The 56,839-nt window shown below is 69.5% G+C and carries 53 protein-coding genes and 2 pseudogenes (1 of these 55 cut by a window edge); 35 read left to right on the top strand and 20 right to left on the bottom strand.

What is annotated here, in order from left to right; genetic code table 11:
- The first annotated feature begins 248 nt into the window (after positions 1-248).
- Entirely contained in the window at positions 249-1,652 is a 1,404-nt protein-coding gene (locus ACFYWY_RS13440; RefSeq protein ID WP_389184467.1) for a nucleobase:cation symporter-2 family protein, read from the top strand.
- A gap of 91 nt (positions 1,653-1,743) precedes the next feature.
- On the opposite strand, the gene ACFYWY_RS13445 is transcribed toward ACFYWY_RS13440, so the two are convergent.
- The 3 genes from ACFYWY_RS13445 to ACFYWY_RS13455 form a co-directional block, all read right to left on the bottom strand.
- Entirely contained in the window at positions 1,744-2,577 is an 834-nt protein-coding gene (locus ACFYWY_RS13445; protein WP_389184470.1) for a chitosanase, read from the bottom strand.
- Positions 2,578-2,769: 192 nt separating this feature from the next.
- Entirely contained in the window at positions 2,770-3,870 is a 1,101-nt protein-coding gene (locus ACFYWY_RS13450; RefSeq protein ID WP_389184473.1) for a catalase family protein, read from the bottom strand.
- Positions 3,871-4,177: 307 nt separating this feature from the next.
- A complete protein-coding gene (locus ACFYWY_RS13455; RefSeq protein WP_389184476.1) occupies positions 4,178-4,786 on the bottom strand; it encodes a TIGR03086 family metal-binding protein in 609 nt (202 codons plus the stop codon).
- A gap of 128 nt (positions 4,787-4,914) precedes the next feature.
- Here ACFYWY_RS13455 and ACFYWY_RS13460 point away from each other — a divergent pair, with 128 nt between their 5' ends.
- Positions 4,915-7,089 (top strand): hypothetical protein, encoded by a 2,175-nt coding sequence (locus ACFYWY_RS13460; RefSeq protein ID WP_389184479.1) that lies wholly within the window; start codon positions 4,915-4,917, stop codon positions 7,087-7,089.
- Between the two features lie 273 nt (positions 7,090-7,362).
- Here ACFYWY_RS13460 and ACFYWY_RS13465 read toward each other — a convergent pair whose 3' ends face one another.
- On the bottom strand, positions 7,363-7,614 hold the full coding sequence (locus tag ACFYWY_RS13465; protein ID WP_389184482.1) for a hypothetical protein: 252 nt from the start codon (positions 7,612-7,614) through the stop codon (positions 7,363-7,365).
- 266 nt (positions 7,615-7,880) lie between these two features.
- Here ACFYWY_RS13465 and ACFYWY_RS13470 point away from each other — a divergent pair, with 266 nt between their 5' ends.
- A complete protein-coding gene (locus ACFYWY_RS13470) occupies positions 7,881-10,910 on the top strand; it encodes an AAA family ATPase (RefSeq protein ID WP_389184485.1) in 3,030 nt (1,009 codons plus the stop codon).
- 192 nt (positions 10,911-11,102) lie between these two features.
- On the top strand, positions 11,103-11,537 hold the full coding sequence (locus ACFYWY_RS13475) for a DUF5959 family protein (protein ID WP_389184488.1): 435 nt from the start codon (positions 11,103-11,105) through the stop codon (positions 11,535-11,537).
- A gap of 30 nt (positions 11,538-11,567) precedes the next feature.
- Here the strand turns inward: ACFYWY_RS13475 and ACFYWY_RS13480 are convergent, their stop codons facing one another.
- Positions 11,568-12,296 carry a DUF6585 family protein gene (locus ACFYWY_RS13480; RefSeq protein ID WP_389184491.1) on the bottom strand — a complete coding sequence of 243 codons (729 nt, stop codon included), beginning with the start codon at positions 12,294-12,296 and terminating at the stop codon, positions 11,568-11,570.
- A gap of 73 nt (positions 12,297-12,369) precedes the next feature.
- Entirely contained in the window at positions 12,370-13,482 is a 1,113-nt protein-coding gene (locus ACFYWY_RS13485; RefSeq protein ID WP_389185093.1) for a M20 family metallopeptidase, read from the bottom strand.
- A gap of 174 nt (positions 13,483-13,656) precedes the next feature.
- Between ACFYWY_RS13485 and ACFYWY_RS13490 the strand changes: the two genes are divergently transcribed.
- Positions 13,657-14,544 (top strand): LysR family transcriptional regulator, encoded by an 888-nt coding sequence (locus tag ACFYWY_RS13490; protein WP_389184494.1) that lies wholly within the window; start codon positions 13,657-13,659, stop codon positions 14,542-14,544.
- Positions 14,545-14,616: 72 nt separating this feature from the next.
- Here the strand turns inward: ACFYWY_RS13490 and ACFYWY_RS13495 are convergent, their stop codons facing one another.
- On the bottom strand, positions 14,617-14,802 hold the full coding sequence (locus ACFYWY_RS13495) for a hypothetical protein (RefSeq protein ID WP_389184497.1): 186 nt from the start codon (positions 14,800-14,802) through the stop codon (positions 14,617-14,619).
- Between the two features lies 1 nt (position 14,803).
- Between ACFYWY_RS13495 and ACFYWY_RS13500 the strand changes: the two genes are divergently transcribed.
- From ACFYWY_RS13500 to ACFYWY_RS13510, 3 genes are read left to right on the top strand one after another with little or no spacing between them, the layout of a single operon-like run.
- On the top strand, positions 14,804-15,181 hold the full coding sequence (locus tag ACFYWY_RS13500; RefSeq protein WP_389184500.1) for a hypothetical protein: 378 nt from the start codon (positions 14,804-14,806) through the stop codon (positions 15,179-15,181).
- 53 nt (positions 15,182-15,234) lie between these two features.
- Complete coding sequence (locus ACFYWY_RS13505) at positions 15,235-15,927, top strand: response regulator transcription factor (protein ID WP_389184503.1); 693 nt, start codon at positions 15,235-15,237, stop codon at positions 15,925-15,927.
- Positions 15,924-17,228: an ATP-binding protein gene (locus ACFYWY_RS13510; protein ID WP_389184506.1), complete on the top strand. Its 1,305-nt coding sequence runs from the start codon at positions 15,924-15,926 to the stop codon at positions 17,226-17,228. Before ACFYWY_RS13505 ends, ACFYWY_RS13510 begins: the two co-directional genes overlap by 4 nt.
- Positions 17,229-17,249: 21 nt before the next feature.
- On the opposite strand, the gene ACFYWY_RS13515 is transcribed toward ACFYWY_RS13510, so the two are convergent.
- Positions 17,250-18,110 carry a CAP domain-containing protein gene (locus tag ACFYWY_RS13515; protein ID WP_389184509.1) on the bottom strand — a complete coding sequence of 287 codons (861 nt, stop codon included), beginning with the start codon at positions 18,108-18,110 and terminating at the stop codon, positions 17,250-17,252.
- A gap of 350 nt (positions 18,111-18,460) precedes the next feature.
- Between ACFYWY_RS13515 and ACFYWY_RS13520 the strand changes: the two genes are divergently transcribed.
- A complete protein-coding gene (locus ACFYWY_RS13520) occupies positions 18,461-19,411 on the top strand; it encodes a fibronectin type III domain-containing protein (RefSeq protein ID WP_389184512.1) in 951 nt (316 codons plus the stop codon).
- A 234-nt stretch (positions 19,412-19,645) separates the two neighbouring features.
- On the opposite strand, the gene ACFYWY_RS13525 is transcribed toward ACFYWY_RS13520, so the two are convergent.
- Positions 19,646-20,584 (bottom strand): ketopantoate reductase family protein, encoded by a 939-nt coding sequence (locus ACFYWY_RS13525; protein WP_389184515.1) that lies wholly within the window; start codon positions 20,582-20,584, stop codon positions 19,646-19,648.
- Positions 20,585-20,835: 251 nt separating this feature from the next.
- On the opposite strand from ACFYWY_RS13525, the gene ACFYWY_RS13530 reads away from it, so the two are divergent.
- Positions 20,836-21,702: a PhzF family phenazine biosynthesis protein gene (locus ACFYWY_RS13530; protein WP_389184518.1), complete on the top strand. Its 867-nt coding sequence runs from the start codon at positions 20,836-20,838 to the stop codon at positions 21,700-21,702.
- 1,290 nt (positions 21,703-22,992) lie between these two features.
- The gene (locus ACFYWY_RS13535) at positions 22,993-23,346 is read left to right on the top strand and encodes a peptidoglycan-binding protein (protein WP_389184521.1); all 354 of its coding nucleotides are present in this window, start codon (positions 22,993-22,995) and stop codon (positions 23,344-23,346) included.
- A gap of 56 nt (positions 23,347-23,402) precedes the next feature.
- On the opposite strand, the gene ACFYWY_RS13540 is transcribed toward ACFYWY_RS13535, so the two are convergent.
- The 3 genes and pseudogenes from ACFYWY_RS13540 to ACFYWY_RS13550 all read right to left on the bottom strand — a co-directional run bounded on the left by ACFYWY_RS13540 (position 23,403) and on the right by ACFYWY_RS13550 (position 24,667).
- Positions 23,403-23,534, bottom strand: coding sequence for a hypothetical protein (locus ACFYWY_RS13540; protein WP_389184524.1), 132 nt, complete (start codon positions 23,532-23,534; stop codon positions 23,403-23,405).
- A gap of 94 nt (positions 23,535-23,628) precedes the next feature.
- Entirely contained in the window at positions 23,629-23,835 is a 207-nt protein-coding gene (locus ACFYWY_RS13545; protein ID WP_389184527.1) for a DUF397 domain-containing protein, read from the bottom strand.
- Positions 23,832-24,667: pseudogene (locus ACFYWY_RS13550) on the bottom strand (helix-turn-helix domain-containing protein). The gene ACFYWY_RS13545 and the pseudogene ACFYWY_RS13550 overlap by 4 nt, the downstream one beginning before the upstream one ends.
- A 174-nt stretch (positions 24,668-24,841) precedes the next feature.
- Between ACFYWY_RS13550 and ACFYWY_RS13555 the strand changes: the two are divergent.
- Positions 24,842-25,318 carry an ATP-binding protein gene (locus ACFYWY_RS13555; RefSeq protein WP_389184530.1) on the top strand — a complete coding sequence of 159 codons (477 nt, stop codon included), beginning with the start codon at positions 24,842-24,844 and terminating at the stop codon, positions 25,316-25,318.
- A gap of 219 nt (positions 25,319-25,537) precedes the next feature.
- Here ACFYWY_RS13555 and ACFYWY_RS13560 read toward each other — a convergent pair whose 3' ends face one another.
- Positions 25,538-26,110, bottom strand: coding sequence for an ArsR/SmtB family transcription factor (locus ACFYWY_RS13560; RefSeq protein ID WP_389184533.1), 573 nt, complete (start codon positions 26,108-26,110; stop codon positions 25,538-25,540).
- Positions 26,111-26,187: 77 nt separating this feature from the next.
- On the opposite strand from ACFYWY_RS13560, the gene ACFYWY_RS13565 reads away from it, so the two are divergent.
- On the top strand, positions 26,188-26,922 hold the full coding sequence (locus tag ACFYWY_RS13565) for a hypothetical protein (RefSeq protein ID WP_389184536.1): 735 nt from the start codon (positions 26,188-26,190) through the stop codon (positions 26,920-26,922).
- Between the two features lie 75 nt (positions 26,923-26,997).
- Here ACFYWY_RS13565 and ACFYWY_RS13570 read toward each other — a convergent pair whose 3' ends face one another.
- The 3 genes from ACFYWY_RS13570 to ACFYWY_RS13580 form a co-directional block, all read right to left on the bottom strand.
- Positions 26,998-27,168 carry a hypothetical protein gene (locus ACFYWY_RS13570; RefSeq protein WP_389185125.1) on the bottom strand — a complete coding sequence of 57 codons (171 nt, stop codon included), beginning with the start codon at positions 27,166-27,168 and terminating at the stop codon, positions 26,998-27,000.
- A gap of 149 nt (positions 27,169-27,317) precedes the next feature.
- Positions 27,318-28,940: a malate synthase A gene (aceB, locus tag ACFYWY_RS13575; protein WP_389184539.1), complete on the bottom strand. Its 1,623-nt coding sequence runs from the start codon at positions 28,938-28,940 to the stop codon at positions 27,318-27,320.
- A 247-nt stretch (positions 28,941-29,187) separates the two neighbouring features.
- Positions 29,188-29,799, bottom strand: coding sequence for an NTP transferase domain-containing protein (locus tag ACFYWY_RS13580; protein WP_389184542.1), 612 nt, complete (start codon positions 29,797-29,799; stop codon positions 29,188-29,190).
- 167 nt (positions 29,800-29,966) lie between these two features.
- Here ACFYWY_RS13580 and ACFYWY_RS13585 point away from each other — a divergent pair, with 167 nt between their 5' ends.
- The gene (locus tag ACFYWY_RS13585) at positions 29,967-31,904 is read left to right on the top strand and encodes a serine/threonine-protein kinase (protein WP_389184545.1); all 1,938 of its coding nucleotides are present in this window, start codon (positions 29,967-29,969) and stop codon (positions 31,902-31,904) included.
- 118 nt (positions 31,905-32,022) lie between these two features.
- Positions 32,023-32,346 carry a DUF5955 family protein gene (locus tag ACFYWY_RS13590; RefSeq protein WP_389184548.1) on the top strand — a complete coding sequence of 108 codons (324 nt, stop codon included), beginning with the start codon at positions 32,023-32,025 and terminating at the stop codon, positions 32,344-32,346.
- A gap of 95 nt (positions 32,347-32,441) precedes the next feature.
- Here the strand turns inward: ACFYWY_RS13590 and ACFYWY_RS13595 are convergent, their stop codons facing one another.
- On the bottom strand, positions 32,442-32,861 hold the full coding sequence (locus tag ACFYWY_RS13595) for a DUF1348 family protein (RefSeq protein ID WP_389184551.1): 420 nt from the start codon (positions 32,859-32,861) through the stop codon (positions 32,442-32,444).
- Positions 32,862-32,952: 91 nt separating this feature from the next.
- Between ACFYWY_RS13595 and ACFYWY_RS13600 the strand changes: the two genes are divergently transcribed.
- Positions 32,953-33,510: a TetR/AcrR family transcriptional regulator gene (locus ACFYWY_RS13600; RefSeq protein WP_389184554.1), complete on the top strand. Its 558-nt coding sequence runs from the start codon at positions 32,953-32,955 to the stop codon at positions 33,508-33,510.
- A gap of 89 nt (positions 33,511-33,599) precedes the next feature.
- On the opposite strand, the gene ACFYWY_RS13605 is transcribed toward ACFYWY_RS13600, so the two are convergent.
- On the bottom strand, positions 33,600-34,400 hold the full coding sequence (locus tag ACFYWY_RS13605; RefSeq protein ID WP_389184556.1) for an IclR family transcriptional regulator: 801 nt from the start codon (positions 34,398-34,400) through the stop codon (positions 33,600-33,602).
- Between the two features lie 340 nt (positions 34,401-34,740).
- On the opposite strand from ACFYWY_RS13605, the gene allB reads away from it, so the two are divergent.
- Together allB and alc are read left to right on the top strand one after the other, a co-directional pair.
- Positions 34,741-36,084 (top strand): allantoinase AllB, encoded by a 1,344-nt coding sequence (gene allB, locus ACFYWY_RS13610; protein ID WP_389184559.1) that lies wholly within the window; start codon positions 34,741-34,743, stop codon positions 36,082-36,084.
- Entirely contained in the window at positions 36,084-37,199 is a 1,116-nt protein-coding gene (gene alc / locus ACFYWY_RS13615; protein WP_389185096.1) for an allantoicase, read from the top strand. The genes allB and alc overlap by 1 nt, the downstream gene beginning before the upstream one ends.
- Positions 37,200-37,598: 399 nt before the next feature.
- On the opposite strand, the gene ACFYWY_RS13620 is transcribed toward alc, so the two are convergent.
- Positions 37,599-38,327 (bottom strand): 3-oxoacyl-ACP reductase family protein, encoded by a 729-nt coding sequence (locus ACFYWY_RS13620; protein ID WP_389184561.1) that lies wholly within the window; start codon positions 38,325-38,327, stop codon positions 37,599-37,601.
- Between the two features lie 200 nt (positions 38,328-38,527).
- Between ACFYWY_RS13620 and ACFYWY_RS13625 the strand changes: the two genes are divergently transcribed.
- The 5 genes and pseudogenes from ACFYWY_RS13625 to ACFYWY_RS13645 all read left to right on the top strand — a co-directional run bounded on the left by ACFYWY_RS13625 (position 38,528) and on the right by ACFYWY_RS13645 (position 41,281).
- A complete protein-coding gene (locus ACFYWY_RS13625) occupies positions 38,528-39,154 on the top strand; it encodes a dihydrofolate reductase family protein (RefSeq protein WP_389184564.1) in 627 nt (208 codons plus the stop codon).
- 153 nt (positions 39,155-39,307) lie between these two features.
- Positions 39,308-39,673, top strand: a complete 366-nt coding sequence (locus ACFYWY_RS13630; RefSeq protein ID WP_389184567.1) for a hypothetical protein — start codon at positions 39,308-39,310, stop codon at positions 39,671-39,673.
- Positions 39,674-39,697: 24 nt separating this feature from the next.
- Positions 39,698-40,321 carry an NAD(P)-dependent oxidoreductase gene (locus tag ACFYWY_RS13635; RefSeq protein ID WP_389184570.1) on the top strand — a complete coding sequence of 208 codons (624 nt, stop codon included), beginning with the start codon at positions 39,698-39,700 and terminating at the stop codon, positions 40,319-40,321.
- A gap of 134 nt (positions 40,322-40,455) precedes the next feature.
- A pseudogene (locus ACFYWY_RS13640) lies at positions 40,456-40,668 on the top strand (response regulator transcription factor); the annotation flags it as partial.
- Between the two features lie 193 nt (positions 40,669-40,861).
- Positions 40,862-41,281 (top strand): PaaI family thioesterase, encoded by a 420-nt coding sequence (locus tag ACFYWY_RS13645; protein WP_389184573.1) that lies wholly within the window; start codon positions 40,862-40,864, stop codon positions 41,279-41,281.
- A gap of 44 nt (positions 41,282-41,325) precedes the next feature.
- Here the strand turns inward: ACFYWY_RS13645 and ACFYWY_RS13650 are convergent, their stop codons facing one another.
- The gene (locus ACFYWY_RS13650; RefSeq protein WP_389184576.1) at positions 41,326-42,330 is read right to left on the bottom strand and encodes a Gfo/Idh/MocA family oxidoreductase; all 1,005 of its coding nucleotides are present in this window, start codon (positions 42,328-42,330) and stop codon (positions 41,326-41,328) included.
- A 155-nt stretch (positions 42,331-42,485) separates the two neighbouring features.
- Here ACFYWY_RS13650 and ACFYWY_RS13655 point away from each other — a divergent pair, with 155 nt between their 5' ends.
- From ACFYWY_RS13655 to ACFYWY_RS13710, 12 genes are all read left to right on the top strand, one after another.
- A complete protein-coding gene (locus ACFYWY_RS13655; RefSeq protein WP_389185099.1) occupies positions 42,486-43,205 on the top strand; it encodes a GntR family transcriptional regulator in 720 nt (239 codons plus the stop codon).
- Between the two features lie 190 nt (positions 43,206-43,395).
- Positions 43,396-44,391: a sugar ABC transporter substrate-binding protein gene (locus ACFYWY_RS13660; protein WP_389184579.1), complete on the top strand. Its 996-nt coding sequence runs from the start codon at positions 43,396-43,398 to the stop codon at positions 44,389-44,391.
- A 128-nt stretch (positions 44,392-44,519) separates the two neighbouring features.
- Positions 44,520-45,533 carry a sugar ABC transporter substrate-binding protein gene (locus ACFYWY_RS13665; RefSeq protein ID WP_389184582.1) on the top strand — a complete coding sequence of 338 codons (1,014 nt, stop codon included), beginning with the start codon at positions 44,520-44,522 and terminating at the stop codon, positions 45,531-45,533.
- Positions 45,530-46,585: an ABC transporter permease gene (locus ACFYWY_RS13670; RefSeq protein WP_389184585.1), complete on the top strand. Its 1,056-nt coding sequence runs from the start codon at positions 45,530-45,532 to the stop codon at positions 46,583-46,585. Before ACFYWY_RS13665 ends, ACFYWY_RS13670 begins: the two co-directional genes overlap by 4 nt.
- The gene (locus tag ACFYWY_RS13675; protein ID WP_389184587.1) at positions 46,582-47,409 is read left to right on the top strand and encodes an ATP-binding cassette domain-containing protein; all 828 of its coding nucleotides are present in this window, start codon (positions 46,582-46,584) and stop codon (positions 47,407-47,409) included. The genes ACFYWY_RS13670 and ACFYWY_RS13675 overlap by 4 nt, the downstream gene beginning before the upstream one ends.
- 243 nt (positions 47,410-47,652) lie before the next feature.
- The gene (locus ACFYWY_RS13680) at positions 47,653-48,813 is read left to right on the top strand and encodes an ROK family glucokinase (RefSeq protein ID WP_389184590.1); all 1,161 of its coding nucleotides are present in this window, start codon (positions 47,653-47,655) and stop codon (positions 48,811-48,813) included.
- Positions 48,813-49,388, top strand: a complete 576-nt coding sequence (locus tag ACFYWY_RS13685; protein WP_389184592.1) for a hypothetical protein — start codon at positions 48,813-48,815, stop codon at positions 49,386-49,388. The genes ACFYWY_RS13680 and ACFYWY_RS13685 overlap by 1 nt, the downstream gene beginning before the upstream one ends.
- Before the next feature lie 299 nt (positions 49,389-49,687).
- Positions 49,688-51,964 (top strand): hypothetical protein, encoded by a 2,277-nt coding sequence (locus tag ACFYWY_RS13690; protein ID WP_389184595.1) that lies wholly within the window; start codon positions 49,688-49,690, stop codon positions 51,962-51,964.
- On the top strand, positions 51,961-53,115 hold the full coding sequence (locus ACFYWY_RS13695; RefSeq protein ID WP_389184597.1) for a hypothetical protein: 1,155 nt from the start codon (positions 51,961-51,963) through the stop codon (positions 53,113-53,115). Before ACFYWY_RS13690 ends, ACFYWY_RS13695 begins: the two co-directional genes overlap by 4 nt.
- A complete protein-coding gene (locus ACFYWY_RS13700; RefSeq protein ID WP_389184600.1) occupies positions 53,112-53,999 on the top strand; it encodes a hypothetical protein in 888 nt (295 codons plus the stop codon). The genes ACFYWY_RS13695 and ACFYWY_RS13700 overlap by 4 nt, the downstream gene beginning before the upstream one ends.
- A complete protein-coding gene (locus ACFYWY_RS13705) occupies positions 53,978-54,709 on the top strand; it encodes a hypothetical protein (RefSeq protein ID WP_389184603.1) in 732 nt (243 codons plus the stop codon). The genes ACFYWY_RS13700 and ACFYWY_RS13705 overlap by 22 nt, the downstream gene beginning before the upstream one ends.
- 56 nt (positions 54,710-54,765) lie before the next feature.
- A protein-coding gene (locus tag ACFYWY_RS13710) for a CHAT domain-containing protein (RefSeq protein WP_389184606.1) crosses the window boundary here: on the top strand, positions 54,766-56,839 show its 5' portion. The gene runs 929 nt beyond the window's last position; 2,074 of the gene's 3,003 nt are visible here — the first part of the coding sequence; it begins with the start codon at positions 54,766-54,768; its stop codon lies off the right edge, out of view.

Here is a 56,839-nt window from a genome sequence, read left to right on the forward strand (position 1 = left end):
TCTCCTTCGAGGTGTGCGGGTCGGGGCCTTCAGAGACAAAGGAGCTCGGGGGGGGGGGGGGGGGGGTGGGGGGGGGGGGGGGGGCGGGGGGGGGGGGGGGGGGGGGGGGGCCCCCCCCCACCGGGCCCCCCCCCCCCGGGGCGGTGACTCGTGTCTTCAACACCCCCAGAAGGCCTGCACACTTCGCGTTCGCACCACCTCCCTGACACCCGCGTCACGCCGACGTGCAACCGACCGGAGGAACCGCAGTGGCCGCACAGCCCAGGTTTCACAACGATGCAGGCGCCGCACCCGACCGGAAGCACCCGGTCGACGAGACGCTTCCGCCCGTCAAGATGTTCACCAGCGGCCTTCAGCATGTGGCCGCGATGTACGCGGGCGTGGTGGCCCCGCCCATGATCGTGGGGCCCGCTGTGGGTCTCAGTGCCAAGGAGACCGCCTTCCTGATGGGGGCGAGCCTCTTCACGGCCGGCATTGCGACGCTGCTGCAGACCCTCGGCTTCTGGAAGGTCGGCGCCCGGCTCCCGTTCGTCAACGGAGTCTCCTTCGCCGGGGTGACCCCGATGATCGCCATCGGCAAGGACCGCGGAGCCGACGGCATCACCGTCATCTTCGGCGCGATCATCGTCGCCAGCGTGCTGGGCTTCGTGCTCACGCCGTACTTCTCGAAGCTCGTCCGCTTCTTCCCGCCCGTCGTCACCGGCACCGTCATCACGCTGATCGGTGTCTCGCTGCTGCCGGTCGCCTTCAACTGGTCGCAGGGCGGCAACTCCGCCGCCGCCGACTACGGTTCGATGAAGAACATCGGCATGGCGGCCCTCACCCTGGTGGTCGTGCTCGCTCTGCGCAGACTGCTGCGCGGCTTCCTCCAGCAGATCGCGATCCTCCTCGGTCTCGTCGTCGGCACCCTCATCGCCGTCCCGATGGGGATGACCAGCTTCGACGCCTTGAAGAACGCCGACGTGGTCGGCTTCCCGACGCCGTTCCACTTCGGCGCCCCGCAGTTCGAGATCGCCGCGATCGTCTCGATGTGCATCGTGATGCTGGTGTGCATGACCGAGTCCACGGCCGACATGCTGGCGCTCGGCAGGATCGTCGACCGGCCCGCGGATGAGCGGATCATCGAGGGCGGGCTGCGCGCCGACACCCTCGGCAGTGCGATCAGCCCGCTCTTCAACGGCTTCATGTGCAGTGCCTTCGCCCAGAACATCGGCCTGGTCGCGATGACGAAGGTGCGCAGCCGGTTCGTCGTCGCCGCGGGCGGCGGCATCCTCATCCTGCTGGGGCTCTGTCCGGTCGCCGCCTCGGTGATCGCACTCGTACCGCTGCCGGTCCTCGGCGGCGCGGGCATCGTGCTCTTCGGCTCGGTCGCGGCCAGCGGCATCCAGACGCTGGCCACCGCCGCCCTGGAGAAGGGCGAGAACGCGCTGATCGTCGCGGCCGCCATCGGCATCGGGCTCATTCCGATCGCCGCGCCGGAGTTCTACCACGCCTTCCCGAAGGATGCGCTCGTCGTTCTCGACTCGGGCATCTCGACCGGCTGCATCGTGGCGATCGTCCTCAACCTGGTCTTCAACCACCTCGGGAAGAAGCGGAGTTCGGAGACTTCGGTGGTCACCGGGACCGGCTCTGAGACGGTCGCGGTCCACTGACCCGGCCCGCACCTGAAACAACGCGGGAGGGCCGGGTGTCCCCGGCTGCGGGAACACCCGGCCCTCCCGGCCGCGGGCCGTGCCTGCCCGCTCAGTCGATGTGGAAGCTGTCGCCGTAGACCTTCCAGTCCAGCGGCGTGTTGAGGTTGAAGTTGTTCTTCTTGACGAAGACCCGCTGGGCGGTGTCGACCCGGCTGGTGTCCTCGTGCGCCTCCTCCTGCTTCATCGCCCAGACCCGGGCGTCGAGGAAGGCGTTGAGATACTTCTTCTCGTCGCCGCCCTGCGCCGGCGGCTTGGCCTTGGCGAGGGCCTTCTTGCGGATGTTGCTGAAGCTGGTCGAGTCGCCACCGTCGCCGTGCATCACGATGGCGTCGTAGTAGATGAACTGGCCGAGGACACCTATGCCATCGCTCTTGCCGCGCTTGACCGCCGGGTTGAAGTAGACCCGGTCGCGCTCGTCGTTCTGCGCCTTCTTGAACTCCGAGTCCTGGGCCGCCTTCTTCCAGTCCTTGGTGAAGTTCGGGTCGAGGCCCTCGTGCGAGTCGCTGCCGTCGACGTTCCGCAGCGCGGGCAGGTACTTGGCGAGTACGTTGCCGGGCTTGCGCTCGGTGTAGAGCTCGACCAGGTCCAGCATGTCGCCGGTGCCGGAACAGAAGCCGATGATGCCGGCGGTGTAGCCGCGGCCGTCTCCGATGTCCTCGATGTACTTGTACTGCGCCTTCCAGTCCAGCGAGGAGTTCTCCGCGCTGGACACGAGCTTCATGGCGATCTCCTTCTTCGCCGGGTCGTCGAGCCCGATGGCGGCCGGGGCGGGGGCCGCGGCGGCCGGGGCCTGGGCGCCGGGCTCGGAGGATGTGGCTGCGACGGCTGTGGCCGGTACGGCGAGCAGGGTCACGCCGAGCAGGACACGGGGAAGGAACTTCAACGGTCGTGTGGTGCGTGCATGGGGGGTGGGCACCTGGCCTCCAGAGGGAGTTCGACGTTCCGGTCTTCTGTTAGGAAGCTTTCCTATCAGAGTGCGCACGGGACGTACACCCCTTGTCCGTACCGGAGTTGGGGCCTGTTCTCTGTCCCGGTGTTCGGGCCCGCTCCCGCGCTCGCTCCGGCGACGGGTGTCTCAGCCCAGAAGCTCAGCGCTGCTCGCCGGCTCGACCCGCGGCTGCCCGTTGAGGCGGTGCCGCTCGATGGACGAGCGGCGGTACACCTCTTCGCGAACGCGCTGGATCTCGCCGATCGGCCGGTGCTCCTCCCGGGTGCGCCAGGGCGTGATCGACGTACCGTCGGCGGCGGCCAGGTTCTCCTCGCCGCCGATGTCCTGCCGGGGGATGGCGATCGTCGCGACCGTCACCCACGGCGACAGCGGCTCGGGCCACTCCACCGAGGTGTTGTCCACCGGCATCCGGGCCAGATCGGCATTGAGCTGCACCTGCAGCTCGAAAACGTGGTCCTGCTCGGCGGCCTCCGCCACCAGCGTGTTACGGAACGCCTCGCCGTCCGCCCGGACGTCGACCGTCAGATGCTTGACGGGCGAGACGGGCACGGTGCGCACCTTCGCGATGTTCTCGCCGTACCGGAAGGCGCCCATGCTGTTGTACGTGTACGAGAAGAGGTTCTGCCGCGGAACCTGGGTGAAGGACAGCATCGCGAACAGCTCGTCCCACAGCCACTCGTCCGAGGTCTCCAAGGTCCCCCGCCTGGTGAGGAATTCACCCATCCAGGACTTCCGCCGCGCCGGGTTCACCAGCGCGTCCGGCAGCTCGGCGAACAGCTCCTCGATGACCATGTAGTCGTAGGCTGTGTTGGCGAAGAAGACCTTGTTGTTGATCAGGTTGAGGTCGAAGGTCGTCTCGGTGGCCTCGTCGGCGAGCAGGGAGTCGCCGGGCACCCCGAACATCTTGATCCCCATGCCGCAGGCCGCGCCGAGCAGCGAGTCGGCCCGCAGATGGCCGAGCCCGTTGGAGTACCGGACGACAGCGTCGTAGGTGCCGGGCCCGGCGAAAATCCCCTGGTTGTAGGGCTCGGACACATCACCGACCGTAACGGTGGCCTTGACCAGTCCGTACGTCTTGCCGTGCGCCGTCCTGACCGAGCGCCCCACCCCCTGCCGCTCGACGGACTCCCGGGTGCGCCGGGCGACATTGCGAACGACCTCGTCCAGCTCCTGCTGGTAGGTGGGCCGCTCGACGGGGGCGTATGTCTCGTACCTGACGAAATCCATGGCGGGGTTCTCCTTTGCGGCGTGCTGCGTGGCTGCCTCAGGAGAAAAGTAGCCCGTCATTCAGTTGTGCACAATATAACTGGTTGTGACGACCCCCACTCGCGCGGCGCTCGGCGACAGCGAACGGACCGCGCGTGCCGGAGCCGCTACGCCGAGAGCGTGGGGTCCCACGCCATGAGGTTGCTGAACAGCTCCGCCTGCTCGATCGCGTCGTCCAGAGCGTGGCCGGGGCCTGGGCCTCATCGGCGGCGGCTCGCGGGACGACCGCAGGAGCACCGCCGCCGGCGCAATGCCCCGCCGGCCGGGCTCAGTCCCCCGGCTGCCAGTCGGGCCGGCGGCCGCTGAAGCCCACCACCCGGTCGATCAGCGGCGCGTCCTCGGGTACCTCCACCACCGGGCCGAACATCCCCTCCCGCCCCGGATCGTCCTCGGCCGGCTTCAGCAGTTCGTACGACACCAGGAGGCTCGCGTCCCCAGGGGCGTACTCCTGACCCGTCGCCCGGGCAAGATCCCAGCCGTGGATCACGAGTTCGTTCACGGCGACCCGTCCGGCGATCGCGGCCGGGAAGGTTACGCCGCCCGCCTGGGTGTCGCCGTCCCACGCCCCGGGTTGCTGCCAGGCCTCAGCCAGCTCGTTCAGCCGCTGCGGAAGCACAGCACGCCAGTCGTCGTCGAGGACCGGCAGTGCCGACCCCGGGTCGGTACTGGTACTCGGCCCGAAATCCTTCCGTGCGGCGTCCCGGAACGCGGTGGACAGCCCGACGAGGTGGCCCAGCAGCTCCCGTACGGCGTACTTCGGGCAGGGCGTCGGGTCCGTGAGCCGCTCGTCGCCGATGGCGTCGAGCAGCTGCGCCACGGCGCGGGCGGCGGGGTGCAGGTCGGGGGAGGGGGAGGAGGTCTGCGTAGTGGAGTCCATACACACAGGACCGGACCGGCAGCCGAAACTCATCGCTGCGCGCCTCAGACAATGGAATGGTCGCCTGATCGGGGCATCCTGACGCGGCCGGACCGCCCGACGCGCCCCCGGGCCCATACGCTCCCCGAGTGACCCGTACCCGTGCCACCGACCTGAACACCGGACTTGACGGCTTCCTCGCCTGGGCAGAGAAAGAGCGCGGGGCCCCGGTGCCCGTGCGCGTCGCGGACGCAGTGCTGACGCTGCTGGCGGTGCGCGGCGCGGACCGCAGGGCGGGCGTGCCCGAGCCGACCCCGCAGCTCCTGCGCCGCGTACTGCACGAGGACCTGCCCCCACTGCTCTGCGCCACCCCGACGGAGCTCGCAGCCGTGCCCGGCGTACTCACCGCTCTCGCCGACTGCGTCCGGGCCGCGGGGAGACTGAACGCCAAGCGCCACGCGCGTCTGGTCGCCGCGATCGACGACGCCATGCCGGAGTTCCGGCGGGCGATCGCCGATCCCCGGAACCTGACCTGGCCGGGGTGGTACGCGTCGCTGCTGCGCGCCGACGGTGTCGACCCCGACGACCCCTCCGCCGTACGGGCATGGCTCGCCGCCCATGAACACGCGCCCCACGCCGACCGGCCCGCGCTCCCCGCGCCACTGCACCGCTCCGACGTCGCGGCCCGCACCTTCGCCGCCCGCGTCCAGCTCACCGAGGCACTGCTCGCCGCCTTCGCCCACGACGTCGAAGGTCCCTCACCGGCCGGCTCCCTGCTGCCCCCTCCGCCACTGGACGCCGACCGCCCGGACGAGGCGCTGGGGGAGGAGCTGGAACGGATCGCGGGCGCGCTGATCGACCGCTGGACGGCCGCGGGTCTGAGTGACGCACTCGCAGGACCGTACGCCGGCCTCGCGCCCGGACCGGAGTCGCTGCCGCACGTTGCCCTCGCTGACCGCCTGCTCGACGAACACCTCGACTACTACGGCGATTCGGGCGTCCCGTTGCCACCGCCGCCCGCCCTCCCCGCCCCCGAGGACATTCGCGGACTGCTGCATCGCGCCCCGCTCCCGGCGGCTCTCGCGGCAGGCGCCGACGACGTGCGCGAACTCGCCGAACGGTGCGGATTCCCCGGGCCCGCCACCGATGTCTGGACCCGGGGAACCCCGCAGGAGCTGACCGAACTGGGCGCGGACATCCTGGCGGCGGTGGTGGAGCGCATCGCGGTCGCCGCGCCGGACGCGGACGAGGAGGCAGTCCCCGCCGAGGTCCGCGACGAGGTCCGCGACGACGCCCAGGAGTACGCCCTGGACGCGGCGCATCTCCTCTACTCGCTGTACGAGCGCGGCGGCACCGCCGACTCCGTGGCGCGGAAGGCCGCCGAACACGGCTCCTGGCAGGTCGACCCGTCGCTCGAGGACGTGCCCGTACCGATCCCCGACGCCGCCCCCGCCGACTACGCGATGCCGTCACCGGACGAGCTGTCCGCCCTGCTCGGCATCCCCGGCCTGGGCGAGGAAGAACGGGCCGAACTCGACGGACCTGCCCGCGCACTGGCGAACGTGGTCGACCAACTGGCCGAGACGGGCTGCGTCTTCCGCGCCGGCGACTCCTATGGCCTCACCCCGCTCGGCAACGCCGTCCTGCGTCACGTACTGGCTGCGGGCCACGTCGCCGCGCCCGACGAGGAAACCGTCGCCGCGTGGGATGCCGCCGAGGTCATCACCGCCGTCCAGAACTGGCCGCAGAAGACAGCGGCCCGCACTCTCGCGCAGTGGACGACCGGCCACGGCACCGGGTCCTGGAGCGAGTTGCTGAACGCCCTCGACATCGCGAAACGGACGGACTTCACCGGCGTCCGCACATCGACGCTCTTCGCATATCTCGACCTCGCCGCCGTCCCCGCCGAGGCCCTCCGCTCCGCCCTCACCCACCCCACGACCGGCGCATACGCCCACCGCCTGCTGCAGGGGCGCGGCGAGGCCGCTCCCTCGGACGCGGAACACGTCCCGCAGAGCGCCCGTGCGGTGCTGATCCTCGAAGAACTGGAGGCTACCTGGACCGAGGATCTGCGTACGTACGCGCTCGTCGTCACGGAGGAAGAGGAACCGGACCTGGCCGCCGTACCCTGGGCCCTCCCCGACGCCTTCGACGCGGCCGCGTCGACCTGGCCGGGCGGAGCACTCACCCTCATCCCGGCCCTCGCGGAAGTCCATCCCCCCACATCGGTCAGGGTGCTGGAACAACTGGGCGGCAGGCACCCGGACTCGCGGGTGGCGGCACTGGCGTCCCGCACGGCGAAGGCGGCGAAGGCGAAGTCCTGAGGAAGGGCAGCGCCACGCTGCCGACCAACGAGACGGGCGCGCGGTCGGTGCTGAGAGCGCGGCCCGAGTTCTCACGCACCGGGTTCTCGCTGATGGCGGCAGCCTTCGGCCTCGGGCTCACGCAGTTCCGACCGCCGCTGTCCAGCCGGTCCTGGAGCAGGCCGAGGACACGCTCCGCACATACCGGCGGCCGGAGGACCGGGTCAGTCGGCCGCCCGACGCCAGTTGGCCCGCCAGGGTGACCGGCACCCGATGGAGTGACCGGCGCACGGGTCAGTCTCTCTTGCGCAGGGCGAGGCTGAGGGCCACGCCGCCAACAGCCGGTCCTGCCGTGGCCATGGTGGCAGCGGCAGCGGTGACAACCTTCAGTACGACGAGCAATGCGAACAGGACCGCGCACAGCCCGGCCGTGGTGATCGCGACGAGGAGTATGGGACCGACGTAGGCGCCGGGCCGCTTCGGTGGTGACGGCTGCGGCGGGAACTGGCTTTGCGGGGTCGGGTTTACCGGGTACCTGCGACGCATGGTGGTCGTTTCCCTTTGACCGATCATGGAGCTCGGATGAGTGATCTGGAGGTTCCATCAGGGGGCCTCGACGTGTGAGTCCCGGCGGCGGCCTGGCAGATGGCCGGCCGCTTTTGAATCGGGGCTTCGACGCTCCGGTCAGTGATGCTCAATTTCCCCCATGACCAACTTCTTCGCCACAGGCGGCAGACCCACCGGAACAATCTGCTGAAGAATCAGCCCCATGACCCACTGAGCGGTGAATAACGGGGCGGGGAGAGTGAACAATGACCACGGGGCAAAGAGGAAAACGTGGTCCGGGGCGACGGCCCAAGGAGATCGTGGGAAAGGGCCCGGTCGAGAACCTCGCCCGAGATCTGAGGGCGCTGATCGAACGGCAGGACCCTCCCCTCACTCATGGGGGACTTGCCCGACTCAGCGGGTGTGCGGCGGGCACCGTCAGCAAGGCACTGGCCGGAAGCGCGCTCCCGACGGAGAACGTACTGAATGCACTGGTCGGCGCCCTGGGCGAGGATCCGAGCGGGTGGTTGGAGCGGCGAGCGCAGGCGGCTGAGCTGCTACGGCGACGGTCCAGTGCCGTGGTCGCGCCTGCGGGTCCGCTGGAAGTGGGCTGCGGCGCCGCCGAGCCCGCGGGTGCTCCCGATGTCGGCTCCCCGAAGGAAGGGGAAGCCGCACCTGCAGGGAAGTTCCTCGGACCGGTGGGACCAGGAACCGAGCAGCGGCGCTGTGGAGACGGCCGATGGCGTCCCTCCGCCGGTCACTTGGTCGGTCGGGCCCATGAGGTTCGTCAGGTGCGGGAGTTACTCGAGGGGGCGGTGGCTCTGCGCAGTGGCATTCTGGTGTTGCGAGGGCAGCCCGGCATCGGCAAGACCGCGCTGCTGGCCGAAGCACGCAGTCTCTGGGGCTTGCGAGTTCTGGCGTTCCGTTGCGTGGAGAGTGAGGCGGAATTGGCCTTCGCCGCGCTGAGTGGTCTGCTGCGTCCGTTGACCCACCTCCTGCCTCAGCTCTCAGAGCCTCGTAGCCGAGCACTCGCTGTCTCGCTGGCGGTGTCCCAGCCGGCCCCCGGCGAGTGCGCTCCCAGCCGGATCGCGATCGGGCTGGGCACCCTGGACCTGCTTGCGAAGGCAGGCCCAGTGCTCGTCCTGCTCGACGATGTGCAGTGGATGGACGAGGCGTCGGCAGCGGCTCTCTCCTACGCCGCGCGGCAGCTCCCCCAAGAGGGGATCGCCGTCATCATCGGGCTTCGAGCCGGTACGGACTGCCCGATGGACCTGACCGGTCACCCTCTTGTGGAAGTGACTCCCCTCAGCCGCGAATCCGTCCGGGAGCTCGCCAGCCTCGTACGCGGACGTGCCATCGACGCGGACGAGTTGGAGCGACTGGTGCGCCACACCGGAGGCAATCCGCTCGCTCTCTTGGAGCTGAGCAACTCCGGACTCCCGGCCGACGGTGCAAGCCTGACCGAAGCGCCCCTGCGGCTGCCCCAGGTGCTGGAAGCTGCTTACCAGCAACGCCTCAAGCCGTTGCCTGAGTCCCAACGGTGGGCGCTCCTCGTCTGTGCCGCCAGCTACACAGCGGACCTGGCAGAGATCACCGCGGCTCTGGGCCCCAAGGGACTGGCTCAGCTGGAACCGGCCGAATCCGCGGAACTTATCGCGCTCACGCCCCGCGGCGTGGAGTTCGCGCATCCCGTCATCCGATCTGTCATCTACCATCAGGCCCCCGCAGCTCGAAGACGCGCTGCCCATGCGCTGCTCGCCGGATCGCTCCCCGTACGCGACCCCTTCGACGCGGACCAACAGGCTTGGCATCTGGCCGACGCGGCGCTCGGCCCCGACGAACAGGTAGCCCAGGCCCTGGCGGACCGCGCTGAGCAAGCACACCAGCGCGGCGCACTTGGAGTCGCAAACGCCACCTATCTACGCGCCGCCAGGTTGACTCCGCAGCCCGTGGCACGTGGCCGCCGCCTGCTCGCCGCTGCGACTTGCGCCCACCTCGCTGGTCTCCCGGACAGAGCCCTTCCTCTGCTCTTGGAAGCCCGGAGTCTCGTCGACGACCCCCAGCTGATCGGCAAGATCGAGCAGGTCCACCATCAGATCCAGCAGATTCGCGCGACCCCCCGCGACGTCTTCGTCCAGCTGAGCGAAGCTGCCGCCGGCCTGCGCGGCAGCGCCCCCATAATCGCAGCGAACCTGCTGGCGACGGCGGCCAGCGCAGGAGCGATGGGCGGGCCCGTCCCCAAGGCGCTGGCAGCCGCGGCGAGAGGCCATCAACTAGCCAGAAGCGTAAGGGAAGAGGGCACTCTCGCGACGGCGGTCCTTCACGCTCACACCTTGCTGCTGGACGGCCAGACCGAGCCTGCCTCCGCCCTCCTGCGTCAGCAACTCGACCAACTGCTCACCGCCGATCCACTCGTCCACGGGACGGAAGTCTTTGGCTTCGCTTCCACGGACCTGATGTGGTTGGACGAGCACAGCGCGGCACGTCGTCTCATCGAACACGGACTGCGACACATCCGAAGCGCCAACGCTCTGGAGCGCGTACCCGTCCTCACCGGCGTTCTGGCCGACCTTGAATTCCGGACAGGTCGGTGGAACGAGGCACACGCCGCTGCAGCGGAATGCATGGCTCTCGCCGACCAGCTCGGCCAGCCAGCGCTCCTTGGATACAGCGCCAGCACTCTGGCCCAGATTGCAGCCGCTCAGGGAGAACCGCGGAAGTGTGAGGACTACGCGTCACGGGCACTGTCCTGCCTTGAACCCAGAGGCTACAACCTGGTCGCACCATACGCCCATCTAGCCCTCGCCCAACTGAGCCTGAACCAGGGCGCGTACGCCGAGGCGGCCACGCGCCTCGTCACGCTGCACGAGCGCATAGACAGCCTGGGTGTGCGCAATCCAGCCGTATATCCGCTCTACGCCGACATGGTGGAAGCGTGTCTGCTGTCGGACTGGCGGGAGGCAGCCGGGTCCGCACTGGTGATGCTCTCGAACAATGTCGGCCCGTCAGTACCCTGTACTGTGCGAGCGGCACTGGCGCGATGTCGCGGCCTGCTGGCCAAGGACGCAAGCAGCGCGCTGAGACACTTCACAACCGCATTGGACCTGTACGCGCGTGCCTCCGACCGCTACGGGCTGGCCCGGACCCGACTTGCTCTGGGGCAGCGGCTTCGGCGGACACAGCACCGAAATCAGGCGCTAAGACAGCTCAAGGCCTCCCTCACCCTCTTCCAGGAACTCAACGCCACCCCCTGGATCCAGCGGGTGGACAAGGAAATGCGCATCTGCGGTAGATGACCGGATCTGCCACGCCAGGTGGATCTTGGTGGTCCAGCGCGATGTACCGGACCGGTTCGTCCTGGCGGGCCTGTCCCCTACGAGAGACTCAAGCCCTGCCTTTGCGCTTTTGCAGTATCGATTCGGTGAGGCGGCGTGAGCGCCGTCGGCTAGGGTGCCGGGGCACAAGAACCGGGGAGGGTGGGAGCAGCGATGGCGTCCGAGGGTTCGATCGACCTGATCCGTCTGGAGGGCGAGGGCAACAGCGTGATCGTACGGATCACCGGGAGGCAGTCCGCCCAGGATCCGCCCCGCACCGACGCGCTGGTCGGAGAAATCCTCGTCGACACCGCTTTCGTACGCGGAAGCATCGCGACGTGGATCTTCCCGGAGGATCTGACGGAGTGGCAGGAAGCTCTGGACGCGCTCGATTGCGGGACGGACATCGTGTGGCGTGAGGGTAAGCGCGCGACCGAGGTGCTCATCAGCCGTGACCCTGACGGTGAGCGGGCCCACGTCACCGTCGCGGACCACTCGATGTCGCTGACGACCGTCACGGTCACTGTCGTTCTGGCCGACGCCTGGTTCGACGACGCCTACCACCGCCTGGATCAGGTTCTGCAGACCTGGCCGTTGGAACGCGCCTGAACCCTGCCTGCTCCCGGTCCGCGGAATCCTCTAGTGCCCGCAGAGGATCCTGGCGATGGTCAGGAAGACGTAGTAGTTCGCGATGTCACCGACCGGTGCACTGAACCAGGGGCTGGACTCGCGGGTCTTCATGACGTCGACCCAGCCTGCCTTGACGTGGATCTCCTGGACGTCGGACCAGGGGAGTTGGCTTTTCCCGGTGGCAGCCATGCCGGTGCGGGAGACCGCGAAGCCACCGAAGTTGATTGTCTGACCCTCCAGGATGGATTCCAGGACCGCCGGGGCCTGGGCGCGGACGATGGCCTCCTGCATCCGGGGTCCCCAGGTTTCGGGACCTTCGTAGAATTCCGTGATGGTTGTGCCTGTGACGCCCGGGGCGACGACTGAGTAAGCGTATTTGACGGGGCCGGGGACGTCGTTGATGATCACCTGGGTGATCTCCTGGTAGAGCCTTATGGAATCCCAGCGGACCGCGATCATTCCCTCGCCGAACTGCGGGTGCACGATCAGTCCGTTCTCGAAGAGGTAGAGACGCTTGGCCGCCTGCTTCCGGCTGAAGTTCGGGGTCCGGCGCAGCCACCAGAAGTACAGCAGACCGGGGATCACGAAGAGCAGCAACAGCTGGACGAGCATAAAGATATAGAGGGCGAAGACTATTCTGCCCAGGCGTTTGGGGGCGAACGTGCCCTCAAGAGCGCCGAGGCGGTGACGGGCGGCCATTTCGGCGGCGTCGGGCGGCAGGGATGTCGGTGATGTCATGAGCCTCTGCTTTGCGCTGGAGTGACAGGTGTCGGGCCGTTCGGGGCGCTGGAGTTCGCGCAGGTCGGTCAGCTCATCGCCGTGTCTGCGTGATGAGTTGAGCGAGCAGGTGGGTGCGAGGGGTCATCTGTGCGACCTCGACGTGCTCGGTATCTGCGTGGGCGCCGCTGCCGACGGCACCCAGACCGTCCAGCGTTGGGCAGCCCGCGCTCGCGGTGTAGTTGCCGTCAGAGGCGCCGCCGACGGCGACCCCCCGCAGCGGCTGCTGGCCCAGCTCGGAGGCGATATGGGAGGCGCGGGTGAACAGTTCGGCGGAGGACTCCGGTGGCATCGGCGGCCGTTGCCTGCCGCCCAGTACTGTCAGCCGGGCTCCGCGCGTGTGGGCGGTCAGCCCCCGCATGAGCTCGTCTATCCGGTCCTGCGTCGCCAGGGTCGGCACGCGCACGTCCACCGATACTTTCGCCAGCGCGGGCACTGTGTTGAGAGTGCTGCCGGCCGACAGCAGTGTGGGGGTGATGGTCGGGGCTCCCAGGACGGAACAGGTGGTGCTGGTGGTGCCGGTGCTGTCCATCGAGGCTGCGAGGCCGGCGATGGCAAGGACCTGGTGAGCGGCCTCGACCGCGGCGTTGACCCCTCTCTCCGGCTCCAGACCCGCGTGGGCGGCCTCGCCGTACACCACGACCTCATACCGCGAAGTCCCCTTACGGGCAGTCTTGAGGGCGCCCTCTTCGTTCGCGGCCGCCTCCAGTACGAAGGCGGCCGCGCAACCGCGCGCGGACTCCTCGATCAGCTCCCGGGAGGTCGGGGAGCCGACCTCCTCGTCCCCGTTGATCAGCACGCAGACGCCGTCCGGGGACGGCAGGGACGCCAGTGCGTGGAACATCTGCACCAGCCCCGCCTTCATGTCCAGGACCCCGGGGCCCCGGGCGATCCCGTCGACCACCGACCAGGGGTGGGTCTCCAACGAGCCCACGGGCCAGACCGTGTCGTGGTGTCCCACCAGCAGCACACGAGGTGTGCCGAAGGTCCACCGCAGGTGGGTCACACCGTCGGTCACGATCGTCTCCGGCCGCGCCCCCAGCAGCCTCGTCCCGAGGGCGCCGACCACCTCGGCGCTGCGGGCAAGTGCCGCGAGGTCGGCCGAGAAGGACTCGCAGACCACGAGTTCCTCCAGATCAGCCAGCATCGCCGGCAACGCGATCGTGGCCCCCGCGGTCACCGGTCCCGCCCCATCTCAACCCGCCGTAAATCCAGCACATCTCTCCTCGGATCTCGTCCTCGGACCATGTGTGCGACGTTAGGAGGCGACAAGGCATTCCACCAGCGACTAGATTGCATGCGAACCATGCTTGGGGGGAATGTGTTTGAGATCGACGCGCTGCGTCTGCTGGTGACCGTGGCCGACACCGGTTCGTTCACCAAAGCGGCGGCGGAGCTCAACTACACGCAGTCTGCGGTGTCCCGGCGGATCGCCTCGCTGGAGCAGCAGGCGGGTGGGCCGCTGTTCGACCGGCTCCCGCGGGGCGTACGGCTGAATCCCGCCGGCCATGCGCTGCATCGTCACGCTGTGGACGTGCTCGAGCGTCTGTCCCGGGCAGAGCATGAGCTGGCCGTGATCCACGCGGGTCACGGCGGGACGCTGCGCGTTGGGGCGTTCGGGACCGCGAACATCTCGTTGGTGCCCCCTGTCTTGCGGGCGTTCAAGCAGGCCAGGCCGGATGTCGAGGTCATCGCGGTCGAGGGCCGGAGCGGGACGTTGATGCAGCGCCTTGCGGATGGGGCGCTCGACCTCGCCGTGGTCAGCGACTATCCGTCCGGTCTACCGTCGGCCGACGGCGTCACGACGGCCGTTCTGCTGGAGGACGAGTTGTTGGTCGCCCTCCACCGCGAGCATCCCCTGGCGGGAGCCGGGACGATCGACCTGCGCGAACTGCGGGACGAGGCCTGGCTCCAGGACGCGCCCGCGGGGGGCTCTCCCACGCTGCTCACCGATGCTTGTGCACGGGCGGGCTTCACGCCCAACAAAATCATCAAGATCGCGGAGTGGACCGGCAAGTTCGGTTATGCGGCCGCCGGGCTGGGGGTGGCGCTGGTCCCCTCGCTCGCCGCCTGGGCGGTCCCGGCCGAACTCGTCCTTTGCCGGCTCGGAGACCTGGCCCTGCGCCGCACCGTACATGTCGCGCTGCCCGCTGCCCCGCTGCCGGCGGCACTGAAGTTGCGGGATCTGCTGCACGACGCCACTGATTGAACCGTTCTACGGCGATCGTCGAGCCCGGCGCCATCCGCGGGCTGCGGCCGCGCTGCCGACGTCGGGACGCCCTCAGAAAGACGTCTCCCGCACACTGGCCCGGTCCGAGGGAACGGTCGTGGCCGTGATCTCCGAGCGGTGCCGGTCACCGGCGAAAGTCACCGTCAGGGTGTCGGGCGCGCTCTGTGTGGTGCTTGCCGTGAAGCCCTGGCTCGGCACCGCCGAGATGAGGCACACCCCGCCGCTTCCGTAGCGCACGGTGGCCCTCCCGCCCTGGGACGAGATGGTGTGCACACCCGAACCGCCCTGTTCGCAGCCCTCGCCACCCGAGTTCGCTCCGGACGGCTCCTCGGGCGGCCGAGGAGTCGTACGGGCCGCGGGGGTCGGCGACGCCGTAGGGGGTCTGTCGGTCTTCCGGGGCGGCGTAGGCCTGGGCGAGGACCGGCTCGGGGTGGGCTCGGGGCTCGGGGAGGCACTCGGGCTCGGTGTCACCGAGGCCCGCGGCGAGGCGGCGAAATCCTTCGGCGCCGACTGCGCGACCGGCGCTGTCGGCCTGGTCGAGCCCACCACGAAATGGACCGTGATCATGACGGCCGTGACGCTGGCCGCCGTGCAGGACAGCCAGATGAGCACGTAGCGCAGGTACCGGGACACGACACCATCTTGGCGGACCCGCTAACGTGCCTGCTCATGGCCTCCGTACTTGTCGTCGAGGACGACCCAGTCATCCGGGCCGCGCTGATCGAGGTCCTCACCGGACACGGGTACGCGGTGAAGACCGCTCACCAGGGTTTCGAGGCGCTGCGGCAGATCACCCAGAGCGCGCCCGACATCGTCGTGCTCGACCTCGGACTGCCGGACCTGGACGGTCTCGACGTGCTGCGGATGATCCGCGGCATCTCACGCGTACCCGTACTGGTCGCCACGGCCCGCGACGACGACACGGAGATCATCAGACTCCTCAACGCCGGAGCCGACGACTACATGGTCAAGCCCTTCTCGGGCGGCCAGCTCGCCGCCCGGATCGCCGCCGTACTGCGGCGGTCCGGGCCCGGCGCGGACGACGGCGACCGGCAGCCGGTCCTCCAGGTCGCCGGTCTCAGGATCGACCCGCTCGCCCGGACCGCCCACCTCGACGGCAGTGAACTCGCCCTGACCCGGCGGGAGTTCGACCTGCTCGCCTACCTCGCGCGCAACGCCGACCAGGTCATATCCCGGCAGCGCATCCTCGCCGAGGTCTGGCAGCAGCCGTATCTCGAGGACCAGACGGTCGACGTCCACCTCTCGGCACTGCGCAGGAAGCTGGGTGAAAAGGCCGCGGACCCGCGCTATCTGCACACTGTGCGCGGTATCGGGATCAAGCTGGTCGCCTCGCCCTCATGAGACGCGCCCTCGCAGGGATCTCCCTTGCCGCGACGCTGATGGTCGCGCTGTCCTTCCTCATTCCGCTCGCCCTGCTCGTACGCGAACAGGCCCGGGACCGGGTGACCACCGCCGCCCAGCAGCGTGCGGCCGCCCTCGCGCCGGTACTTGCCCTGACCACCAGACCCGCAGATGTGCAGCAGGCCGTAGCGGGCCTGGGCTCGGACGACCAGCTCGCCGTACGGCTCCCGGACGGCGGGCTCGTCGGCACTGTGCACGCGCCGCCGGAGGCGCTGGACCGCGCGGTGGGCAAACGGGAGACGCTGGCGCTCGACACCGCCGAGGGATGGATCTATCTCCAGCCCGTCGTCCTGGACCGGAACCGGGTGGCGGTCGTCGAGGCATACGTACCCGCCGGGTATCTGACCCGGGGTGTGTGGGCCTCGTGGGGCGTCATGTCGCTGCTCGCGCTCGGCCTGGTGGGCGGCTCGGTGCTGGTCGCCGACCGGCTGGGCGCCCGGGTCGTCCGCTCCACCAGGAGCCTGAAGCGTGCTTCCCTGGCCCTGGGGTCGGGGAATCTCGACGTACGGGTGGAACCGGACGGTCCGCCGGAGTTGCAGGAAGCGGGGGCCGCGTTCAACACCATGGCCGACCGGGTCGTGGAACTGCTCGCCATCGAGCGGGAGATGGTCGCGGACCTCTCGCACCGGCTCAGGACCCCGTTGACCGCGCTGTACCTGGAGGCGGACCTGCTGGGTGGTTCACCGGGCGCCCGGCGGATCACGGAGGCCGTCGCGCAACTGGAGAGCGAACTGGACTCGATCATCACCGCCGCCCGCACGCCGCTGGCCGCCGGCCCGGCGAACGGGGCAAGGCCGGCACGCCCGAGCGAGGTGACCGAAGTGGTGGCGATGCGGCTGGACTTCTGGTCGGTGCTCGCCGCCCAGCAGGACCGGCTGTGCGAGCGCTCTTTCACGCCGCGCCCGACGCCCGTACCGTTCCCCGAGGACGACCTCGCCGCGGTCGTGGACGCGTTGATCGGGAACGTCTTCCGGCACACTCCGCAAGGCACTGCCTTCGCCGTACGGGTGGAGCGCACCGACCGCCATGTGCTGCTGACGGTGGACGACGCGGGTCCCGGCGTCGCCGACCCGGACGCCGCGCTCACCCGGGGTGTCAGCGTCGGCGGCTCCACGGGCCTCGGCCTGGACATCGTGGCGCGTGCGGCCCGCGCGGCGGGCGGGGAGCTGGAGATCACCCGCGCGCCGATGGGCGGGGCTCGAGTGCGGGTGTCGTTCGGGCTGGCCGGCGACGAGCGGTAGCGGGTCAATAGCGCGGCGGACTTAGCGGCCTGCGCCGAAGTTCTGCGTCCACCAGGGGCCGCCGTCCCCGAAGTGCACGCCGACGCCTATCTCCTTGAACGAGCAGTTGAGGATGTTGGCGCGGTGGCCGGGACTGTTCATCCAGGCGTCCATGACGGCGGCCGCATCGGACTGCCCGCGGGCTATGTTCTCGCCCAGCGTCGACCAGGCGTACCCGGCTGCGTCGACGCGGCCGGCCATCGTGGAACCGTCCGGTCCGGTATGGGACATCACGCCACTGCGGGCCATGACATCGCTGTAGTCGTCCGCGGCCTCGGTCAGCTTCGCGTTCGACGTGAGCGGCGAGCAACCGGCGGACGCGCGCTCCTTGTTGACGAGCGTGAGGACTTGGGCCTCGGCGCCGTTCGAGGACCCCGATCCCGACCCGGACCCGGACTCGGGCCCGGAACCGGAGCTGCCGGAGGACGAGGCAGATCCGCCACCGCCTCCGGACCCACCCGTGCTGCTCCCGCTCCTCGTCTGGATCCCGGGTTTCGGCGCGGCCTTGGAACTCGCCGTCTGCTTCGGCTTGGCGGAGGCCGGGAGAGAGGCGGACGGGCTCGTCGATGCCGTCGCCTTCGGGCTTCCCGAAGGCGAGGCAAGCGGCGACGCGCTGTCCGCCGCGGCATCGTCCTCGCCGGGCCCGGCCACGTCACCGGCGGCGTTCGTCGCGACCCGGTCGGCCGTTCCGCCGTCGTTCCCGCCGCCTGTGGCGAGGGTGGCTCCGACACCCGCGGTGACGGTGATCACGCCCAGGGCCAGCACGGCGCTGCGTGCCCGCAGCCCGCTCTTGGGGCGGGCGTGAGAACGGGAGTTCGGGCGAGCGATTCGTCTGGAACCCATACGTGCAACACCTCGGAAGGAAGACGGCTGAGCAAGCGAGATCCCGGCAGACGCAGCCGCGCCCACCGGGATCACGGTGGGGGGTTGACGAGAGCGTAAGCCGGTCCATGCGTCGAAAGACCCCGAGGAAGGACTTCTTCAAGAAGCCATAAGGAAGCCATCAGACTCCCACCAGGTACGCCGGGCGGGCCGCGGGGCTATGTACGCCGGGCTGCGGGACGCCGGGCGGGCTGCGGGGACGAGGTACGCCGACGGGCCGCGGGGCCATGTAGGGGTGCACCCCCTTGTGGGCAGGCGCAGCCTGTGGCATATAGGTCTGGACCATTGCCGTCCGCCGCGGAGGTCCGACCGTGCAACGTCCCCCCACACTGCCTGCGTTGGCCTGCGCCGCCGCGATCCTGCTGACCGCCTGCGCGGGCGAGGACAGAGACACCGAGAACCCGTCGCCCCCGGCCGGCGTGACGGCCCAGGCAGGCAGTGCCACCTCCGTGCATGTCATGTGGGAGCAGGCCACCGACAACAAGGCGGTTACCGGGTACGAGGTGTTCCAGCAGGGCGCCAAGGTCAAGACGCTGCCGGGCACCAAACACATGGTCGACATCGACCGGCTGTCCCCGTCGACGGCCTACACCTTCACCGTCCGCGCGCGCGACTCCGCCGGGAACCTCTCCGAGCCCAGTGCCGCCGTGCCCGTCACCACCCCGGCCCCCACGCCGGAGGACCACAAGGCGCCCTCGCGGCCCGTGAAGCTGCGCGGCCGGGCGGACGGGAGCCGGGCGGCCACCCTGTCCTGGGGGCGCGCCGCCGACGACGTAGGCGTCACCTCGTACGACATCTACCAGGAGGACTCCCGCATCCACAGCGTGCCCGGGAGCGAGACCACAGCCCGTGTCACCGGTCTGCGGCCAGGCACCGTCTACACCTTCACGGTGCGGGCGCGCGATGCCGCCGAGAACTCGTCGCTGGACAGCAACGCCTTGGATCTCACGACGGCTTCGGCGCCGGGCAAGGGTCCCGGCACCGCGCCGACCGATCTCAAAGCGACGGCCCGCAAGGGAAACGTCGACCTGACCTGGACGCCGCCGAAGACTGGCGCGCCGGTCAAGGAGCATCAGCTATACCTGAACGGGAAGTTGGCCACCACGATCGTCTGGGGCGCCGAACCCCCCGCCGGGATGGCGACGTACACCTTCATGGTCACGGACAAGCCCGGCACCCGCTACAGCGTCAAGCTCCGGGCGAAGCTGCCCGACGGGAAGTGGGGCGACTTCTCCGCGCAGCGCACGGTGGTGGCCCCCTGAGCCGCCGCGTTGGCCAGTCGATCCGCCGGGGCATTCGCCGGCGTCAACGTGCTCATCACGCAGATCCCCAATGGCGTCGCAATGTGGAACGCCGACCCAAGACGCAGAGACTGGCTCTGACGAGCCGCTGCATCAGATGCCCGCGAGCCATGGTCAAGGACACCCGCCGGTGCGTGCGGACCGCGGCCCGAAACAGACGGATCCTTGTCCGGCGGCCGGCTGGAGGCCGGGCGTTCACGGAAGCTCAAGTGCCGCCTGCTCGACGCGGTGTTGGTAAACGCGCAGGTGCATGGTGGCCAGATCGAGCAGCGGGGTCGCGACCGAGAGGACGCGGGCACGCCTCACGAGGTCGCCGAAGACGTGCTCGACCTCGGTGGGACCACCGCCCACGACGTCGCGGTACATGGAAGGCGCGAACGGCGACCCGGCCTGGGTCACGGTCGAGGTGGTGGCGGCGAGTTCGGCCTCCGGGACGGGGAAGCCCGCCGCCGCCGATACCGCGGCGGCCTCGGCCAGGACGGCGGGGCCGAGGCCCGGGCCGCCGGGGACCGCGTTGACGTCGCCGACCGTGCCGCGCATCAGGCAGGTCAGGGCACTGAGGGTGGTGATGAAGACCCACTTGTGCCACATCGCCGCGACGATGTCCGTCGACACACTCGCTTCGATGCCCGCGCCGTCCAGGAGGGCGTGGATGGCGTCCACTCGTGATGACGGCCTGCCGTCCTGTTCGCCGATGGTCAGGGTCGCCAGCGGGGCGAGGCGGACGATGTCGCCGTCGTCGTTCACGGTGGTGACGAGCTTGGCGGCGCCGCCCAGAACCGGTCGGGCGCCGAAGCGTGAGTTGAGCTCGTCGAGATGGGCCATGCCGTTGAGGAAGGGCACGATGGCGGTCTGCGGTCCGATCGCCGGGGCGACGTCGTCGATGGCCTGCTTGAGGGCAGTGGCTTTCACCGATAGCAGCACCAGGTCGTAGGGGGAGGCGAGTTCGTCGGCGGTGACCAGCCGGGGTGTGATCACCTCTTCCTCGCCGAGACCGACGATGCGCAGGCCACGCTCACGCAGCGTCGCGGCGCGGCGCGGGCGGACCAGGAAGGTGACGTCCCGTCCGGCCTGGGCGAGGCGGGCGCCGAAGTAGCCTCCCGTGGCTCCGGCGCCGACGACCAGGATCCTCATGAGCGTTGAACCTTTCGAAGACCCGTCGCGGACACGCCGAGCGTAGTGCTCGTCGCAGGCTGAGTCAGAGTAGTTCGGTGAGCGAACTGTTTGTGTTGCCGGAGAAGGACGACGCCCGTCCTCGCCCAGTCGGCGCGGATCGCGGTCAGCTCCTCTGCGGCGACCTGACCCGGGTACCCCGGCTTCGATGCGACGGCACACCCCGTGACCTGGCCGGGAACAAACCACTTCGGTCCGTAGTTCCGCACGTCATGACGACCAAGCACGAAGTCCTGCGCTACACAGCCTTCTCCGGCGACCCCGAGGGAGGCAACCCCGCCGGGGTCGTCCTCGATGCCTCAGGTCTCGGCGACGCCGACATGCTCTCCATCGCCGCCGACCTCGGGTACAGCGAGTCCGCCTTCCTGTCCGCGCCGCCCGCGGGGCTCGGTGGAGAGCCCGGACGGGCGTTCACCATCCGGTACTTCAGCCCCAAGGCGGAGGTGCCGTTCTGCGGTCACGCCACGGTTGCCACCGCCATTGCACTCGGCGAGCGCATCGGGACCGGCGACCTGGTGTTCGCGACGCGTGCGGGGACGGTGCCGGTGACCGTGAGCGAAGAGGCCGGTGCGCTGCGCGCCACACTCACCACGGTCGAGCCGCACAGCGAGGACATCGCGGACGCCGACCTCGCCGAGGCGCTGGCCGCACTCGACTGGGCGACCGCCGATCTGGATCCCGCGATGCCGCCCCGCATCGCCTTCGCCGGCGCCCGGCATCTGGTGCTCGCCGCCGCGACACGTAGGCGGCTGGCGGATCTGGCGTACGACTTCGAACGCCTCGAAGCCGTGATGCACCGCCTCGATCTGACCACGCTGCAGTTGGTGTGGCGGGAGTCGGAGAGCGTCTTCCATGTGCGCGACCCGTTCCCGGTGGGCGGTGTGGTGGAGGACCCGGCGACGGGCGCGGCGGCGGGCGCGTTCGGTGCGTACGCCCGCGAACTCGGCCTGGTCCCCGCGGCGGCGGTGCTCACCCTCCACCAGGGCGAGGACATGGGCCGCCCGGGGGTGCTCACCGTGGAACTGCGCGAGGGCGACACGCGGGTGCGGGTGACCGGGACGGGCACACGGATCGTGTGATTCGAGGTCGGCCGCCCCCCCGGTGGAGCCCCCGCGTCGCACCTTCGGTGCGGGGATCGTCGGCCGCAGGATCGCAGTGCCATCCGGCCGGTGTTCGACCCGCGCTCGGTCGAGCAGTGCTTCGACCTCACCGGGAGCAGCCGCGACTGCGTGCCGCTGCTCATCGACGTGCAGCCGCGCCCATGCGCCGGCTCGACGTCGTCAAGGGCGGTCACCGGTACGCACCACGCCGTGGTCCGACCTGGGCGTGAGCGAGCCACGACCGGCTCGTTGTCGGTCCCCCGCGGGTTGCCGCAGGCGGTCAACTCCTCGAGGAATTCGATGAGATGTGCGCTACATCCCGGAAGGCGGGATGAGACAAGACCGTACGGGCTGCGTATCGCCTCACAACAGAACAGCGAAGCCCGACCCGTACAGCCCGGCTCCCCGTCACAAACCCCCTGCGATCACCACCCAACACCTTGGTACGTATCCACTCAGGAATGACATTGCTGGTCTGTCCGAGACGCGACATTCCACGGACGTTGGTTGAGGAGACTGCCAGTGGGATTCAACGACACCGAACCTCAGCGAGCTCACGGTTCAGTTCCTGATATCGCCCAAGACATACGGGACTCTTTTCAGGCCGTGCTGGACGGCTTGGACGCCGCACGCGCCGACCTCTATAAGCTGGCCGAGCAGGAGGGCTGGGCCGAGTGCCCGCCGCCGTCCTGGCGCCAACGCAGCGAACCGGCCAATGACACCGGCTCCACTCACCCGGCCCTGTCCCTGCCCCCGCCCCCGGCTCCGCCGCCACCCCGACGGACACAGCCGGCGAGGCGTGGGCCCGAGTGCTCGGATCTGGCCCCTCCGCACGCCATCTCGCCGCCTGTCGTGGAGCCGCCCCGGACCGGTGGCCTACGCCAGGTCGATGCTCCGCAGGATGTGGTGGTGGAACCGCTGTGGTTGCGCGGCGCGCATCTGGAGCCTGTCCCGCCCTCGGGGGTGGCAAAGCCACCGACGGCGAGTGGCGCAGGCCCGAGGCACGCCACGCCGCCGGTGACCTTCCTGCCCCCGGTTCCCCTGCAGGAGGGCGCGCTCCGCCGGACCGGCCCGCGCCCGGACACCACCCGGTCGGCTACCCCCCGACGCCCGGCCCCGCCCTCGGACCGACTCATCGCCCCGCCCTCGAAGGCATCACCGTCACGCGTCCCCCCGCACGCGAGGAACAGACGCCGTGGATGGCGGACCTTCATCGACCGGCGGGACACCCGTCTCGCCGGAGCCTTCGGGGGGCTCGCCGTCAGCGGATTGATCCTCGCCTCTTCGCTGCCGGTCAAGGACGACCCCGCACCGGTGGCGGTCCCCTCCCCGCCCTCGGGGCAACTGGACCGACCGCCGCCCGACAACCCGGCTCCCACGCTCCCCGAGATCCCAGGCACGGGCGTGCTGCGCCAGGGCGACAGCGGCCATGGCGTATACGAGTTGCAGGTACGTCTGCTCCAGGTCCCGAACATCTACGAGGGCGGCGCGATCAGTGGCCGATACGACATGGAGGTCCGGGCGGCCGTGGCCAGATTCCAGAAGTGGTACGGCATCCGCGGCGACGAGACCGGCGTCTACGGCGACCACACTCGCCGCGCCCTTATGCTGCGCACCAAATAATCAGCGGCAACCATGCGAGGACCACCGGGGCTCGGCGTCGGTGAGCCGCGGTCTGATCAGTTCTTGTCGAGTGTCGGATCGAGCAGCAGGTAACTGTGGTGCTCGCGGCCCAGCGGAGACCGGGCTGTAGTGATCAGGACCCGTACCCGGACTCTGTGATTGACGTACGCGCTGAGCAGCGCGGTCACTTCACGATCGGAGGCTCGCGTACAGGCGCGTACAAGAAGCTGCCCCCGTCACGGGATCACTTCCCGTGACGGGGGCACCGTCGTACGCGTGGACTCAGCCCTGCGCGGCGAACTCCACGAAGGCCGCCCAGCCCCGGGAAGTCACACGAAGAGTCGGCCCCGCCTTGTTCTTCGAGTCGCGGACGTGGATGGTGCCGGGGCGGGCCGCGACCTCGACACATTCGCCACCCTCGGCTCCGCTGTAACTGCTCTTGAGCCAGACCAGCTCCCCAGCTGCTGCGTTGGTCTCCGCGATCTTCATAGCTCTCCCAGCAACTTCTCGACGAATGCAAGCGACTCTCGTGGCGTGAGAGCCTGCGCCCGGATGATCCCATAGCGCGCGGCGATGGCACGGGCCTCCTCCGGGTCTGTGACCAAGGTGCTGCGGCCCTGTACCTCCAGGTACACGACCTGGGCTCCGCCCTTCCGCGTGATCAAGGTGAACGGGCCGTCGACGCCTGCGTTGTCTTCCCGATCCAGTGGCATGACTTGGATCTCCACGTTGCGCTTCTCGCCAATGAGAAGCAATTGCTCCAACTGGCCACGCAGAGCGGGCTTGCCGCCGAAAGGGCGACGAAGTACCGCTTCCTCGATTGCGAAGCTCATGAGAGGAGCCGGCCAGTTGTTGAAGATCTCCTGTCGCGCGAGGCGGGCCGCAACTCGCTGCTCGATCGTCTCCTCAGTCAGAAGCGGGCGCGCCGCTTGGTGAGTAGTGCGCGGGTGTACTCCTCAGTCTGCAAGAGTCCCGGAACGGCCTGAACGGCGCACAGATGCAGCTCAGCCGCCTCGGCCTCCAGCCTTGCCGCGTCCCTGAAGAACGCCGGGTACTGTGCCCGCGCCACCTCCTCCTTGCTCGCCCTCAGTAACCCGCCCGCATCCAGCACCTCGTCCGCCTTGTCGATGAACCGTGGCGGCGGGATCCGGCGCCCCTGTTCGAACGAGGCGATCGTCGACGCCGAGTACCCGGTCATCGACCCCAACTCCGGCCGCTCCAGCCCTGCCCGAACCCAGCACAGCTTCAACTGCTGCCCGAAGACGTGCAGGATGCCCGACCCGGGCTCGTATTCGTGCTCCGGCTGCTGCTGATCGTCCACGACCCCCGCACCTCCCGTGCTGCCCTGCCCGTACACCGCGTGTGCGCCAACGCAGCACCCTGGAGCTGGTCACGTTTCGAGCCGCGTACAACGCCGTCCCCGACGCGTACACCTCGTACCGGTGAGCGCGTCTGTCCTGGTCAAAGGTACGCACGGACCGCCAGCGTTTTCCTCATGAACCGAGCAATTACCTCCCACGTGGCACCAGGGCAACACCCCGCCCCCACCCGCGAGTTCTCGATGCAGTTCACCTCCACCCCGCGCGGCGCCCGCCTTGCCCGCCGGCTCGTCTCGCACAGGCTCCACGAGTGGGGGTACCCGTACGACTCCGCCCCCAACGAGACGGTCACCCTCATCGCCGCCGAGCTCACCGCGAACGCCGTGCGCCACGGGCACGTCCCCGGCCGGGATTTCCACCTCCGCCTCACCGCGACCGCCGCAGCCCCGGCCACCCTCCGCCTCGAAGTCGGCGACACCCGCACCGAGCGAAGCCCCGCCCCCGGCGAACTCACCGCCCCACCCATGGACGCTGAATCGGGTCGGGGCCTCTACCTCGTCTCCCAGCTCGCTCACCGCTGGGGCGTCGCACCCCGCGCGGATGCCCCCGGAAAACATGTGTGGGCGGAGCTGCGACTGCCGCCCGTTCTCTGAGCAATTGTCAAGACCTGTGGATCGATCTTGGTTAGGCCGCGGTCTCGATGGTCGGCGTGGCTGATTATTGATCTTCTTCTCGTTAGAGGTCCGCGCAAAGTGTCGTCCGAATGAGGAGACCGTGGCCGCCCGTGAAGTCGTCGGCCCGACATGGTCCGCTCCCTCAACTCACCCGTACGGTCAATCGGTCGATCAGACAGTTCGTCGGCCGGCTGCCGGTCAGTCAGCGGGCAGGCCGAACCAGCGGAGGAGTACGGGTCGTGCGTCTTCGGGGGCGTCCTCGGGGCCGCGGGCATAGCGCGCGAGCAGGGCCAGATAGTCGTCATGGAACGCGTCCAGCTCACCCTTCGTGAGGTGGATGAGGCTGCGTGAACCCCGCATCCAGCCTTCGGACTCCGCCTGTCCGGCGGTGAACTGCCGGGCGAGCTCGACGTCCTCCTCCATCCTCATCCGGTCCAGCTCGGCTGACATGACGCGCTCGGCCTCCGTCAGCTCACCCTGCGGCGGTCTGCGGATGTCGAGGCCGCGCACCCCGCGCCACCAGCGCTCACGCCCGGTGGAGCGCTCGGGGATGTCCTCGATAAGGCCACTGCGCTCCAGCATGCGCAGGTGGTAGCTGAGCGTCCCGGTGTTTTCGCCGAGGGCGGCGGCCAGCGTGGTTGAGGTGGCCGGGCCCGCCGCGCCGAGGTGGCGCAGGATGCGCAGGCGCAGGGGGTGTGAGAGGGCCTTGAGGACCTCGGGGCTGTCGACCGTGCGCCGCGCTGCGGCTTCCGCTCTCCGCTTTTTCGTCATGGCGGCAGTCTATCCAGATTGCAGCGATTTCTCTGCAGACCTTTATCTGCAGAGAAATCTCTGCAATGCTGTGGCGCATGACGCCGAACCGAGTGACCTTGAATCGCACAGTCCGCCGCTTCACAAGTGCGGCTGCGGGGGTACTACTTGCCGGACTCGCCCTGGGCGCGGCACCCGCGCATGGAGCTGAACGGGCCGCGGATCTGCCCGAGTTCGACTTCTCCGCCTGCCCGACCGTCGATGAGCTGCCCGCGGGTGCGGACCCCGGGACCTGGCGCTGCGAGGTCATGCACGCCACGGGGCATCTGCGCATAGGCACCGTCGACGAGCCGCTCACCGAGCCCATGAAGATCACCTTTGCGGAAGGCCGTGTGGACGGTGAATTCCGCCAAGTCTTCGGGGGGATGACCGCTGCGCCAATCCGGGTGGGAGGCACCCCGTTGACCCTGACTCCGCAGTACGGCGGGTACTCGGACTTCCTGTCCGACGACACCCGGCGCGGCGAGTTCGACACCAAGTTCGCCATAGGCTCGGCGCACGGGCTGCTGGCCCTGCCGTCGTCGGGCTGCTCGGTGGGCAGCGATGAGAACGCGGTCCACCTAGTGCTCAAGGACACTGATCCCACCCGGGTGATATCCAAGGACCCCCTGGTCGTCACCTTCGGTGCCCAGGACGCGGAGTTCGCCGCCCCGGGCACTAGTGGCTGCGGCCTCGTGAGCCGCGCGCTCGACCGGGCCCTGGGCCTGCCGTCCGCGGCGGGGGCGAACGCCTTCGACATGGATGTCACGGTCGCCATCCGGCCCTACATGTAGGCCGGTTCGGTTGAGTAATTGTCAATACCTGTGAGTCGATTGAGGTGGTTCAGGCCGCGTGAGTCTCGAAGTGCTCTACGAGGTGGCCGCACTCGAAGCGGGCTCCGGCCCGGACAAGGGCGACGACTGCTCGAGTGCGGGCACGAAGTCACCCGAGGACAGGCCGTGCAGGTAGAGCAGCGGCAGCACCTCGCTGATCTTCGGGGACTTGCGGAGGGCGGCGAGTGGGTGGAATCCGATGCTCACGGTCCAGGCGCAGGCGTGGGACGCCTTCGTCGGGTTCGCGGCGTGGAGCGGAGCCGTGTAGGTACGTAGTTGTCTTGGTGTGGGGCGGTTCCCGAGGTGCTTGGGGACCGCCCCGGTACCGGGGGCGTCGTACAAGGACAGGCGCGAAGTCAGCCGCGCAGTTGCTCGTACGCCGGCAGCGTCAGGAAGTCCTCGTAGTTCTCGTCGAGTGCCACCTTCAGCAGCAGGTCGTGCGCCTGCTGCCAGTTGCCCGACGTGAAGGCCTCCTCTCCCAACTCCTCGCGGATCGCGGTCAGTTCCTCCGCCGCGACCGTGCGGGCCAGCTCCGGCGTGGCGAGTTGGCCGTTCTCGAAGACGACGCCGGCGTTGATCCACTGCCAGATCTGGGAGCGGGAGATCTCCGCGGTGGCCGCGTCCTCCATCAGGTTGAAGATCGCGACCGCGCCCAGGCCGCGCAGCCACGCCTCGATGTAGCGGATGCCGACCTGGACGGCGTTGCGCAGGCCCTCGTACGTCGGCTTGGCGTGCAGTGAGTCGATGGCGATCAGGTCGCCGGCTGCCACCGAGACGTCCTCGCGCAGGCGGTCCTTCTGGTTGGGCTTGGAGCCCAGCACCGCGTCGAAGGACGCCATTGCGATCGGCACCAGGTCCGGGTGGGCGACCCAGGAGCCGTCGAAGCCGTCGCCCGCCTCGCGGTCCTTGTCGGCCTTGACCTTCTCGAAGGCGACCTTGTTGACCTCGGCGTCGCGCCGGGACGGGATGAACGCCGCCATGCCGCCGATGGCGTGGGCGCCGCGCTTGTGGCACGTACGGACGAGGAGTTCGGTGTACGCGCGCATGAAGGGGGCCGTCATCGTCACCGCGTTGCGGTCCGGGAGCACGAACTTCTCGCCGCCGTCACGGAAGTTCTTGACGATCGAGAAGAGGTAGTCCCAGCGGCCGGCGTTCAGGCCGGACGCGTGGTCGCGGAGCTCGTAGAGGATCTCCTCCATCTCGTACGCCGCGGTGATCGTCTCGATCAGGACGGTCGCGCGGACGGTGCCCTGCGGGATGCCGACGTAGTCCTGGGCAAAGACGAAGACGTCGTTCCAGAGGCGGGCCTCCAGGTGCGACTCCGTCTTCGGGAGGTAGAAGTACGGGCCCTTGCCCAGGTCGATCAGGCGCTTGGCGTTGTGGAAGAAGTACAGACCGAAGTCGACCAGCGCGCCCGGGACCGGGCGGCCGTCGAACTGGAGGTGGCGCTCCTCGAGGTGCCAGCCGCGCGGGCGCATCACGACGGTCGCGAGCTCATCGTTCGGCCCCAGGGCGTACGACTTCCCGGACTTCGGGTCGGTGAAGTCGATCTTCCGCTCGTAGGCGTCGATCAGATTGAGCTGGCCGAGGACGACGTTCTCCCAGGTGGGAGCGGACGCGTCCTCAAAGTCTGCGAGCCAGACCTTCGCGCCGGAGTTCAGCGCGTTGATGGTCATCTTGCGGTCCGTCGGACCGGTGATCTCCACCCGGCGGTCGTTGAGGGCCGCGGGGGCCGGGGCGACCTTCCAGGAGTCGTCCGCGCGGATCGCGGCGGTCTCCGGGAGGAAGTCCAGCGAGGAGGTACGGGCGATCTCGGCGCGGCGCTCGGAGCGACGGCCGAGAAGCTCGTCGCGCCGCGGCGTGAACCGCTGGTGCAGCTCAGCCACGAAGGCGAGGGCAGCGTCGGTGAGGACCTCTTCCTGCCGGGGCAGGGGCTCGGCTTCGACGATGGCCAGCGGGGACGGCGCTGGTGCGGACATGAGCTGTCACTTCCTTCAGCGGGCGGTGCCTGGCGGCCGCCGGGCGTTCAGATGCGGCACTCGGTGCCGCATCAGCCGTGGGGATCCGGGGGTGTCCCCCAGATCGAAACGGTCGGTCGCGGGTGCCGTTCTGTGAGTCGGGCGCTTCTGACCAGTGGATAGTAGTTTTCTCATGGTGGAAGTTCAATGGTTTGTTGATGTCGAGATTCTCTGAGTCGACAGACCATGGCGCTGAGTGCCACGCCGTTCACTCAAGGTGCGCCAGATCCTGTTCCGTGTCGATGTCGTACGCCTCGGCTATGTCGCCGCACTCGACGAGCGCGAGCGAAGCCTCGTGCTCCTTGAGATACGCGCGCGCCCCGCGGTCGCCGACCGCGCTCGACGCGATGTCCGTCCAGCGGTGCGCTCCGAAGAGGACGGGATGCCCGCGCTCACCCCCGTACGCGGCGGCCGCGAGCGAATCCCGGGAGCGGTACGCGGCGCGGATCCGGGCCACGGCCGCGGCGCCGATCCCCGGCTGGTCCACCAGCGAGACGAGCGCCGCGTCCGCCGCCGTGGCGGCCAGGGCCAGGGATTCCAGCCCCGCACGGAGCGAGGAGCCCATGCCCTCCTCCCAGTCCGGGTTGTCGACCAGTACGCAACCGGAGAGGTCGGCTTCCTTCCGTACGCGATCGGCCGCCGCGCCCAGCACCACATGCACGGGTCCGCAGCCGCCCTCGCGAAGCACACGCACCGCATGCTCGACCAGTGGCCGGCCCCGGTGCGTCAGCAGCGCCTTCGGGCGCCCGCCGAGCCGTCGCCCGCCGCCCGCCGCGAGCAACAGTCCGGCGACGATCGGTTCCTTCGGTGGTTGTGCCATAAGGACTCCTTACCTCATAACCGGTCGAAGTGCCGAGCGATTCACCGCCCGCGGGCCGCCTTCCGCAACCGCGCGGGCCGCGGCACTCGTCCGACGTGGAGAGCGAGGTGCGCGCTTGGATAAGGTGCACCTCCGATACTGAAGTTCGCCATGGGGGACGAGAGTCGATGAGTGGGCGTGCGCACGAAGGAACGGTCTTTCAGCCGCTGGGCGAAGAGGATCCGCAGAACGTAGCCGGATACCGGCTGGCCGCCCGGCTCGGCGCCGGCGGCATGGGCAAGGTGTACCTGTCGTACACGCCCGGCGGCCGGCCGGTCGCCATCAAGGTGATCAGGCCCGACTTCGCCCAAGACGCCGAATTCCGCCGCCGCTTCACGCAGGAGGTGCAGGCCGCACAGCGTGTGCAGGGCCTGTACACCGCGCCGGTCATCGATGCCGATCCGGAGGCCAAGCAGCCCTGGCTCGCCACGGCTTACGTCCCCGGGCCCTCCCTCGCCGACGCCGTCGTCCAGCACGGCAAGCTGCCGGTGGAGACCGTGCTGCTGCTGGTCGCCGGGATCGCAGAGGCGCTGCACGTCATCCACGGCGCGGGCATCGTCCACCGCGACCTCAAACCGGCCAACGTCCTGCTCGCCTCGGACGGGCCGCGCGTCATCGACTTCGGTATCGCCCGGGCCGCCGACGCGACTTCGCTCACCAGCAGCGGCGTCACCATCGGCACCCCTTCCTTCATGGCCCCGGAGCAGGCGGCAGGCAGCCAGGTCACCCCGGCCACCGACATCTTCGCGCTCGGCCAGATCGCGGCGTACGCGGCGACCGGCAAGGCGGCCTTCGGTGAAGGCACTTCGCACGGCGTGCTCTACCGGATCGTGCACGAGGAGCCCGATCTCACCGAACTGCCCGAGCAGCTGAGCGAGTTGGTGACCCGCTGCCTGGCGAAGGACCCCGACGCCCGGCCATCGGTCGCCGACCTCCTCGCCATCTGCCAGGCCGCCAACGGGGAAACGGTGCTGCGCCGGCCCGAGGAGTGGCTGCCGGGCGCCGTCGCCGCCGAGATCACCACACGCAAGGCAGCCCCCGCGCCGCCGGTGACGCCGCCGGCCGGACAGGCCCCGGCTCCGGTACAGCCGCCGCACCACCCCACGCAGGCCCCTGCTCAGGCTCCCGCTCAGCAGCCGCCGCACCACCCGCCCACGCAGGCCGCTGCTCAGGCTCCCGCTCAGCAGCCGCCGCACTACGCGCCCACGCAGCCCGCCGCCCAGGCGCCGATGCAGGCGCCCGCGCCGGTTCCGCCGCCCACCGCGGCCTCCGTACCGGCGACCCCGCCGCCCGGTTTCGGCCCGCCGGCCCAGTCGCCGACCTACGGTTACCCGCACGCGCACGCCGCCCCGCACGCCCATACGGCACCCCAGTACGTTCAGCCCCCGCAGCCGTACACAACGGTCTCCGGGCCCGTCGCACCCGCCGCGCCGAAGAAGAAGGGGCGCACCCTCGCCATCGCCGTCGTCGCCACACTGGTGCTCGGTGCACTCGTCGGCGGCGGCGGGTACCTCGCCCTGTCGGGCAAGGGCGACGACAAGGACAACCAGTCGCAGGGCGGGGAGAAGGCCGGCAGCTCGCCGGAGGCGAGCGGGGACGGCGCGCAGGACCCCGGCACCCCGGGCGGCGACCAGTCCTCCAAGCCCGCCGAGCCGGTCGCGGACCCGACGCCCAAGACGTACAACGGCCTCAATGTGACGGACGATTACGGCGTCAGCCTCGGCGACGATCCGGTCAAGCCGATTGAGGGCGACAGCGCCAACACCATCGACTTCGAGCACGAGTACTACCTCGGCACGATCGAGGCCAAGAACGGAAAGCTGGTCCTGCTGCGCACCGGCCAGAGCGCCGACTTGGCGACCTGCCGGAGCGAGACCCGGTTCGCCACTGTGCTCAAGGTCGAGAACCTGTCGAAGGGCGCGAAGTTCTGCGTGCTGAGTGAGACGGGGAACGTGGGCCTGGCGACCTTCCAGGGGAAGTCGCCCGAAGGGGATCCCAGCCACTACATCACCCTTGACGTGACGGTCTGGCGCGGCGCGATCGACTCCGTACAGCCGTCGTACTGAATTACGTCCACGGAGTGGCGCCCACCGCATCGGATGGCGTTAACTTGCCCGCGACCCAGCGTGGCTGACCGAAACCCACGGGTCACCGGTCGGCACAACGGCGTGCGAGGGGGAGACTTTGTTACGGAGTGTGGGGCAGACGCGGGTGGCAGTGAGCGGCGAGGACCCGAGGGCGGCGGAGCTGCGGGCCGCCGTCTCCCGGCTCCGCCGCGAACTCGCCGGTCACCCGGCCCAGTTCCCCGACCGGGGTATCGCGGAGGACGAACTGGCCGCGCTGGCGGCGATGGTGGCGGCCGGTGCCCCCGAGATCCCGCGGATGCGGCGCTCGCTGCTGCTGATCGCGGGCGCGATCGGCTCCGTGAGCGCGCTCGGGCCCGCGGTGATGGTGCTGCGGCACGCGGTGGACCAGTTCGGCGAGGTGCCGCCGCAGCGGCGGGTTTGACGGGCGGGTGATGGACCGGCCGTCCGGTAGCCGGTTCGTCCTCGATCTCCCACAGACCCCGCCCGGGGGGACCCAACGCGCTTGATCGATTGCCCTCAGAGCGAGATGCGCCGTTCGTCCGCGGTGATGGGCAAGTCGTTGATGCTCGCGTACCGGCGTCGCATCAGGCCGTTCTCGTCGAACTCCCAGTTCTCGTTGCCGTAACTGCGAAACCACCTGTCTTCGTCGTTGCGCCACTCGTATTCGAAGCGGACTGCGATGCGGTTGTCGGTGAAGGCCCACAGCTCCTTGCGCAGGCGGTAGTCCAGTTCGTACCGCCACTTCTCGCGCAGGAACTCCACGATCTCCGCGCGCCCGCAGAGGAACACGTCGCGATTGCGCCACTCGGAGTCCTCGGTATAGCCGAGGGCGACCCGCTCGGGGTCCCGGCTGTTCCAGGCGTCCTCGGCCGCCCTGACTTTCTGCAGCGCGGTCTCGGCGGTGAAGGGCGGCAGCGGCGGCCTCGTTGCGGTCATGACTCTCCCATCGACAGTGTGAGAACGTGCGTTCTCCCTGGTGTGCAGTAGCGTAGGAGAACGGTGATTCTCACGCAAGGCGAGGGTTGGCATGGAAGCCGCAGCACTGGAGATCCGCGTCCTCGACGCGGCCGAGACGCTCCTCTACGGGCGGGGACTGCAGACGGTCGGCATGGACGAGATCCGGAACGAGTCGGGGGTGTCGCTCAAGCGCCTCTACCAGCTCTTCCCCTCCAAGGAACGCCTGGTGGAGGCATATCTGCGCCGACGCGACGCACGCTGGCGGGCATCGCTGGCGAGTTATGCCGACGCCCGGCCCGCCGACGAGAACAAGATCCTGGCGGTCTTCGACTGGCTGGAGTCGTGGTTCGAGGAGCCCGACTTCCGCGGTTGTGCCTTCGTCAACTCCTTCGGGGAGCTGGGCGCCACATCGGAAGGGGTCGCGACCGCGGCCCGCGATCATGTCGATGCGCTGAGGCGGTATCTGGCCGGCCTGGTGGCTTCGGCGGGCCACTCACCCGGGCTGGCGGAGCCGCTCCTGCTGCTGGTGGAAGGGGCGACGGTGACGGCCGCGATCTCCGGGGGCAGTGCGACGGCGCGGCGGGCCCGGGAGGCGGCCCGCACGCTGCTGGAAGCGGATCGCTCATAGAGCGCCACGGTCTGCCACGGACTGCCACGGTCTGAACGCACTCGCGCCGACGGCCTTGGGCCGCCGGCGCGGTCTGCTTTCTTGAGGCGTCAGCCTTGCGCGGATGTGCTCGCCAGTGCCGCCGAGAGGTCCTGGGCGACCTCCTGGAGGATCGGGACGATCTTCTCGGTGGCAGCCTCGGTGACCCGGCCCGCCGGGCCAGAGATCGAAATCGCTGCCGCCGTGGGGGAGTTGGGCACCGGCACGGCGAGGCAGCGAACCCCGATCTCCTGCTCGTTGTCGTCCACCGCGTAGCCGGCGCGCCGCACCTGTTCGAGCGCATCGAGGAAGCCCTCGGGCGTCGTGATCGTCTTCTCCGTGGCGGCGGGCATGCCGGTCCTGGCGAGCAGTGCCCGCACCTCGTCCGGCGGGGTGTGTGCGAGCAGCGCCTTGCCCACGCCCGTGGAGTGCGGCAGCACCCGTCGGCCGACCTCGGTGAACATCCGCATGGAGTGCTTGGACGGCACCTGCGCGACGTACACGATCTCGTCGCCGTCGAGCAGCGCCATGTTCGCCGTCTCGCCGGTCTCCTCGACCAGGCGGGCGAGGTAGGGCCGGGCCCAGGTGCCGAGCAGCCGGGCCGCGGACTCGCCCAGCCGGATCAGCCGGGGGCCGAGCGCGTAGCGGCGATTGGGCTGCTGGCGTACGTAACCGCAGGCCACGAGCGTGCGCATCAGCCGGTGGATCGTGGGCAGCGGCAGGCCGCTGCTGGCGGAGAGCTCGCTCAGCCCGACCTCGCCACCGGCGTCGGCCATTCTTTCGAGCAGGTCGAAGGCGCGCTCAAGGGACTGCACGCCACCGCTGGGAGCGGTCTTGGCGGCGTCGGTGGCGTTGGCGCTGGACGTCGGCACGTGGGCGGGTCCTTTCGGGCAGGCAGGCAAGTCAGCAGCCTACCGGGCGGCTGCGGGCGGCACATCGCTCTCGTCGAAGGCGTCCTTGCCGGTCAGGGGGTGTTTGTCCCTGTGTCGGCGGTCATCTCCCGCGACCTCTCGACGGCCGCCTCCTTCAAAGCTACCTTCTGCTTCACGAAATTCCGGTTTCGCTCTGTGGAAACATCCAAGCGTGGGCCCGTGGGGCGGCGGCCGCTCGGGAGGGGTCTTGACGGGCCGGACTCCGGAGTGAAGACTTCTTCAACAGTTCGTTGAATTTTGCTGTGTGAAACCGTGTACGGAACGGAAGTGAGGGGCACGGGTGTCCGATGTGGACGTGAACCTGGTACTGCGCTCGACTCGCGTGATCACCCCGGAGGGGACGCGCGCCGCATCCGTCGCGGTCGCCGCCGGGAAGATCGCGGCGGTGCTGCCGTACGACGCCGAGGTGCCGGCCGGGGCCCGGCTCGAGGACTTCGGGGACGATGTCGTACTCCCCGGACTCGTCGACACCCATGTCCATGTGAACGACCCCGGCCGCACCGAGTGGGAGGGCTTCTGGACCGCCACCCGCGCGGCCGCGGCGGGAGGCATCACCACTCTGCTCGACATGCCCCTCAACTCCCTCCCGCCGACCACCACGGTCGGCAACCTCCGCACCAAGCGGGACGTGGCCCGGCCCAAGGCGCACGTCGACACCGGCTTCTGGGGCGGCGCGATCCCGTCCAACGTGAAGGACCTGCGGCCGTTGTACGACGCCGGAGTCTTCGGCTTCAAGTGTTTCCTCTCGCCGTCCGGCGTCGAGGAGTTCCCCGAGCTCGACCAGGACCAACTCGCCCGGTCGATGGCCGAGATCGCCGGTTTCGGCGGACTGCTGATCGTGCACGCCGAGGACCCGCACCACCTGGCCGCGGCGCCCCAGGAGTCAGGACCGAAGTACGCCGACTTCCTCGCGTCCCGGCCGCGCGACGCCGAGAACACCGCGATCGAGGGACTGATCGCGCACGCGAGGCGTCTCAACGCCCGTGTGCACGTACTGCATCTGTCCTCCTCCGACGCCCTGCCGCTGATCGCGGCCGCCAAGCGCGAGGGCGTCGAGATCACCGTTGAGTCCTGTCCGCACTTTCTCACCCTCATGGCCGAGGAAGTCCCGGACGGGGCAACGGAGTTCAAGTGCTGCCCGCCGATCCGCGAGGCCGAGAACCAGGACGCCCTGTGGGAAGGCCTCGCCGACGGCACGATCGACTGCATCGTCTCCGACCACTCGCCCTGCACCACCGACCTGAAAACCCCCGACTTCGCCTCCGCCTGGGGTGGCATCTCCTCCCTCCAGCTGGGCCTGCCCGCGATCTGGACCGAGGCCCGCAAGCGCGGGCGCACCCTCGACGACGTGGTCCGCTGGATGTCGGCGGCCCCCGCGCGGCTCGCCGGACTGGACCAGAAGGGTGCCATCGAAGCCGGCCGCGACGCCGACTTCGCGGTCCTCGCGCCCGACGAGACCTTCACCGTCGACCCGGCCGAACTCCACCACCGCAACCAGGTGACGGCGTACGCGGGCAAGACCCTGCACGGAGTCGTCAGGTCGACATGGCTGCGCGGCGAACGCATCGTGGAGAACGGCATCCTGGCCGAGCCGACCGGCCGGCTGCTCGAAAGGAACAACTGATCGTGTCCATCCCCTCCTTCACCGGTGACGCCGGCCCGTTCGGCGGCGGCGACCCGTACGCCGACTACCGCACGGCCGACTTCCCGTTCGTCCACTACGCCGACCTCGCCGACCGGCGGCTCGGCGCGGGCGTCATCGCCGCCAACGACGAGTTCTTCGCCGAACGCGAGAACATGCTGAAGCCCGAGCCGGCGGAGTTCGACCCGGAGCACTTCGGTCACAAGGGCAAGATCATGGACGGCTGGGAGACCCGACGTCGCCGCGGTGTGAGCGCCGCGCAGCCGCACCCGACCGAGGACGATCACGACTGGGCGCTCGTACGGCTCGGCGCGCCCGGTGTCGTACGGGGCATCGTCGTCGACACCGCGCACTTTCGCGGCAACTACCCGCAGGCGGTGTCGGTCGAGGCGACATCGGTGCCCGGGTCGCCGTCGCCCGAGGAACTGCTCGGCGACGACGTGAAGTGGGCGACGCTCGTCCCCCGTACGGCCGTCGGCGGCCACGCGGCGAACGGCTTCGCGGTCGACGTCGAGCAGCGCTTCACGCATCTGCGCGTCAACCAGCACCCCGACGGCGGCATCGCCCGCCTGCGGGTTTACGGCGAGGTCGCGCCCGACCCTGCGTGGCTCGGTGCGCTCGGCACGTTCGACGTCGTCGCGCTGGAGAACGGCGGCCAGGTCGAGGACGCCTCCGACCGCTTCTACTCCCCGGCCACCAACACCATCCAGCCGGGCCGCTCCCGCAAGATGGACGACGGCTGGGAGACCCGCCGCCGCCGGGACAAGGGCAACGACTGGATCCGCTATCGGCTGGTGGAGCAGTCCGAGATCCGCGCGGTGGAGATCGACACGGCGTATCTGAAGGGGAACAGCGCGGGCTGGGCGGCGGTTTCGCTCCGCGACGGTGAGACGGGGGAGTGGGCGGAGATCCTCCCGCGCACCCGCCTCCAGCCGGACACGAACCACCGCTTTGCGCTGGCTGCCCCGGCGGCGGGCACGCACGTCCGGGTGGACATATACCCCGACGGCGGGATCTCGCGGCTGCGGCTGTTCGGTTCGCTGACGGAGCAGGGCGCGAAGCGCCTGGCGGCGAGGCACAAGGAACTGGGCGGCTGACCCGCGGCTTTCCCCCGCTCCGCCCGCGCCCTGAGCCGGGCTCGGCCCCGGACCCCGTGCCTCAATCGCCGGCAGGGCTTGGTTCCGGGGCTCCGCCCCAGGCCCCGCGCCTCAAACTCCCCAGGACTTCGTCCGGGGGGACCCCCACGGGGCTTGTTTGTGGGGCTCGGCCCCGGACTCTGCGTCTCAATCTCCCCCAGACTTCGTCCGGGGGGCCCCACGGGGCTTGAGATTTCCGCCGGTCCGCGTGAACTCTCAGGCGACCGGCGGAAATCAAGCCCGTCCGGCGATTGAGGACACTCCCCCTACGCGCTGCGGGCGCAGGGGGAGTAGCGGGGGCCTGGGGGCTTGCCCCCAGTTAGGGATGGGGCGGGGAGGGGAACAGGCCCGCCGCAGGCGCTACGCCGCGTGGCCGCCGTCCACCGAGAGCTCCGCCCCCGTGATGTACGCCGCCTCGTCACTCGCCAAGTACGCGACCAGCGACGCCACTTCCTCCGGCCTGCCGAAGCGGCCCAGCGCCGTTCCCGCCTTCTGCGGCTCGGCATACGGGCCGTCCGCCGGGTTCATGGCCGTGTCGATCGGGCCCGGGTGGACCAGGTTCGCCGTGATTCCGCGGCTGCCCACCTCCCGGGCCAGCGCCTTGGTCAGGCCGGTCAGCGCGGCCTTGCTCATCGCGTAGAGCGTGGCGCCCGGGCCCGGTACATACTTCGTCACGCAGCTGCCGATGGAGACGATCCGTCCGCCGCGCCCCATCCGCGCGGCCGCCGCCTGCGAGACGAGGAACACCGCCCGCACATTCACGTCGAGCACCTCGTCCACATCCGCCGGCGCGAGGCTTTCGACGGGACCGAGCCGCCCGACGCCCGCGTTGTTGACGAGGACGTCGACGCTTCCGAGCCGGTCCATGACCTGGCCTACGACCGCACGAGCCGCCTCCGCGTCCGCCGCGTCGGAGCGTAGGGCGAGGCCTCGCCGCCCCGCCGCCTCGATCTTGCGGACCACCTCCTGGGCGGCCTCCTCGTCCCGCACATAGGTGATCGCCACAACGAAACCCTCCTGCGCCAGCCGCAGCGCGATCGCCGCGCCTATGCCGCGGCTGCCACCGGTCACCAGAGCCGTCCTGGACATCCGTACCCCTTATGTCGGTAGTGGTTACGACTTCAAGGAAAGCGGCCCTGCCTCCTCGGGTCTGGCGGCGAACGGACGTTGAATCCGCGTGTGACCGCTCAGCCCAGAACCGATGAATTCCCGGCGCGGGCCCGGTCTGAGCTGATGGACCCGAACCCCGACACCGCTTCAGAAAGCACTCCTGAAAGCAGGCAACTGCCATGGCACAGCTCTCGATCACCACGTTCGTCACGCTCGACGGCGTGATGCAGGCCCCCGGCGGTCCGAACGAGGACACCAGTGACGGCTTCGACCTGGGCGGCTGGTCCGTGCCGTACGGGGACGAGGACTTCGGCCGGTTCATCAACGAGGTCTTCGACCGGGCCGGCGCCTTCCTGCTCGGCCGCCGTACGTACGAGATCTTCGCCGGCTACTGGCCCAAGGTGACCGACCCCGCCGACCCGGTCGCGTCGCGGCTCAACACCCTGCCGAAGTACGTCGCGTCGACCACGCTCGACAAGGCCGACTGGGAGGGCACCACCGTCATCGGCGGTGACCTCGTCAAGGAGGTCGCCGCGATCAAGGAGCGCACGGACGGGGAGCTGCAGATCCACGGCAGCGGCGGCCTTGCCCAGTCCCTTATGAAGCACGACCTGATCGACACGCTCAACCTGCTCGTCTTCCCCGTCGTGCTGGGGAAGGGCCGCCGTCTCTTCGCGGAGGGCGCTGTTCCCACCGCGTTCCGGCATGCCGGGTCGCGCACCACCGGCGCGGGCGTGGCCATCCACACGTACGAGCTCGCGGGCCGCCCCGAGTACGGCACATACGAGCTCGACGAAAGCGAGTAGCGCTCACGGTGATGCTGTGGGCCGCCGCGGCGACACGGAGTGCGGCCAGATGTCGCGCACCGCAGCCGCCGGGCACAGGCTGGAGGAGAGGGAGTTCTCGGGGTCCAGCAGACCGGAGAAGCCCGAGAAGCCGGGTGAAGGAGGAGCGCAGCCATGACGGCGACGACGCGGAACGACACCCCCATCGCGATCGAAGGGGGCGGTGTGGAGCTGCGGACGCAGGACGTGGGTGGAGACATGACCGTCGCCTTTGTGCGCTTTCCTCAGGGCACTGACATGGGGCCGGCGATCAAGGGCATGCCCGATGATCTCTGTCCCTGCCCCCACTGGGGTTACCTGTTCAAGGGGCGGCTGAAGATGCGGACGCAGCACGGCGACGAGATCTACGAAGCCGGACAGGCCTTCTACTGGCCGCCGGGTCACGTCCCGGAAGCGCTCGAGGACTGCGAGTACATCGACTTCTCACCGACCAAGGAGTTCAACGAGGTGGTCGATCACGTCAAAGCGCAGATGGGCTGACCTGCACCCACTCGGGAGGACGGCATGAAACTCCTGCTTCTCGGCGCGACCGGGCCCACCGGCCTGCGGGTGGCCTCCCAGGCCGTCGACGCGGGCCATCACCTCACCGCGCTGGTCCGCAGTCCGGAAAAGCTCTCCCGGCTCGACGACCGGCTGACCGTGCTCGTCGGTGATGTCACCGACGAACAGGAAGTCGCCAGGGCCGCCGTGGGCCAGGACGCGGTACTGAGCACGATGGGGTCGGGGAAGAGCCTGACGTCCGACATCGTCGGCCGGACCGTGGACGCGATCATCCCCGCCCTGCGTGAAGCGGGAGTCGGCCGCCTGATCTTCCTCTCCGCCTTCGGTGTCGGCCGGACCTACGCGCAAGCCTCGGTGCCGCAGCGGTTCTTCTACCGCACGATGCTCAGAAAGCTCTTCTCCGACAAGGAGCAGGCGGACCGCAAGCTCCTCGCCAGTGGCCTCGACGTGACCCTCGTCTACCCCGTGACGCTGACCAACCGGCCGTTCACCGGCGCCTACCGCGTCGGTGAGCGCTTCGACTTCAAGGGCATGCCCCGCATCAGCCGCGCGGACGTCGCCCACTTCATGCTCTCGCAGCTCAACGACCCGACCTGGTCCCGCCGCACCGCCATCCTCACCGGTTGAGACCGAGCCCCGCCCTAGACGCGCCTGCCGCTGCCCGAGGCCACCAGCAACGCGAGTCCCAGCACCGCCAGCACGATGTTCGCGAAGCACGGAGCGACGGGCGACGGCGGGTTCCACGTCCGGGCCTGGCTACCGTGGGCCGCATGACTATCCGGTTGCTCGTCGTAGATGACGACCCTCTCGTACGCGCGGGACTCGCCCTCATGCTCGGCGGCGCCGACGGTCTCGAGATCGTGGGAGAGGGAGCCGACGGCTCAGAGGTCGCGGCGCTCGTCGGTGAACTCGCGCCCGACGTGGTCCTGATGGACATCCGGATGCCGACGATGGACGGCCTCACCGCCACCGAAGGCCCATGTCTCCCGCATCCTGGCCAAACTGGACCTCAACAACCGTGTCCAGATCGCCCTGTTGGCGCATGACGCGGGCCTGCTCGACGAGGAGCAGCAGACGTAGGCCGGGCTGTACGACGGCGCGCACCCCTCGGCTCGCGGAACGGCGAGCGGCAGAACTCCCCACCACCATCTCCCAAGGAGCCCCACCATGCCCGGACTTGACCTCGACCTGGCCCAGAAGGTCCTCGACAGCCAGCCGTTCAGCCGTCTGCTGGGGGCGCGGATCACCGCGTTCGGCAATGGACAGGCAGTGCTCGAAGTCGACGTCAGGGAAGAACTGCACCAGCAGAACGGCTATCTGCACGGGGGAGTGATCGCGTACGCCGCCGACAACTCGATCACTTTCGCCGCCGGTACGACACTCGGTCCCGCCGTGCTGACCGGCGGGTTCTCCGTCCAGTACATCCGCCCGGCGACGGGCCGGACCCTCATCGCCCGGGCCGCCGTCGTGCACACCGGGCGACGGCAGGCCGTCGTACGGTGCGATCTGTTCACCGTGAACACCGACGGCGACGAGACCCTCTGCGCAGTCGCGCAGGGCACCGTACTGTCCGCCCAACAGTCCTGAGATTTTTCGGGAGGCGGGCGGGGATCTCGGTCCGCCGGGAGTCGTCAGTCCGCCGGAATCTCAGCCAGCCGCACCGGCCGGTGCTCCCGCCGGGACAGTTCGCACGCCTCCGCGATCCGCAGGGCCGTCAGCGCCTCGTGGCCGTCGCAGGGGTTCTCCGCCTCGCCCTGCACCACCCGGACGAAGGCGTCCAGCTCCGCCTCATAGGCGGGGGCGAACCTCTCCAGGAACCCGGGCCACGGCTTGGTGGCCGCCGGTGGGCCCTGCGGCTCGGTCGAGGTGATCGGCGTACGGTCGTCCAGGCCGACCGCGATCTGGTCGAGTTCGCCGGCCAGTTCCATCCGTACGTCGTAACCCGCGCCGTTGCACCGGGTGGCCGTCGCCGTGGCCAGCGTGCCGTCGTCCAGCGTGAGCAGCACGGCCGCCGTGTCGACGTCCCCCGCGTCGCGGAACATCGACGGGCCCGTGTCCGAGCCGGTCGCGTACACCTCGACCACCTCGCGCCCGGTCACCCAGCGCAGGATGTCGAAGTCATGGACCAGGCAGTCCCGGTAGAGGCCGCCGGAGAGCGGGAGATACGCGGCGGGCGGCGGGGCCGGGTCGGAGGTGATGGCCCGTACGGTGTGCAGCCGACCGAGCCGGCCCGAGCGCACCAGCTCACGGGCCGCGGTGTACCCGGCGTCGAAACGGCGCATGAAGCCGAGCTGGAGCACGGTGCCCGCCGACTCGACCTCGCGCAGGGCGCCGAGCGTGCCCGGCAAATCCAGGGCGATCGGCTTCTCGCAGAAGGCGGGGAGCCCGGCGCGGGCGGCGCGGGCGATGAGTTCGGCGTGGGCGGCGGTGGCGGAGGCGATCACCACGGCGTCCACGCCCCAGGCGAAGATCTCGTCCGCGCTGGGCGCGGCCGTGGACCCGGTGCGATCGGCGACCTCGGCCGCCCGCGCCGGGTCGGCATCCGCCACGACCAGCGAACCCACCTCCCGGTGGCGGCTGAGCACGCCCGCATGAAAGGTGCCGATACGTCCCGTTCCGATGAGTCCGATGCGCATGGCCCAAAGGTGACCGGGTGGCCGCCGCCCTGTCAAGACTTTGTCCTGACAACCGAACTTCACGACTTCCCGTCAACATTCCCTGCGACTACGCTCGCCCCGTGCCCAAGCAGCCCAGACACGTGACGGACCCGTCTCTGTCTCTCGAGCTGAGCGTGGACCGCACCAGTCCGGTCCCGCTCTACTTCCAGCTGTCGCAACAGCTGGAAGCGGCCATCGAGAGAGGAACCCTCACCCCCGGCAGCCTGCTCGGCAACGAGATCGAGCTGGCGGGCAGACTCGGCCTGTCCCGCCCGACCGTCCGCCAGGCCATCCAGTCCCTCGTCGACAAGGGCCTGCTGGTCCGCCGCCGTGGCGTCGGCACCCAGGTCGTGCACAGCCAGGTCAAGCGCCCGCTGGAGCTCAGCAGCCTGTACGACGATCTCGAGGCGGCCGGCCAGCGCCCGGCCACCGTCGTGCTGCGCAACGCCGTCGAGCCCGCGAGCGCGGAGGTCGCGGCCGCCCTCGGGGTGGCGGAGGGCAGCAGCGTCCAGCTCGTGGAGCGGCTGCGGTACGCCCACGGCGAGCCGATGGCCAGGCTGCGCAACCATCTGCCCGCCGGCCTCTTCGACTGCGACACCGAACGTCTGGAGGCCACCGGTCTGTACCGGATGATGCGGGCCGCGGGGATCACTCTGCACAGCGCCCGCCAGTCGGTGGGGGCGCGGGCCGCCACCGACGTGGAGGCCGAACTGCTCACCGAGGCGATCGGCGCCCCGCTGCTGACGATGGAGCGCATCACCTTCGACGACACCGGCCGCGCGGTCGAGTTCGGCTCGCACATCTACCGCGCCTCGCGCTACGCCTTCGAGTTCCAGCTCCTCGTCCGGCCGTGACCAGCCGTGACCAGTCGTGACTGGCCGTGACTGGATGTGACAGCCGGGAGGGCCGCGCGAGGCCGCGCAAGGTCACGTAAGAATGTCCTCTGAGTAAGAATGTTCGGACAAAGTCTTGACGGGGTCGCGTGACCGCCGTAAAAACTCACCCAGCCGCAACCGGGCGGCCGGGAGAGAAGGCGGATCCACCATGCGTACCACCCGCACGGCAGCAGCCCTGCTCGCCGCAAGTGCCCTGGTCGTCGTCGCCGGATGCAGCAGTTCCGGCGGCAAGGAGGCGAAGGACAGCCCCTCCGAAGGCGGCGGCGGCGAGCCCGCCACCACCCAAAGACTGAAGATCGCGATGGTGACGCACTCCGGCGAGGGCGACACCTTCTGGGACATCGTCCAGAGCGGAGCCAAGGTCGCGGCCCGCAAGGACAACGTCGAGTTCCTCTACGCCGCCAACAAGGAGGGCAAGGAACAGGCCCAGCTCATCCAGACCTACATCGACCAGAAGGTCAACGGCATCATCGTCACCCTCGCCAAGCCGGAAGCCGTCAAGGACGTCGTCAAGAAGGCCGTCGCGGCCGGCATACCCGTCGTCACGATCAACTCCGGCGCCGAGTTCTCCAAGGAGGTCGGCGCACTCAGCCACATCGGCCAGGACGAGACCGTGGCCGGCGAGGCGGTCGGCGAGGAGCTCAACAAGCGCGGCAAGAAGAAGGCCATCTGCGTCATCCACGAGCAGGGCAATGTCTCGCTCGAAGCCCGCTGCGCCGGCGTGAAGAAGACGTTCAAGGGCACCGTGGAGAACCTCAACGTGGAGGGCACCAACATGCCCGCCTCCACCTCCTCGATCGAGGCGAAGCTGCAGAGCGCCAAGGACATCGACGCCGTCGTCACGCTCGGCGCACCCTTCGCCGCCGCCTCCGTCAAGGCCAAGGGGGGCGCGGGCTCCAGCGCCGAGGTCAACACCTTCGACCTCAACGCCGAGGTGGTCAAGCAGCTCAAGGCCGGCGAGATCGGCTTCGCCGTGGACCAGCAGCCCTACCTCCAGGGTTACCTCGCCATCGACGAGCTCTGGCTCAACAAGACCAACGGCAACGTGATCGGCGGCGGCAAGCCGATTCTCACCGGCCCGGCACTCGTCACCGAGAAGGACGTGCCGGCGCTGGAGAAGCTCACCGCCGACGGCACCCGATGACGTACCTGGCATACCCGATGCCCAGGCGCCGACCTGCTGTGACACATACTTGGGCGGCCGGGGCGAGTCGTCACGACTCCCGGCCGCACCGAGAAGCACAGCGAGTACGGCAAGAAGGGCACGGCGTCGTGGCTAGGGCAAGGACAGGGGTACGCGCGCTCGGCGCGGTGCTGGCAGCGGTACTCGGAGCCTCCCTCGCGGGATGCAGCAGCACGGGCGGCAAGCGCGCGGAGGACGCCCGTAAGGCCCAGGCCGCGTCCGGCAAGGCCGCCGTCACCACGCCCCGCTGGACCTTCGCCATGGTCACCCACTCGGGCGACGGCGACACCTTCTGGGACATCGTCCAGAACGGCGCCGAGCAGGCCGCTGTCAAGGACAACATCAACTTCCTGTACTCGCACAACGACGAGGGCCAGCAGCAGGCCCAGCTCGTCCAGGCGGCCATCGACAAGAAGGTCGACGGACTGATCGTCACGCTCGCCAAGCCCGACGCGATGAAGGCCGTCATCGCAGAGGCGGAGAAGGCCGGCATCCCGGTGATCACCATCAACTCGGGCTCCGAGCAGTCCAAGGCGTACGGCGCGCTCACCCATATCGGCCAGGACGAGACGATCGCCGGTGAGGCCGTCGGCGACGAACTCGACAAGCGGGGCAGGAAGAAGGCCCTGTGCGTGCTGCACGAGCAGGGCAACGTCGGCCATGAGCAGCGCTGCGCCGGCGCGAAGAAGACCTTCGGCGGCGACCTTCAGAACCTCTACGTCGACGGCACCAACATGCCCGACGTACAGGCGTCCATCGAGGCGAAGCTCCAGTCGGACCGCTCCATCGACTCCGTCGTCACGCTGGGCGCGCCGTTCGCCGACGCCGCCGTGCAGGCGAGGAAGACCGCGGAGAGCAAGGCCGAGGTGGACACCTTCGACCTGAACGCCAAGGTCGCCGCCGGTCTGAAGGCCGGGACGCTCGGCTTCGCCGTCGACCAGCAGCCGTACCTCCAGGGGTATCAGGCCGTGGACCTGCTGTGGCTCTACAAGTACAACGCCGATGTGCTCGGCGGCGGGCGGCCCGTCCTCACCGGACCGCAGATCATCACCAAGACGGACGCCGCGGAGCTGGAGGAATACACAGAGCGGGGGACCCGATGAGTGCGACCGCACCACCTGCCACACCACCACAGAAGAGCGACGAGCGGCTGCTGCGTACTTCTCCGTTGCGCAAGCTGATGGGCCGGCCCGAGCTGGGCTCGGTCGTCGGCGCCGCCGCGGTCTTCATCTTCTTCTCGATCGTGGCGGACTCGTTCCTGCGGGCGTCCAGCCTCTCCACCGTCCTGTACGCGGCGTCGACCCTCGGCATCATGGCCGTGCCGGTCGCGCTGCTGATGATCGGCGGCGAGTTCGATCTCTCGGCCGGCGTCCTGGTGACCAGCTCCGCGCTGATCTCCGCGATGTTCAGCTACCAGATGACGGCGAACGTCTGGGTCGGCATCTTCGTCTCGCTGCTGGTGACGCTCGCGGTCGGGGTCTTCAACGGCTTCATGCTGACCCGTACGAAACTTCCCAGCTTCATCATCACGCTCGGTACGTTTCTGATGCTGACCGGCCTCAACCTCGGCTTCACCAAGCTGATCAGCGGCACGGTCTCGACCAGGTCCATCGGCGACATGGAGGGCTTCGCCTCGGCGAAGAAGCTCTTCGCCTCCCAGCTCACCCTGGGCGATGTCACGCTGAAGGTGACCATCCTGTGGTGGTTCGGACTGGTCGCGCTTGCCACCTGGATCCTGCTGCGTACCCGCTTCGGCAACTGGATCTTCGCCGTCGGCGGCGGCGCCGACGCCGCCCGCGCGGTCGGCGTCCCGGTCAACAAGACCAAGATCGGCCTGTATATGGGCGTCGCCTTCGCCGCCTGGGTCTCGGGCCAGCATCTGCTGTTCTCGTTCGACGTGGTGCAGTCCGGCGAGGGCGTCGGCAATGAGCTGACGTACATCATCGCTGCCGTCATTGGCGGCTGTCTGATCACCGGCGGCTACGGCTCCGCGATCGGCTCGGCGGTCGGTGCGTTCATCTTCGGCATGACCAGCAAGGGCATCGTGTACGCGGAGTGGAACCCGGACTGGTTCAAGTTCTTCCTGGGAGCGATGCTCCTTCTGGCCACCCTGCTCAACGCATGGGTCCGCAAGCGTGCGGAGGCAAGCAAATGACGGCCCTCGTAGAGCTGGACAACGTCAGTAAGTACTACGGGAACATCCGTGCCCTGGAAGGCGTCTCGCTCGAGGTCCACGCCGGGCAGATCTCCTGCGTCCTCGGCGACAACGGCGCGGGCAAGTCCACCCTGATCAAGATCATCGCGGGTCTGCACCGGCACGACGCGGGCACGTTCCTCATCGAGGGCGAGCAGACGAGCCTCGCCAACCCGCGCGAGGCGCTGAACCGGGGTATCGCCACGGTCTACCAGGACCTCGCCGTCGTACCCCTGATGCCGGTCTGGCGGAACTTCTTCCTCGGCTCAGAGCCGACGAAGGGCGTCGGCCCCTTCAAGCGTCTCGATGTCGAGCTGATGCGCGAGACCACCCGGTCGGAACTGCTGCGCATGGGCATCGACCTGCGCGATGTCGACCAGCCGATCGGGACGCTCTCGGGCGGTGAGCGCCAGTGCGTGGCGATCGCCCGGGCCGTCTACTTCGGCGCGAAGGTCCTGGTGCTGGACGAGCCGACGGCCGCGCTCGGGGTGAAGCAGTCGGGCGTGGTGCTGAAGTATGTGGCGGCGGCACGTGACGCGGGACTGGGCGTGGTGCTGATCACCCACAACCCGCATCACGCGTATCTGGTCGGCGACCGCTTCGTACTGCTCAAGCGCGGCAAGATGTCGGGCAGCCACACCAAGGACTCGGTGACTCTGGACGAGCTCACCCGCCAGATGGCGGGCGGCAGCGAGCTGGAGGACCTGCGCCACGAGCTGGAGCGGGCACCGGTGCCGAGGCATCTCGGCGGCCATCCGGTGAAGGACGAGCCGCCCGCGTCCTAGCGCCTGCCGGGGCTTCACCCCGGAACCCCACGCCTCAAACGCCGGCGGGGCTTGATGGTGCGGCCCTGGCCGACAATTCCAGCCCGTCCGGCGATTGAGGACATGCGGCCGAAGCTCGCATACCCGGGGTCCGGGGCGGAGCCCTCGGGTGGGGGGGCGTAACCCCGCCCGCGCACGGGCGGTCGCGGTGCCTGGCAGAATCGCCGGTGAACCACCCACCCGCCCCCGAGACCCCGCAGGGACATGAGCACCTACCGCGACTTCGCGCACCGTGGCTCCGCACGCGCCACCGTCCTGAGGACCATCGGCACCCGCGAGCGGCGCTCGCACCTGACCGCGCCCCGCGTCCCGACCGTCGGCATCGACATCGGCGGTACGAAGGTGATGGCGGGCGTCGTCGACGCCGACGGGGTCATTCTGGAGAAGATCCGCACCGAGACGCCGGACAAGTCCAAGAGCCCGAAGGTCGTCGAGGACACCATCTGCGAGCTCGTACTGGACCTGTCCGACCGGCACGATGTGCACGCCGTGGGCATCGGTGCGGCCGGCTGGGTCGACGCCGACCGCTCCAAGGTCCTCTTCGCCCCCCATCTCGCCTGGCGCAACGAGCCCCTTCGCGACGCCCTGTCGGCCCGGCTCGCCGTCCCCGTCCTGGTCGACAACGACGCCAACACCGCCGCCTGGGCGGAGTGGCGCTTCGGCGCGGGCCGCGGCGAGGATCACCTCGTCATGATCACCCTCGGCACCGGTATCGGCGGCGCGATCCTCGAGGACGGCCAGGTCAAGCGCGGCAAGTACGGAGTCGCCGGCGAATTCGGCCATATGCAGGTCGTGCCCGGCGGCCACCGCTGCCCCTGCGGCAACCGCGGCTGCTGGGAGCAGTACAGCTCGGGCAACGCCCTCGTACGCGAGGCCCGCGAGCTGGCCGCGGCCGACTCCCCGGTCGCCCACAGCCTCATCGACCGGGTCGGCGGCAGCGTAGGCGACATCACCGGCCCCCTCATCACCGAGCTCGCCCGCGACGGCGACGCCATGTGCATCGAGCTCTTCCAGGACATCGGCCAGTGGCTCGGCGTCGGCATCGCCAATCTCGCCGCCGCGCTCGACCCCTCCTGCTTCGTCATCGGCGGGGGCGTCAGCGCAGCGGACGACCTGCTCATCGGACCTGCCCGGGACGCCTTCCGGCGGCATCTGACCGGCCGCGGCTACCGACCCGAGGCTCGTATCATCAAGGCGCAGCTCGGCCCCGAGGCAGGTATGGTCGGCGCCGCAGACCTCGCGCGGCTTGTGGCCCGCCGCTTCCGCCGCGCCAACCGGCGCCGCGTGGAGCGCCATGAGCGGTACGAGCGCTATGCGCAGGCCATCCGTAACTCCAGCACTGCCCGCCCCACCCAGGAACCGTAATGACCTTGCCCCGCCAGTCCACGTGCCCGGACGAGAGCGCCCGTCCCCCCGAGGGCCGGCGCCATATGCTCCTGCGCCGCTGGCTGACGGCCATCACCATCGTGCTGCTCGTCGGCATCCCGGCCGGCTATCTGGTCATCTCCGCCGAGCAGAGCCGCGACAGCGGCCGCGACAAGGAGTCGGAGTCCTCGGCGACCGGCCTGCGCCAAACCTGGCCGTCGCAGATGAAGCGCCGCGTCTTCGAGGTGCCGATCCCCGGGAAATCCACCGACGTCGCCTACTACGAGACGAGCAACTGGAAGACCAGCCGGTTGTACGTGCAGTTCCGCACCACGTCCGCCGGGCTCGACCGGTTCCTGAAAGGCGTGGGCACCAGTCGCGCCCAGCTCGACGACGGCATGATCACCATCAGCACGCGCGACGCCGAGACTGTCGGCTGGGACTTCACCGGGGGAGACGACTGGGCAGGCATCACGCATGGGCAGAAGGACCCGCGGCCCTCGCAGGACATCACCGTGGACATGACCCATACCTCCCGCCCCAAGGTGTATGTCGTATCGACGGCGACGCCCTGACCGGAGGCCGCACTTCCACTCATTGCCGTGGGGCAGGTGAGTGAGACGCAGGGAGCGCAGCTGCTCGGCCGGCCAGGGATTTCCGGAAGGCCCATCGACGTGGATGGATCGCTCCCCGTGGCGGCTCCTCATCGAGGGCAGAGCAGTGAACTGCCGGAAACGCCACGGCGTGGCTGACTTCTTGGATACTTTGGCAATCCGCGTCGGACTCCTGGGGAGAAGCACCGTTCGCGGCGGATAAATGCGCCTGTTGGCGGGTACGGGGGATATTCATTGGGCGCCAGGGGGGCTGCTGAACAGTGATTGACAACGGGGAACGTCTTGACGCGGTACTGCGCAGACGGCGTGAGCATCTTCCGGTCGTCGATGAGCAGATCGATCGATGGCGGCGCATTCTGGGGGTGATCACGGAGCTGGGCGATGCGGTGGCCGGGATACGGGCCGTGGAACCCGACGGCACGGTCACCGGCCTCCTCGGGTCGCTGGACCTGGCGGGGATGACCCGGGCAGCACAGGAGTGCCTGGACGCACTTGCCACGGTACGCGGCAGGGTGAACCGGGAGACGGTCAACATAGGCGTGAGTGGCCGTGCCAGAAACGGCAAGAGCACGGTGCTGCAATCTCTGTCGGGGCTGGACGACCGCCAAATACCCAGTGGCCGCGGACAGCCGGTGACGGCTGTCCGCAGCAGGATCTACCACTCGCTCACGGACCGCGGAGCGCGTCTGACGATGCACACGGAGCGGTCCTTCATGGACGAGGTGATCGCCCCCTACCACGCCGAGTTGCGTCTCCAACCGGTGCCACGGGATCTGTCGGCATTCGCCGGCTACCCCTATCCACGGGTGGTCGACGGGCCGGACGGGAAAGGCATGGACCAGCCCAGGCTGGGGCCGATGCTGGCCCGGGTGCGCGAGGCTCAGCAGGCGCTGGCCTCCTACCGGGAATTTCTCACCGGCGAGGTTCGCACCGTGGACCTGACGGACATCCGGGAGTGGGTGGCGTATCCGGAGGCCGACGCGGAGCCGGAGCGGCGGCCGTATCTGGCGGTCCGGGACGCAGTGATCACCTGCGCCTTCCCCGTCGAGGACGTGACCGCGCTGGGGCTGGTGGATCTGCCGGGCCTCGGCGAGCTGACCCCGAGTGCGGAAGAACACCACTTGGCCGGTCTTCGCAATGACATCGACTTCGCGATCGTCGTCAAACGGCCCACGGACACCAACGCCATGTGGGCCGAGGAGGACGCCCGCGCGCTGCAACTGATCGGCAGCGCCTGCGAAGTGGCCGACGCACGGGACTTCACCCTGATCCTGGTCAACAGCGGAGCATGCCTTCCGGAGAACATCGCGGCGCTCCACGACGATCTTCGCGACCGGCTCAACGATCCCGCTGGAGGCCGTGGCTACTGGGTGATTCTCGCCGACGGCGCTGATCGGGACGCCGTCCGGGAGCAGGTGCTGGAGCCGATTCTGGAACACCTCGCGACAGCGCTGCCTCGGATGGACGAGGTCGTCATCGCAGATGCGGTCGCGGTCTGCCGTGACCGGCGGGACCGGATCAAGGAAGACTTGGACGGGCTGTCGTCCATGCTCCGCATGCTGTCCGTACCCACGCTGACGGAACAGATGATCGCCCGAGCCGAAACGCTCCGTGCGGAGGTCGCGGCGTCGTTGCAGGCATGGGTGGACACGCTGCGCGGGCGCGCGGACAACGACTACGAGGACACTGAGTTCTTCGACCGGGTCGCCGAGGTTCACAAGGAGATTCGCGAGTGGGTTCTGAGTGGCTTCGGCGAGGGGCCCGAGGTGTGGCAGCAACGGGCGCTGAGCCGTTTCCGGGTGGATCGCGCCTCTCTGCCCTTCGCGTCCGACGAGCTGAACAGGGTACGGGTGGAGATGGCCCGCCGGTTCTCGGCGGTCGATGATCTGCTGCTCCAACGCCGCGACGAGTACTGGGCGGGTCTGGTCGCCGCACTCGGCCCCCGGCTCGCGCTGCTGACGGACGACCTCAGTGCCCGGCCGCAGGACGTGCTCGCCGCCATGGCAGAGGTCCTGCGGGACGCGCCCGATCCGTGTCCGGCGCTGGCCGAGACCCTCGACTTCGCCCTGGACGTCCGGCTGGACTACCGCACGCGGGTGCTGCCCCGGCTGCGTCGCGCACTCGATGTGCTGTTCCCGGAGGAGGACGACCCGGGCGGCGGCAACGCAGCCACCACCCTGCTCGCGGTACCGCGAACGGCGGAAGGCAGCGCCGAACTGTTCAACCGGGTGACGCAGTTGGCCAGGCAGGCCGCGTACGACGCGCAGGCCGTCCTGGCGCAGGAGCCGGGAACGACGGCCCAGGTGCTGTTCGCCTACGGCGAGCAGTTAGAGGACGCCTTCGTGCGTGCGGACTCCTCAGAAGCGGAGTTCCGCCGCCTTGTGGCCGTCTTCCAGGACCGCCTGTGGCCGGGAGAAGGCACCGGACCGCAGGCTGCGACGGACGGGCTGCGGCGGGTACGCCGGCTGGCCACGGATCTTCGGCCCTTGATCACCGATGAGCGTCCGCGCACCGCGGCAGAGAGGACTGGGCGTTGACGCTGTCATTCAAGGCGTCGATGGTGGGTCCGAGCAGGGTCGGCAAGACAACCCTGTTGACGGCCATCCTCGCCGAGACCGAGACCATGCTGTCCGGCACCGAGATCGACCTCGTCCTGGGCGAGGAGACGGAGATGCGGGTCCGCAGGAACCGCAAGGATCTGCGACGGGCGATCGAGGCACGGGAGTTCGACTCGGCGTCACTGGGCGGCAGCCAGTCGATGTTCGTCTACGACGTGGGCCTCAAGGCCGCGGGCGACAGCCTGCCGGGAATCCCCTTCAGCATTCTCGACTACCCCGGGACATGGCTGGATCCGGCAGAGCGCAGCAAGAGGCCCGACGCCAAGGAGAAATGGCCGGACTGCGAGGCGCACATCACGGAGAGCCTGATGCTCCTTGTGCCGGTGGAGGCGGCCGTGCTGATGGAAGCGGTCACTCCGGCCCAGCGCCGGGCCGCGGCCGATCTGCTCGGCTTCGAGGATGTCGAGGCGATGGCCCGCAAGTGGGCCCGCGCCCGCAATCTTCCCGCGCACCGCGAGGAACCGGCCGTGCTGGTGCTCGCCCCGCTGAAGTGCGAGAAGTACTTCGACGACAACGGGGGGAAGGGCCGCGAGGCGGCACGGCTGAGGCAAGTGGTGCGGGAGAAGTACCGGTCGATGATCGAGGTGGTCCAAGAGGAATCGAAGAACCGGACGGTCCGGGTGATCTACGCCCCCATCGACACCTACGGCTGTGTGGACCTGATGGAGGGCGAATGGATCAACAGGGTCGACGACGACGGCGACCCCTTGCTGGATTTCCAGGGCCACTACCGGTTCCGGGAGATACCGCCCAAGGTCAAGGTGAAGGCCGCAGGCACCGTGATGCAGGAACTGTGCCGGTGTGTCATTTCAGGCCAGGACCGGGCGGAACAGAAGCGGGCGGCCGAGGCGCGGACGACGTACGACACGGCACTGGAACGCAAGGCCGAGCGCAAGGGTTTCTGGGGAGCGGTCGACTTCTATTTCTCCGGTGAAGCCCGGGACAACAGGAACACGCGGCTCGACAGCCACCGGACTCTGACGGAGGCCGAACGGCGCCGGGAGCAGTTGGCCGGGGCGCTGCGGAGGATCGCCGCGACCCCGGCCGATCCCCGAGTGGAAGAGTGGTGAACCGCGGAATGCGCGCCTATGTGATGACGCGGGGCACTGAGCGGCGGATGGACTACGCCTTCCTCGGCGAGTCCCCGCCCCGGCGGTGGTGGGAGAGCATCGGCCAGTGGCTCTTCCTGGAGGCGGAGGAACTCGTCGTGAGCCGCCGGGACGGGGAGACGACAGGGCTGCTGCTGAGCGGGATCCCCTCAGGGCGGCGCGATGTGATCGGTACACGGATCCGGTACACCGTCGTGGTGGACGACGTGCACGAGGCCCCGGCCCTCGGCGCCTGGCTGGTCCGGTGCGGGCTGGAGGACGGGGAGCGGGAGCGGCTGGGCCGGGCCCTGGACGCGGCCTTCGCGGCGGACTACGTGGACGCCTGGCTGAGGAGGGCCGAGGACGCGGGAAGCGGGAACAGAGGGGCCGCCTGGCGGGAGGTCGAGGAACGGTTGCTCGCCGCGCTCGGCGAGGGGGCCGCGGCGGCGCACGAGACCACGGCAGAGGACGAGGACCGGCGTACCTCCTGGGTGGGCGGCGTGCAGGACCCGGTGGCGCGAAGGGAGTTCCGGGCGCGGGCCCGCCGGCTGCTTCAGGACGCCCGGCCCGGCATCGCTTTCACGACTCACGCCCTCGGCTCCGTGTCGGGCGCGCGGCGGGCGGCGCAAGCACTGCCTGACGACGTGGCCGTCCTGCTCCACGACAGCGAACTGCGGGAAACCCAGAACCTGTCGGAGACGCCCGGCATGAAGCCCGCCACGGGGGCGGTGAGCGCGGGAAAAGCACCCGCCCCGGCGGCCCACCGGGGCAGGCGCGGCCGGCGGAGGACGACGCTCGCCATCGCGGCAGTCACGCTGGGGCTGGCGGCAGTGCTCGGCATCTGGTGGCTGACGGGCGGAGGCTGAGCGGGGACGAGCGGACGTCGATCGCGGCCGAGCGGGGTGAGTTCACCCTCGACATCCCGGTCGGACACTTGGGCAAGTCCAAGGAACACCGCTGCGACCTGCTGGTTGTTCCTCCTATGGTGACGGGCACACTGACCCGGCCCAAGACGGGCGAGACGATGAGCGTGGAGGGGGTCTTCGCGCAGCGGGAACGGCGGACCTATTCCTACCTGCCCCCGGTGGTGAAGGGCGAGCTGATCCTCATCCTGGAGAAGAGCGGCAAAGAGATCTCCATCGGCTTCGACACGGACCACTGGGGGTCGCTGACCAGGACGGCCGAGTCGCTGAAGGAAGGGTTCAGCAACTGGCGCTCGAACGATCTGCTGCGCCACCTCGCCAGGGTCGTCGTCGGTGCCGAGGAGGACCTGGCAGAGACCCGGAGGATCTGCGCCGGCCTCGTCGGCCGGGACGGTCCGGAGGACCTGCTGCGGCACGCCGCGGAGTTGTGGAACCAGGCCCGCTTGCTGCTGCTGTTGAACGATGCGCGGGAGGCGGCCTCCTGCGCCGTGGAGGGCGCGGACCGCGTCCGGTGTTCCGGACTGGAGCCCGGCACCGGCATGGCGGAATCGGGCTCGGCGCTCGCCTTCGTCCTCAACACGTACCAGGATGCCGAGGCCGCTGCTCGCGTCCGGGACGCGATCGGCCCGCTTGATGCGACGGAAGGCCGCTGACAGCCCACGACGGCGATGACGGCGGGACCGACCCAGCCCGAGAAAGAGGTACCGGTGTGTCGTTGATTCAGCCGCTGTGGCTCGTCCGGCAGGCACGCGTGCTGATGCTCGAGCGGCAGGCACGCGCGGCTCGTGCGAGGGCTGAACAGAGCCGGTCGGCGGCCCACTTGGAACAGGCCGTGGCGCTGAGCCGCCGTGCGTTGAAGCAGGCCCCTCCGGGACATCCCCAGCGTGCCGCGTTGCTGAACACGCTCAGCGGCACGCTGCGCTTTGGGTACGTCCTGACCGGCAACGCGGATGCCCTGCGGGAGGCGATCGCGGCGAGCCGCGAAGCGGTCGCCGATCCCCAGAGTGCCCCCTTCCGCGGACCGTGTCTGTGCACGCTCGCCGTGGCACTGCGCCTGGAGCACGAACGTACCCGGGAACCGGGCGGCCTCGCCGAGGCGGAGGCCACCGCACGAGAGGCCGTGGCAGCCACCGGCGAAGGCCACCCGCAGCACGCCGTCGCGCTGCTCATCCTGGCCAACGTCATGCTGACCCGCCATGAGATCACCGGCGACGTGGCCGCGGCACGGGAGGCCGCCCAGCGCGCGGAGCAGGCAGCCGGATCGCCCTCGGTGGGAGCGGGCCGCGGATCCGCCCTCAACACCCTGGCAAACGCACGTCTGTTGCTGCACCGGGCCACGGCGGACGACGACACGCTGCGCGAGGCGGCCGACGCGGCTCAGCACGCCCTCGAAGCCACCCCCCCCGGAGACCCGAACCGGGCGGCGCACGCGAATACACTCGCCTCCGTGTTGCTGACCCGCTACGGGCGGACGGGGCGTACCGCGGATCTGCGGGAGGCGGTCCGCGCCTCGCGTACGGCCGCGGGTGCCGTGCCACCCGGCCACGTCCTGCGAGCAGCGGTGCTCCACACCCTGGTCGGCACGCTGCTGGAACTGCACGGCCGCAGGGGCGAGGAGAAGATTCTCGACGAGGCGGTCAAGACGGCTCGCGAGGCACTTGACCTGGCTTCGGACGGCCTGCTGCTTCCTGGCCTCCACAATGCCCTGAGCATGGCCATGATGATGAGGTACTTGATCACCGGTGACGCGGAGGCGCTCGGCGAGGCACGGGCCGAGGCGTCACGGGCCTGCGACGCCGCCGGGGACGACCACCCCCAGCGGTTCGTGTTCCTGAGCAATCTGGCCAAGGCGCTGCGGGCCGAGTACGAGAAAGAGCCCACCCCGGACCTGCTGGACGACCTGGTGGAGACCGGGCGGCTCGTGGCCGCCGGAACCACCGGCACTGCCCTCTACCGCGCTGATCACCTCATCGAACTGGTACTCGCCCTGCTGCACGAACACCAGCACCGCGGCGATCCGGACGTGCTGCGCGAGGCCCGGGACCACGCGGCGGAGGCCGCGGCGAGGCCGTACGTGCTGCCCTGGCAACAGGTGGCCGCGCACCGCCTGCTGGGCCGGGTGGAACTCGCCCTGGGCGACCGAGGCGCCGCGCTGGACGCCTACCGGATCGCCGTCGAGTCGCTTCCGCGGGTGGCCCCCCAACGGCTGGAGCGGATGGACCGCGAACTGGGTCTGGGTAAAACCGCCGGGCTCGGCCCGGAGGCGGCAAGTGCGGCCCTGGCGGCCGGAGCACCCGAAGCGGCGGTGGAACTGCTCGAACAGGCGCGAGGCGTGCTGATCGAGGAGCGGCTGGGGGCCCGTTCCGAGACCGCCCGGCTGGCCGAGCGCCATCCGGCGCTCGCCGGCGAGTTCGAGCGCATCCGCGTGTTGCTGGACCTGCCGGAAGAGCGGCTCCGCCTTGCGGACTCCGCCGCCGTGGGTGAGGGACTCCCGGCGGGGGCTCCGGCCGGGCTGCGCGAGGCCGAGCGCGCGGATCGGCGGCGCGTATGGCTGGAAGAACAGTGGGACGACGTACTGGCCCGTATCCGCGCACTTGAGGGGTTCGAGGACTTCCAGGGCCGCCCGTCGATCACCAAGCTGCGCCGCGAAGCGGCCGCCGGACCGGTGGTGCTGGTCAACGCGAGTGTGCACGGATGCGACGCACTGATCCTCACCGACGACCCCGAGCGGCCTGTGCGGGCCGTTCCGTTGCCCGACGTCACGGAGCGGACGGTCGCGGAAC

Source organism: Streptomyces sp. NPDC002870 (assembly GCF_042888505.1).
In the GTDB taxonomy this organism is placed as follows: Bacteria; Actinomycetota; Actinomycetes; order Streptomycetales; family Streptomycetaceae; genus Streptomyces.

Coding starts and splice junctions, on each gene's coding strand:
- ACFYWY_RS13450 (WP_389184473.1), bottom strand. CDS start 3,870: ATGGATTTCGTCAGGTACGAGACATACGCCCCCGTCGAGCGGCCCACC.
- ACFYWY_RS13455 (WP_389184476.1), bottom strand. CDS start 4,786: ATGGACTCCACTACGCAGACCTCCTCCCCCTCCCCCGACCTGCACCCC.
- ACFYWY_RS13465 (WP_389184482.1), bottom strand. CDS start 7,614: ATGCGTCGCAGGTACCCGGTAAACCCGACCCCGCAAAGCCAGTTCCCG.
- ACFYWY_RS13470 (WP_389184485.1), top strand. CDS start 7,881: ATGACCACGGGGCAAAGAGGAAAACGTGGTCCGGGGCGACGGCCCAAG.
- ACFYWY_RS13475 (WP_389184488.1), top strand. CDS start 11,103: ATGGCGTCCGAGGGTTCGATCGACCTGATCCGTCTGGAGGGCGAGGGC.
- ACFYWY_RS13480 (WP_389184491.1), bottom strand. CDS start 12,296: ATGACATCACCGACATCCCTGCCGCCCGACGCCGCCGAAATGGCCGCC.
- ACFYWY_RS13485 (WP_389185093.1), bottom strand. CDS start 13,482: ATGCTGGCTGATCTGGAGGAACTCGTGGTCTGCGAGTCCTTCTCGGCC.
- ACFYWY_RS13505 (WP_389184503.1), top strand. CDS start 15,235: ATGGCCTCCGTACTTGTCGTCGAGGACGACCCAGTCATCCGGGCCGCG.
- ACFYWY_RS13510 (WP_389184506.1), top strand. CDS start 15,924: ATGAGACGCGCCCTCGCAGGGATCTCCCTTGCCGCGACGCTGATGGTC.
- ACFYWY_RS13515 (WP_389184509.1), bottom strand. CDS start 18,110: ATGGGTTCCAGACGAATCGCTCGCCCGAACTCCCGTTCTCACGCCCGC.
- ACFYWY_RS13525 (WP_389184515.1), bottom strand. CDS start 20,584: ATGAGGATCCTGGTCGTCGGCGCCGGAGCCACGGGAGGCTACTTCGGC.
- ACFYWY_RS13530 (WP_389184518.1), top strand. CDS start 20,836: ATGACGACCAAGCACGAAGTCCTGCGCTACACAGCCTTCTCCGGCGAC.
- ACFYWY_RS13545 (WP_389184527.1), bottom strand. CDS start 23,835: ATGAAGATCGCGGAGACCAACGCAGCAGCTGGGGAGCTGGTCTGGCTC.
- ACFYWY_RS13555 (WP_389184530.1), top strand. CDS start 24,842: ATGAACCGAGCAATTACCTCCCACGTGGCACCAGGGCAACACCCCGCC.
- ACFYWY_RS13560 (WP_389184533.1), bottom strand. CDS start 26,110: ATGACGAAAAAGCGGAGAGCGGAAGCCGCAGCGCGGCGCACGGTCGAC.
- ACFYWY_RS13565 (WP_389184536.1), top strand. CDS start 26,188: ATGACGCCGAACCGAGTGACCTTGAATCGCACAGTCCGCCGCTTCACA.
- aceB (WP_389184539.1), bottom strand. CDS start 28,940: ATGTCCGCACCAGCGCCGTCCCCGCTGGCCATCGTCGAAGCCGAGCCC.
- ACFYWY_RS13580 (WP_389184542.1), bottom strand. CDS start 29,799: ATGGCACAACCACCGAAGGAACCGATCGTCGCCGGACTGTTGCTCGCG.
- ACFYWY_RS13585 (WP_389184545.1), top strand. CDS start 29,967: ATGAGTGGGCGTGCGCACGAAGGAACGGTCTTTCAGCCGCTGGGCGAA.
- ACFYWY_RS13595 (WP_389184551.1), bottom strand. CDS start 32,861: ATGACCGCAACGAGGCCGCCGCTGCCGCCCTTCACCGCCGAGACCGCG.
- ACFYWY_RS13600 (WP_389184554.1), top strand. CDS start 32,953: ATGGAAGCCGCAGCACTGGAGATCCGCGTCCTCGACGCGGCCGAGACG.
- ACFYWY_RS13620 (WP_389184561.1), bottom strand. CDS start 38,327: ATGTCCAGGACGGCTCTGGTGACCGGTGGCAGCCGCGGCATAGGCGCG.
- ACFYWY_RS13625 (WP_389184564.1), top strand. CDS start 38,528: ATGGCACAGCTCTCGATCACCACGTTCGTCACGCTCGACGGCGTGATG.
- ACFYWY_RS13630 (WP_389184567.1), top strand. CDS start 39,308: ATGACGGCGACGACGCGGAACGACACCCCCATCGCGATCGAAGGGGGC.
- ACFYWY_RS13635 (WP_389184570.1), top strand. CDS start 39,698: ATGAAACTCCTGCTTCTCGGCGCGACCGGGCCCACCGGCCTGCGGGTG.
- ACFYWY_RS13645 (WP_389184573.1), top strand. CDS start 40,862: ATGCCCGGACTTGACCTCGACCTGGCCCAGAAGGTCCTCGACAGCCAG.
- ACFYWY_RS13650 (WP_389184576.1), bottom strand. CDS start 42,330: ATGCGCATCGGACTCATCGGAACGGGACGTATCGGCACCTTTCATGCG.
- ACFYWY_RS13660 (WP_389184579.1), top strand. CDS start 43,396: ATGCGTACCACCCGCACGGCAGCAGCCCTGCTCGCCGCAAGTGCCCTG.
- ACFYWY_RS13670 (WP_389184585.1), top strand. CDS start 45,530: ATGAGTGCGACCGCACCACCTGCCACACCACCACAGAAGAGCGACGAG.
- ACFYWY_RS13675 (WP_389184587.1), top strand. CDS start 46,582: ATGACGGCCCTCGTAGAGCTGGACAACGTCAGTAAGTACTACGGGAAC.
- ACFYWY_RS13680 (WP_389184590.1), top strand. CDS start 47,653: ATGAGCACCTACCGCGACTTCGCGCACCGTGGCTCCGCACGCGCCACC.
- ACFYWY_RS13685 (WP_389184592.1), top strand. CDS start 48,813: ATGACCTTGCCCCGCCAGTCCACGTGCCCGGACGAGAGCGCCCGTCCC.